Source organism: Streptomyces sp. NPDC085931, from assembly GCF_044540565.1.
Lineage (GTDB): Bacteria > Actinomycetota > Actinomycetes > Streptomycetales > Streptomycetaceae > Streptomyces.
In genome coordinates, this window is record NZ_JBITSK010000006.1 from 247294 (window position 1) to 304964 (window position 57671).

The following is a 57671-nucleotide window of genomic DNA, read 5'->3' on the forward strand; positions in this document are numbered from 1 at the left end:
GCCCCCCCGCCCCCCGGGTGGGGGGGGGCCTGTTCGGGGCCCCCCGCCCCCCGGCCCCCCCCCGGCCGGGCCCCCGCCGGGGCCCGGCCCCCGGGGGGCCCCCCCCCCCCCCCCCCCCGCCGCTGGGGCAGCCGCCGCGCCGCTAGGGCAGCCGCAGCGCCGGCCTGCGGTGCGCGGGCACACCGGCACCGTGCAGGCCGCGGAAGGTGTACGCGGCGGAGATCAGCGCCATGTGGTGGTACCAGCCCGGGAACGAACGCCCCGCGAAGTCCAGCAGCCCGAAGTCCTGCCTCAGGGCATCCAGCACGGCCGTCGTCCCACCCGTCAGCGCGGCGGTCGCCGCGACCGCGCCGGGGGAGTGGTGCACCAGACTCGTCAGCCACAGCCGGCCCGTCGTGCCGGTGTCGCCCCCGCTCGCGAAGAGCCGGTACAGAGGTCCGGGCGCGTGTCCCGCGGAACTGCCCGGCAGGTGAACCAGCACCGAGGGCGGGCCACTTGCCCGCTGGGACCCGTCGGCCGGGGCGGGGGCGTCGCCCTCCGGTCCCGGCCCGCGGAGCAGGCTCCGCGCGCTGACCGGTCCGGGGGAGGCCTCGCCGACCGGGACCACGGCCAGCTGCGGCGGCACCGCGACGACGACGTCCCGGCGCCGCATGGCGAGCCCGCGCACCAGGTATCCCACGTCGGGCTCGTTGCTCATGTCGGTGAGGACCACGGCGGACGGCGCGTCCAGACGGGCCGACAGCCGGTCGACGAGCCGGAGCGCGTGGGCCCAGGTCGGCAGGTACTGCTCGGAGTCCGGCATGCGCGCGTCGCGGCGCCGTTCGGGATCCTGCGTCCAGGCCCGCGGCAGGTACAGGGACCAGTCGACCGGGATCTGCGCCGTCCCCACATGGAGGAAGGAGCCCAGCCCCAGCTGGCAGTTGAGCGTACGGCCCGAGTGCAGGTCGAAGCGGCGGTGGACGCCCACCGACTTGTCGCCCCTCTTGGGCAGGACGGCCCGGCCGATGGACCACACGGCCCCGGGCTGCCGGCGCGCCACCCAGTGGGTGATCTCCTCCATCACGTCGTCGAAGTGCCACGGACTGAGGCTGACGAACTGGCGCAGCGACTGGACGACGGCCGGATCACGGGATATTCCGGCCGCAATCCTGCGGACCGTCTTCTTGCCCGGTGTGGCCAGTAATCCACTCAGATAGGCGTGGGCGCACTTGCGTTGATCGATCCGGCGTAAGCTCTTGAAGATCGTCCTGCTGAAGTGTTCCAACGTCGAATCTGAATCCGTGGTGTCCGTCGCATGACGTGGAAGCGACGAAGAGTGCGGTAGGGCCGTTTCCATTCCGCGACAACTCCCCCGAGTTTTCTGGCCATGTGAAGGTTGAGTGTAGGACGCGCTTCACAGTGGCGCCACCGTCGAGCCGGATGGCTTGATCTGGCACCTCCGATGGCGCGCGGCGTGGCCGTCGACGGAGAGGGGACCGGCGCGGTCGCGCACCCCGGCACCGCCCCGATACCCGCGCCCACGCCGCCCGCCCCCCGGCCGCAGGGGGCGAATCACGGCCGTCGGCCGGGCCCGGACCGGTCCCGGCACGTGGCTGACAGGCCATCAGATGCAGGTCGGAGCGGGTGTGTTGACTGTCCCGCGGCGTGCTGCCTACCCCCACATCACGCCATCCGTGGCCGCAGTGCGGCGTCAAGAGAACGTTCGAACTCCGCAAAGTAGTACCCGATGGTGCCAAGATCCTTGAACTGGTGCCGCGGCTGGGATCTACTCAAGGCCGCAGCAGGTGGCCGTCCCGCCGACACCGAGATCCGGTCATTATCGACTTTCTCGGGTCGACGCCATTCGGTGGCGGAACGTGGCCGACGTTCTTTGTACGCGTGCCATGAACGACGTGAATGCCTCCACGGTCGAGGGAGGCAATCACGCGAAACCAATCGGTGTACCAGCACGTCGACACGGGGGCATGATGGCGAATCAGGTCGAGGAATGCTCGGAACCCAAGACGGTCATATTCGGCAGACCCGCGGGAACCCCCTCGCACAGCCGCAGAAGCAGGGGAGCGGAGCAGCGGCGCGAACAGGTGCTCACCACGAACGTGGGTCTGCACATCCCCGCCGGACTCGCCTTCGAGGAGTGGGAGAACGCCGGACGCCAGCTCTCCGGGCTGCTCAACTCCTCGTCCTGGTGGCTGGGCGACTGGCTCGTGTACGGCAAGGCCCACTACGCCGACCGCTACGAGCGGGGCATCCGGGCCGCCGGCCTGCAATACCAGACACTGCGCAACTACGCCTGGGTCTCCCGGCGGTTCGACCTGGACCGGCGGCGCTCCGCCCTCAGTTTCCAGCACCACGCGGAGCTGGCCTCGCTGCCCGTCGAGGAGCAGGAGACCTGGCTGGACCGGGCCGAACACATGCGGTGGAGCACCAAGCAACTGCGCAACGCCATCCGCAGTGAACGCGAGGGCGCCTCGCCGCAGCCGGACGTCGCGGCGACGACGCGCCGGCTCGCCGTGCCCGACAACCGGCTGCAGTGGTGGCACAAGGCGGCGGTGCAGGCGGGCATCGAGTTGGAGGACTGGGTGATGGCCACGCTCGACGCGGCCGCCAGCCGGCTGCTGGAGGACCCCGCCCGGCGCCTGTCCCTGGAGTAGCGGCCCCCGCGGCCCGCGGACCGGCTCCGGCGCGCTGTCCCGTCGGCGGGACAGCGCCCTCCGCTCCCGCGACGGAACGCCCCGCCAAAACCCCGGACGCGCCCCCGACGAGCGCCGCCGCATTCGACGGCGATCGCGCTCCCCAGGTCCTTCCTGTGCTGCTTCACTGTGTCAGCCATTGCTGCAGGAAAGACGGGAGCGAAATGTCGCACACGCATGTGGAGAATGCCGCGGGCAGGGTCCGCGCCGCGTCGCCGCGCCGTTATCTGATGTGCCGCCCCACGCACTTCGACGTCACGTACTCGATCAATCCCTGGATGGATCCCGGCAGGCCCACCTCCACCGAGGTGGGCCTCGGCCAGTGGAAACGGCTGCACGACGTGTTCGTCGGCCTCGGGCACGAGGTGGAACTCATCGATCCGGTGCCCGGACTGCCGGACATGGTGTTCGCGGCCAACGGTGCCGTCGTCGTCGACGGCAAGGTCCTCGTCGCCCGGTTCCGGCACCCGCAGCGCACCGACGAGGCCCGGGCGTACCTGGAGTGGTTCGGCCGCGGCGACTGGTCCGAGGTCCGGCAGGCCGAGTACGTCAACGAGGGCGAGGGGGACTTCCTGTTCGCCGGCGGGGAGATCCTGGCGGGGACCGGCTTCCGGTCCGACCCCCGGGCCCACGACGAGGTGCGCGAGTTCTTCGGCCGCCCCGTGCTGAGTCTGACGCTCGTCGACCCGCGCTGGTACCACCTGGACACCGCGCTCGCCGTGCTCGACGACGGGCACGTCATGTACTACCCGGCGGCGTTCTCCGCGCAGAGCCGCGCGCTGCTGTCCGAGCGCTTCCCCGACGCCGTCCTGGCCGGCGAGCCCGACGCCGCCGTCTTCGGCCTCAACGCGCTGTCGGACGGCCGCAACGTCGTCCTGCCGCGCCAGGCCGTCGGGCTGGCGGCGCAACTGCGCGAGCACGGCTACACACCCGTCGGGGCCGACCTGACCGAGATGCTGAAGGCGGGCGGCAGCGTCAAGTGCTGCACGCTCGAACTGCGGACCCGCTAGGACGGCGGAAGCGTCCGAAGGGCCCGGCTCCCCGCGGGGAGCCGGGCCCTTCGGCGGGGCCGGACGGCCGGGGCGCCGGGTCCCGGCCGGTGCGCCTCAGAGCCCCGGGCGGGGCAGCCTGTCCATCAGGTCCGCCGTCTCCCGGTGCCGGCCGCACTCGCGCCCGCCGAAGGACTTCTGCACCCGCTCGCGCACGTCAGCGGGCTGCTCCTGGCTGAGTTTGAACATGCCCTGGGCGTCCGTCACCGCGATCCGGAAGGCGCCGACGCCGCCGACGATGCTGCGGAAGTAGTCGAGCGACTCCGACTGGTCCCAGCCGGCCCCGAAGCGGTCCTCGAAGGACAGCGCGGTGGCCCGCACGACGTCGAGCGTCTCCTCCAGCGAGTCGATCTTCTCGACCACGCCGCGCACATGGGCCGAGGTGAAGTTCCAGGTCGGAGCGGCCGGTGAGGTCTCGTACAGCGCCGGTGAGACATAGGCGTGGGGGCCGGTGAAGGCCAGCAGGACGACGTCCCCCGTGCTCAGCGCCCGCCAGTGGGGGTTGGCCCGGTTCATGTGCCCCAGCAGTGTGGCGCCCACCAGGTCGTCGGGCCAGTCGCGGGCCGTGGCGGGGTCGGGAATCACGGGAAGGTGCGTGGCGAAGGGACCTTCGTCGGCACTTCCGTTGATCACCGCCAGCGCCAGGGGATTCCGGCGGATCAGGTCGGCTATCCAGGAACCGTCCGGTTCGCGATAGTGACGGGGAACGAACACCCGGACATCACACTCCTCCGTGGTAGTTTTCCGGAAGCCGTTCCACGGTTTCCGGCTGTGGGCGCACCGTACGGGGACGGCGCATTTCCGAGTTCTTTCCGAGTTCTTTTCGAGGCCTTTCCGGGCCTTTTCGCGAAGGTGCTGCAGGAGCACGGCGGAGCGGCGGCGGCCCCGCCGCCTAGCAGTACTCGGCCTCCAGGACGGCAAGCACGGTCTGGGCCCCCCAGCTGCTGTTGTAGTTGACGGTGATCTGGTGGCCGCCGTCCTGGGTGGTGGCGGCCAGCGTGATCCAGCCCGGCATGCCCCCGTCGTGGTACCAGAACGGGACGCCGCAGTTCGTGGTGAAGCGTTCGATGCCGAGCCCGTAGGACGAGCCGGGGAAGTCGGGGTTGTCGACCGTGGTCCGCATCGCCTTCAACTGCCGCGGCGGCAGCAGCTTTCCGCTCATCAGGGCCCGGTAGAACCGGTTCAGGTCGCCGGCGCTGGAGATGATGTCGCCGTCGCCCCAGCCCTGGGATCCGTTCATCTCGGTCACGTCGTCGACCCGGTCGGGCTCCGAGGGGAAGAGCCGGGCGTAGCCGCGGCTGCTCGGCCGGGGCAGGGCGGCGTCCTCGCCGGGGTGGGACGTCGCCTTGAGCCCCAGCGGTTCGATGATCCGCTCGCGCACCTCGTCCTCGTAGGGCCGGCCCGCGACCTTCTCGACGATCAGCGCGGCCAGGATGTCGTTGGTGTGGGAGAACCAGTGCCGCGCGCCGGGCGGGAACGGCGCCTCGTGCGCCAGGGCCACCCTCACCCGCTGCTCGGGCGTCACCGTGTCGTAGCGGTGCCGCAGGAACCCCTCACCCGTCAGATACGTCGCGACGTACTGCTCGTCGGCGAGGTAGTCGAACAGGCCGCTGGTGTGGTTGAGCAGCTGCCGCACGGTGATGCGGCGGCCGTCGTTGCCGTTGCCGCGCACCAGTCCGGGCAGGTGGCGCTCGACGGTGTCGTCGAGGCGGAGCCGCCGCTCCGCCTCCATCTGCAGCAGGACGGTCGCCACGAACGTGTCGGTGATGGTGCCCACGCGGAACCGGTCGTGTCTGCCGCGCGGTGCGCCGGTCCTCAGGTCACCGACGCCGGCTGTCGAGGACCACACGCCGTCGGCGTCCCGCACCTGGGCGGTGACGCCGATGACACCGGCTGCCACGGCCGCGTCCAGTGCCCGCTGCGTGGCCTCGTGGCCGGCCGCCGCGGCAGGGGTGTCCTGCGACGCCCGGGCGGGAGCCGTGAAGGCGGTGGCCACCAGCACGGTGGCCGCCGCCAGGGCGACCGTGCCGGCCTTGAGGCGCTTGCGAATCGTCATGCGTGCTCCTGGAGTCGTTCGTCATCGGCTGTGCGGTGAGTCGCTCGACGGCGCCCGCGGGCGCCGGGCGGGGACCTCGGCGCGGGCGGGGGACCGGGCGGCGTGGCGGGGCGTCGGGGGCGGCTCGGGCGGCACCGGATCCCGGTGCGTCCACGGGGCACCGCCCGGCCCGCGTCCGCCGTCCCATCGGGTGCGGGGCGGGACCGCCCCCGGTCCGCCGTCCCGCCGGGCACACGGCAGGACCCCGACCGGGAGGCGCGCCCAAAAGGCGCTGGCGCCCTGGGCGGTGCCGTGCACGGACGGCTGCCGGCCGGCCGACGTGGCAGGCCCCGTGCGTTCGGCCGTGGGCGCCGGTGAGGGTTGGTGAGGGCCGGTGAGGGCCGGTCCCGTGGCCGGGACCGCCGGCGGCGGAGGGGAGGCACCGGCTTCGGCCGGCCGTCGTGCCGCCCCGGTGAGCGGCACCACGAGACCACACCCCGCCCCGCCCCGGCAACGGAATCGGGCCCGTCCGGCCACCGCGGCCCCGTCCCGCCGACGGGACACGCCACGGGGAAGGGAACCGGGCCGGGGGACGAGCCGCGACGCACGGCGCAAACGTCCGGCACGGGCGCGCCCCGCGCGGCCCGCGGTCGTCTTGACCGCCCGATCGGCCGTCCGTGACCGTGGTGGTGCTCCGCGGACGTCGCAGGGAGCGTGAGCGCGGGGGGAGACGGCGTGGGACACGAGGGCAGGGACACCGACGTGGTGATCGCGGGCGCCGGGCCGACCGGCCTGATGCTCGCCTGCGAACTGCGGCTGGCGGGCGTCGAGGTGACGGTGGTCGACCGGCTCGCGCGGCGCACGGGGGAGTCCCGGGCCGGCGGGATGCACTGCCGCACCCTGGAAGTGCTGGACCAGCGGGGCGTTCTGGACCGCTTCCTGGCAGCCGGTGAACTGACGCCGGTCGGCCATTTCTCCGGCCTCATGCTGGACTTCGACGGACTGGAATCCCGGCATCCGCTTCCGCTGATGATCCTTCAGTCGACGGTCGAGCGACTGCTGGAGGAGTGGGCGGCCGAACTCGGCGTCCGGGTGCGCTGGTCGGCCGAGGTGACCGGGGTGCAGCAGGACGGGGACGGCGTGAGCGTCGGGCTGCGCACGCCCGAGGCGGCGTCCGAACCGCTGCGCGCCCGCTACCTGGTGGGCTGCGACGGCGGCCGCAGCGCGGTGCGCAAACTGGTGGGCATCGCCTTCCCCGGCACTCCGGCGACCATGACCGCGATGATCGGCGACGTCGAACTCCCCGATCTGCCCGAGGAGTACGTCTGGGCGAGGCGCTGCGCGACCGGCGAGTACTCGGCGATCTCCTTCGAGCCCGGCTGGTACCGGGTGATCACGTCCGACTACGACCGTGTCGCCGACCGCGACGAACCCGCCACGTTCGAACAGCTCCGGCAGTCCCTGATCAAGCTGGCGGGTACCGACTACGGGATGCGCAACCCGCGCTGGATCTCCCGGTTCGGGGACGCCGCGCGGCAGGCCGCCCGTTACCGGTCCGGCCGCGTCCTGCTCGCGGGCGACGCGGCGCATATCCACTTCCCGGCCGGCGGCCAGGGCCTGAACACCGGCGTGCAGGACGCGGTCAACCTGGGCTGGAAACTCGCCGCGGTGGTGCACGGCCGCGCACCGGAGACCCTGCTGGACACCTACCACGCCGAACGCCATCCCGTGGGGGAGCGGGTCCTGCAGAACACCCGGGCGCAGGCGGCCCTGACCCGCCCGGGCGCCCAGACCGACGCGCTGCGCGAGGTGTTCGCCTCACTGCTGGTCTACGACGACGTCAACCGGCGGCTGCGGGACATGCTCACCGCCCTGGACATCCGCTACCCGGTCGGGGGCCGGCACCCGCTGGCGGGCCGCCGGGTGCCGGACGCCGGCCTGAAGACATCCGACGGTGCCACGCGCGTGTACGAGCTGCTGCACGCCGCCCGGCCGGTCCTGCTCGACCTGCGCGGCACCACCGGCCTCGGCGCGACCGGCCTCGGCGCGGCCGCGCGGGAGTGGGCCGACCGCGTCGACGTCGTCGAGGCGCGGTGCGAGGACGCGTACTGGGCCGTCCCGTCCCACGACGAGATCCCGGCTCCCGGTGCCCTGCTCATCCGCCCCGACGGGCACGTGGCCTGGGTGGCCGGGACCGAGACCGTCCCCGACACCGCCGCGCTGCGCACCGCTCTCACCACCTGGTGCGGTCCGCCCCGGCCCGGCCCCCACAGGCCGACGGCGATCCCGGGCCCGGCAGACGGCTGACGCAACCCGGCAGCCGCCGTACGCTCCGCACCCCACCGCGCGGCTTCGGCGGAGTCCCCCTCCCCGCAGCGCGGCTTCGGCGGAGTCCCCCTCCCCGCAGCGCGGCTTCGGCGGAGTCCCCCTCCCCGCAGCGCGGCCGGCCCGCCGTCGCGCCCCGGCGGACCCGAACCGCCGAGTAACGCCCGCGCCCGCAGCCGGTGATGCTGTAATGAGCGCGGGCCGCGGCGACACGCTCGGCCCGGCACCGCGCGCACCCGCGCCCCGGCTCTCGGCGCGGGGCGGGGCCGGGCGCGCGGGCGACGCCATACAGGGGGACTGAGCGGTCATGGAGAACTTGCGGTCCGGCGATCCCACGCAGGTCGGGGACTACCGGTTGCTCCGGCGCCTCGGGGCCGGGGGCATGGGGCAGGTGTACCTCGGGAGGTCGCAGCGAGGGCGCACGGTCGCCGTGAAGCTGGTCCACCCGCAGCTGGCGTACGACGCCGAGTTCCGCCGCCGGTTCCGCGCGGAGGTCGCCGCGGCGCGGCGGGTCGGCGGAGAGTGGACGGCCCCGGTCCTGGACGCCGACACCGAGGCGGACACGCCCTGGGTGGCCACCGGCTATGTCGCCGGACCCACGCTGCACCAGGCGGTGACCGAGATCTGCGGCCCGCTGCCGGAGCAGTCGGTGTGGCATCTGGCGTCCGGCCTGGCCCGAGCGCTGCAGAGCATCCACGCCTGCGGGCTGGTGCACCGGGACCTCAAACCGTCCAACGTCATGCTGACCGTCAACGGCCCCCGGGTGATCGACTTCGGGGTCGCCCGCGCCGCGGACGCCAGTGTGCTGACCCGCACCGGCGCGATGGTCGGCTCCCCGGGGTTCATGTCGCCCGAGCAGATCCTGGGCGGTGAGGTCACCGGGCAGAGCGACGTGTTCAGCCTCGGACTGGTGCTGGTGTTCGCCGCCACGGGCCGGCAGGCGTTCGGCAGCCCGGACAGCGGCGCCCACGCCGTCATGCTGCGGGTCACCGAGGACGAACCGGACCTGACGGGCGTACCCGCGTCGCTGGCCGCGTTCGTGACCCGCTGCCTCGCCAAGCGGCCCGAGGACCGGATCCCGCTGTCCGACATCGTCACGACGGCGCAGGCGGCCACGGCACAGGCCGACCCGGCCGCGTGGCTTCCGGGCGCCCTGATGATGGAGCTGGGCCGGCACGCCTCCGGCCTGCTGGACCTGGAGGAACCGCCGCCGACCCGCGTCGACCGGCCCTCCGGGGGCCGGGGCGGTGACGCCGTGCACGCGCTGCCGACCGCGCACGGCGTGGGCGTCCCGCCCCCGCCGCCGGGTGTGCCGACACCGGTGCCGATGCCCCCGGCGCCCACCCCGACCCCCGCGCCGCCGGGGCGGGCACCGGGGGCGACCCTCACCACACCGCCGATGCCGCCGGTACCGGGCGGCTTCCCGCCGGGCGGCCGCCGCCCGGGCCGGTCCGGCCGCGTGCTGGTCGTCTCGGCCGCCGTCGCCGTGCTCGCCGTCGTCCTGGCCGTGAACCTCACCGGCCTCGGAGGGGACGACGACCGCAACGGCTCCGGGACGTCCGGCGCGTCGGGGGGAACCTCCTCGGCGGGCTCCCCGAAGACCGACCCCGCCGCCTACGAGGGCCGCTGGACCGGCAACGTGCGCGAACCGGACGACGACCTCTACTCGATCGAGCTCGACTACAAGGGCGGGAAGATCGGCGACCAGGTGGCCACCGTCGAGTACCCGTCACTGGCGTGCAGCGGCCGCTGGATCCTCACCATGGACACCGGGCGCTCGGTCCAGGTCCGGGAGGAGATCACCGAGGAGAGCAGCCCGATGAACTGCGTCGACGAGGTCGACATCGTCCTGACCCCCGCGGGCGGCGACAGCCTGCGCTACGAGGTGAAGGGCGTGGGCGACAGCGGAACGCTGCGGCGCGGCCGATGACCTGACGAGGGACGGCCTCAGTCCGGCAACGGCAGCGGAGGGAGCTGCTGGTACTCCGAGCGGCCCCGGTTGAGCACGGAGATCGTCGCGGCGGTCAGCCAGGGCACGGTCGGCCCGGCCAGCCGCATCGGCTCCCACTGCTGGTAGTCGGTGAACAGCGCCCACTGGTCGAGCACCGGCAGGAAGCTGATGATCTCGTGGTGCCGCAGCGACACCCAGCGGTTCTCGGCCGCGACGTGCAGCAGCATCCGACGGTCGGTGAGGATCGCGCGGCACGGGGAGAAGTCGCGCCACTGCGCCTGCGCCATCGCCTGTGCCCGGTTGCGGGCGCTGCTGTTGGCGACCGCGTCCCCGACCAGACCGGCGGCGACGAACAGCGGCGAGCCGAAGTAGAAACCCGAACGCTGGTCGTAGCTCACGTTCATGCCGTAGAAGCGCGCGTAGTGCGCGGCCACGTCGCCGTACGCGACCTCACCCACTTCCAGCAGCACACCCGGAGTGGCGACAGGGGCCAACTCCCCTCCGTTGCGCAGGTGCCGGTGCAGCGAGCACGCGGCGTCCCAGCCCTGCCGGTGCAGGGCGTGCAGGTGATCGTCGGCCGGATTCTGACGTGGCACTGCCTCAGGCCCCCCTCGCGAAACGGCTGCCTCTCCGCCGCTCCCCCCATGGTGCCAGGTGAGGGACGGGACGGAAGCCGCCCGCGCGGGCACCGGCGCACCGGTGTGAGCCCTGGAACACCCGCGGACGGCTGACCGCTCCCGCGAACCGTTGTACGCTCCGAAGCACGCCCTTGACCTGCACAAAGCGGGCAGGGAGCAGACGAGTCGGGAGCTTCTCCATGCTGCGTACCATGTTCAAGTCGAAGATCCACCGCGCCATCGTCACCCAGGCCGACCTGCACTACGTGGGATCCGTGACGATCGACGCCGATCTGCTCGACGCCGCCGATCTGCTGCCCGGCGAACTCGTGCACATCGTGGACATCACCAACGGCGCCCGCCTGGAGACGTACGTCATCGCGGGCGAGCGCGGCTCCGGCGTGATCGGGATCAACGGGGCAGCGGCCCATCTCGTTCACCCCGGTGACCTCGTGATCATCATCAGCTACGCCCAGGTGACGGACGCCGAGGCGCGGGCACTCGCGCCGCGGGTCGTGCACGTGGACCGCGACAACCGGATCGTGGGCCTGGGCGCGGATCCGTCCGAGCCGGTGCCCGGCTCGGACCAGCAGCGCAGCCCGCAGGCCGTCGGGGCCTGAGGCGAGACGACAGGAGCAGGAGCGTTCCATGAGCGACCCGGAGATCCGTGACGACCGGGAGGCGGGCCGTCTGGAGGCGGTGGCCGACGGTGAAGTCCTCGGCCGCATCGAGTACTTCGTGCTCGACAGCCCCGAGCGCGCCCTCGTGCCCGTCCACACGATCGTGGAGCCGGCCCACGAGGGCAAGGGCATCGCGGGCTCACTGGCGCGCGAGCTGTACGCCATCGCCGCGCGCGAACGGAGCGCGGTCGCCCCGCTGTGCCCCTACGTCGCCAGGTGGGCCGAGCGCCACCCCGACGAGGCCCCGCCGGCGGGCGAGCCCCTGCTGGCGGCGGCGAAGGACTGGCTGCGGGCCCACCCCGGCCGTTTCTGACCATCCTCAGCACCGCCCCGGCCTCACGCCGGGGCGGGCCTCCTCCACGAGGCCGCGGCGTCCCCTGCCTCCACCTGGCCCTCTCCCGTCCCGCCCCGGAGTGACTGCCCCGGCGGGTGCCGGGTAGGCGGGGGAGTGATCCAGAGCCGGAGTCGTCCCACTGGCTGGAGGACATGATGACGAACCCGTATCCCGACCCCGTGCCGCCGGCACCGACACCGGGCCCGGATCCCCGGCCGCCCGAGCCGCCCGGCCCCGACCCGGTGCCGAACCCGCAGCCCCCGCCCGGCCCCGAGCCGACGCCGCCGCCCCCGTCACCCACCCCGCCCCCGGGCCCGACCCCGCCGCCCGGCCCCGACCCGGTGCCGAACCCGCAGCCCCCGCCGGGCCCCGACCCGTCCCCGATCCCTCCGGGACCGGACCCCGTGCCCAACCCGGAACCCGGGCCGCCGCTCTCCTGGACCACGGCGTGACCCCGGCATGACCCCGGCGTGACCCCGGCACGAGAACGGGGCCGGTGGACAGCCCCGCGAGGCGTCCGCCGGCCCCGGCCCGTACCCGGTCGGCGCGTGAGCGTTACGCCGTGACCTCCGAGCGGTCCTGGCCCCACAGCGTGTGGAACGACCCGTCCCGGTCCACCCTCCGGTAGGTGTGCGCACCGAAGTAGTCCCGCTGCCCCTGCGTCAGCGCCGCCGGCAGCCGCTCCGCCCGCAGGGCGTCGTAGTAGGCGAGCGCCGCGGCGAACCCGGGCGTCGGCACGCCCTGGCGGGTCGCGGCGACCAGCACCTCGCGCCAGTCGTCCTGGGCGTCCGCGATCTCCCGCGCGAACGTGTCGTCCGACAGCAGGCTCGGCAGGTCCGGCCGGGCGTCGTAGGCCGCGCGGATACGGTCCAGGAACGCGGCCCGGATGATGCAGCCGCCGCGCCACAGCGCCGACACCGCGCCGAGATCGATGTCCCAGCCGTACTCGCCCCGGGCCGCGTCGATCTCGTGGAAGCCCTGCGTGTACGACACGATCTTCGACGCGTACAGCGCCTGCTCCACCCGGTCGGCGAAGGCCCGGGCCTCCGCCTCGCCGAGCGGCTTCGCCTTCGGGCCGGCCAGCCCGCGCGAGGCCTCCCGCAGGGCGGCGTGGCCGGAGAGCGAGCGGGCGAAGACGGCCTCCGCGATGCCGGAGACCGGGACCCCGAGGTCGAGGGCGATCTGGACGGTCCAGCGTCCGGTGCCCTTCTGCTCGGCCTGGTCCACCACCACGTCCACGAACGGCTTGCCCGTCTCCGCGTCCACGTGGGACAGCACCTCGGCGGTGATCTCGATCAGGTAGGAGTCGAGACGCCCCTGGTTCCAGGTGCGGAAGATGTCGGCGATCTCGGCGGGGGAGTACCCGGCGACGTCCCGCAGCAGCTGGTACGCCTCGCCGATGAGCTGCATGTCCGCGTACTCGATGCCGTTGTGCACCATCTTCACGAAGTGCCCGGCGCCGTCCGGGCCGACGTGGGAGACGCACGGCGTGCCGTCCGCCGCCTTGGCGGAGATCTTCTCCAGCATCGGGCCCAGCGAGTCGTAGGACTCCTTGGGGCCGCCCGGCATGATGCTCGGGCCGTTCAGCGCGCCCTCCTCGCCGCCGGAGACGCCCATGCCGACGAAGTGGATGCCCTGCTCGCGCAGTTCCCGCTCCCGGCGCCGGGTGTCGGCGAAGTGCGCGTTGCCGCCGTCGATGATCATGTCGCCGGGCTCCAGCAGCGGCGCGAACTCCCGGATCACCGCGTCCGTCGGGTCACCGGCCTTCACCATCACGACCAGGCGGCGGGGCCGCTCCAGCGCGGCCACGAAGTCCTTCGCGCTCTCGCACGCGATGAACTCGCCCTCGCCGCCGAACTCCTCGACCAGCGCGTGGGTGCGCGAGGGCGTCCGGTTGTGCACCGCGACCGTGTAGCCGTTGCGGGCGAAGTTGCGGGCGAGGTTGCGGCCCATGACCGCAAGGCCCGTGACGCCGATCTGCGCTGTACTGCTCATTCGGTTCGCTCCTAAAGACCTCGGTACCGGTGCTGCCGGCGGGTACCCGCCGGCGTGACCCCCGCCGACCATCCTGGCGTGCCGCCACCCCGTCCGCACGCGCGGGTCGTACGACGTCGCGCAGGACGATACGCACGGCAGCCCCTCCCGCACTCAGCCGAGGTGCGCGTCCCCGCGCGCGCCGCACCCGCGCACCGCGTGGCGTACGCGATGCACCGCCGGGGCGCACGTCGCGCAACAGGGGCCCCATACCGGCCATGTGAACCCCCGGGCGGCCGATAGGCGTCTTGTTCTGGCCGGTTCGCAGCGCTTACTTTTGCCCCTCCTGACGCATGTCTAGGGGGGCTTTCGATGGCCGTACGCGGCCGGCACCGCCGGTATCAGCCGAACAGGATCAACCGCGCCTCACTCACGGTCACCGCGGGCGGCGCGGGCATGGCGCTCCCGTTCATGGGCGCCGGCACCGCCCAGGCGGCGGACGTCGACACCTGGAACAAGGTCGCCGCCTGCGAGTCGAGCAACGACTGGAACATCAACACCGGCAACGGGTTCTACGGCGGGCTGCAGTTCACCCAGTCCACCTGGGAGGCCTACGGCGGCCGGGCCTACGCGGCCCGCGCGGACCTGGCCACCAAGGACCAGCAGATCGCCGTCGCCGAGAAGGTGCTCGACGGGCAGGGACCGGGCGCCTGGCCGGTGTGCTCGGTGCGGGCCGGACTGACCCGGGGCGGCGGCGAGCCGGACATCAGGCCGGCCGCCGAGCGCACGAAGCAGCGCGAGACGAAGAAGAAGACCTCCATCGAGGAGGTCCGGCCGCAGTCCACACCGCAGTCCCGCGCGGGCAGCGCCGAGATGTACACGGTGGTTCACGGCGACACCCTCTCCGGCATCGCGGACGACCGCGAGATCCGGGGCGGCTGGCGCGGCCTGTACGCCGCCAACCGCGCGACGATAGGGGGCGACCCCGACCTCATCGTGCCCGGCCAGCGGCTCGCCCTGCGCGGCGCGGGTGCCACGAAGACGCGGCCCGAGCACCGCCCGGCCCCGTCGGCGAAGCCGGAGAGGCCGGCGAAGGAGCGCGCCGAGGGCCGGACGAAGGAGCGCGCCGGGGACCGTACGAAGGAGCGGGCCAAGGACCGGCCGAAGGAGGCGGGCAAGGAGCGGGCCGCCCGGTCCACGGCCACCCGGCAGGGTCTCGTCGCCCCCGTCAGCGCCTCCCTGGGCACGCCCTACCGCAAGGCGGGGTCGGCCTGGTCGAAGGGCTACCACACCGGCATCGACTTCCCCGTGCCCACCGGCACCTCCGTCAAGTCGGTCGCGGCGGGCAGCGTGGTCAGCGCCGGGTGGGGCGGCTCGTTCGGCTACCAGGTGGTGATCCGGCACGGCGACGGCCGCTACAGCCAGTACGCGCACCTGTCGGCGATCTCCGTGCGGGACGGGCAGACGGTGAGCGCCGGGCAGCGCATCGGCCGCTCGGGCTCCACGGGCAACAGCTCGGGCCCGCATCTGCACTTCGAGGTGCGGACGGGGCCCGGTTTCGGTTCGGACGTCGACCCGGTGGCGTACCTGAGGGCCGGCGGCGTCAGGATCTGATCCGTACCCGGTGCCGGTCCACGGCCGGCATCGGCACGTACGGGATGCCGTGGAAGGGCACGTAGGAGAGCGGGCGTTCGTCACCGGCGGGCACCGGCGGCACCCCGCTCTCGTACGCGCCGCCCGGGACGGCGGGCGCCCCCGGCACGAGCACGTCCTCCACGACGAGCACGTCGTCCACGAGGCCGCCCTTCGCGAGCACGTCGTCCACCAGCCCGTCCTTCACGAGCACGTCGCCCACGCGTTCCTGCCGGTGCAGGTCCAGGTCCAGGTTCACGTCCCGCTCGTTCCCGGTGCGGTCCTGCGCGAGCCGCTCCGTCGTCAGCAGGATCAGGCCGCCGGCGGCCACCACGCCACAGCCCAGGGCGAGCACGGTGCCCGCGGTGCCGTAGCGGAACGTCTCGCCGAACATCGTGATGCCGACCGCGGCGGCGACGACCGGATTCACCACCGTCAGCGTCGCCAGCGGCGCCGTCAGCCCGGCGCCCTTGTAGGAGGCCTGCGACAGCAGCATGCCCGCCGTCGCCAGGACACCGATCACGGCGAGGGACGGCAGGTCCGTCGCCGACACCCCGCCGGTCCAGTCGACGGCCACCGTCTTGGTGAACACCGAGGACATGCCGAACGCGATGCCGGACGCGGTGGCCAGCAGCATGCTGCGGACCGCCGGGTGCCGGTGCGCGGCCCGGGCGGCGATCATCAGCGCGACGACGACCCCCGCGGTGACCAGCGCGACGGCCACCCGCTCGGCCGCGTTCAGCGACTGCGCGTCGGACGCGGCGACCAAGGACAGCAGACCGGCGAGACCGACCGTCGCCATGATGGCGCCCCGCCACGCCGTGGCACCGGCCCTGCGGCCGACGAACAGCGCGGCCATGGGCAGGGCCACCACGATGGTCAGCGCGCCCAGCGGCTGCACCAGGCTCAGCGGGCCGTAGGCCAGCGCCACCACGTGCAGCAGACCGCCCGCGCCGTTCAGCGCGACCGCCGCCCACCAGCCCGGCCGGCGCAGCGGAGCGTACTGCTCGCCCGGCGAGGACTCCGCCACCCGCTCCTGCACGATCGCCCCGCCCGCGTAGGCGACCGCGGAGACGAGGGAGAGCACGACGGACAACGCGAGGGCGCTCATCGGCTGCTCCTCTGCGTCTGGCGGGGGCGCTCGGCCCGGCGCGGCGAATGGTCGGCTTTCATGTCCAACACCCTGCCGTGTCCGGGTCTTCCCGTCGTCGTCCCTGAGCACTCATTGGGTCCTACTGCCGATGGAGTACGAGGGGAACCCCGTCATCCCCAGGGTGGGCGACGAAAGTCAGGGGCCCCGGGTCGCTTCCCTTAGGGGCCTTGGTACTACTGCTGTTCGTGGACCTCGACCCCGGCCTCGCCGCGCTCCGCCCGCTCGGCGGCTTCTTCGTGCTGCGCACGGACGCGGTGGCGGCCGGGCCTCTTCCCACTCTCGCACAGGCCTACGCCTCCGGGGCACCGGATGTAGCCGGAAATCCCCTGATTTTCCGGGTTCGCAAGGTCGCCCACGCCCTGGGCACCCCGGAGCTGCGCGTGGCCGCCTCCGTGGCGCACCAGGGGCTCGCGGCCCGGCTGTGGTCGATCGCCCTGGGCTGCGCGGTGGTGTACGGCGGCCTGCCCGACCTGGACGCCCGGAACCTGCGCTGGGACCCCGACGGCAGCGCCCCCGACGACCTGTGGCTGACCGGCGTACGGCCGGTGCCCGCGGAGCCGGAGCGCCTGGCCGAGGTCGTCCTGGACGGGCACCTCGCCCCGCTGGCGACGGCCCTGCGCACCCAGCACCGCCTCGCCCCGGGCCTGCTGCGGGGCAACGCCGCCTCGGCGCTGGCGGGCGCCGCCCGGGAGCTGGACCGCTGGGCCGGGCGTCACGGCCGCCCCGGCAGCGCCGCCCGGGCCCGCTCCCTGGCCACGCGCCTCCTCGCCCACCCGCGGCTCACCGGCGCCGGGACGCTCACCGGCACGGCGTTCCGGCGCCGCAGCTGCTGCCTGTACTACCGGGTGCCCGGCGGGGGCGTCTGCGGCGACTGCTGCTTCCCGCGGCCGCCCCGCTCTTCCCCACGCGCCACTTCTGGGTGACCATGAAAGGGAACGGCCGTTGAGAGCAGGGAGTTGCGGGTGCGCGTCGGACTGCTGACCCGGGAGTACCCGCCGGACGTGTACGGCGGTGCCGGCGTCCACGTGGAGTTCCTGGCCCGGGAGCTCAGACCCCTGGTCGACCTGGACGTGCACTGCTGGGGCGAGGGCCGCGCCGACGGTGTGCTGCGCCACCGCTCCTGGTCCGTGCTCGACGGCGCCAACGACGCGCTGCGCACCTTCTCCGTCGACCTCGCGATGGCCGCCGCCCTCCAGGGCCGCGAGCTGGTCCACTCCCACACCTGGTACGCCAACCTCGGCGGCCACCTCGCCAAGCTGCTGTACGGCATCCCGCACGTGATGACCGCGCACTCCCTGGAGCCCCTGCGCCCCTGGAAGGCCGAGCAGCTCGGCGGCGGTTACGAGCTGTCCAGCTGGGCCGAGCGCACCGCGATCGAGGCCGCGGACGCGGTGATCGCCGTCTCGGGGGCCATGCGCGAGGACATCCTCGCCTGCTACCCGGCGCTGGACCCGGACAAGGTCCACGTCGTGCACAACGGCATCGACACGAGCCTGTACCGGCCCGACCACGGCACGGACGCCCTGGACCGGATCGGCCTGGACCGCTCCCGCCCCTACGTGCTGTTCGTCGGCCGCATCACCCGCCAGAAGGGCGTGCCGCACCTGCTGCGCGCGGTGCGGGACATCGACCCGGCCGCGCAGGTCGTGCTGTGCGCGGGCGCACCGGACACGCCGGAGATCGACCGGGAGTTCCGGGAGCTGTTCGCGGAGCTGAGCGAGGTCCGCGACGGTGTGTTCTGGATCCCGAAGATGCTGCCGCGCCCGGAGGTCATCCAGCTCCTCACGCACGCCGCGCTGTTCGTCTGCCCCTCGGTGTACGAGCCGCTGGGCATCGTGAACCTGGAGGCGATGGCCTGCGGCACGCCGGTGGTGGCCTCGGCGGTCGGCGGCATCCCCGAGGTCGTGGACGACGGCCGGACCGGTCTGCTCGTCCCGGCCGGCGACGGTTTCGAGGCGGGGCTCGCGCGGGCCATGGACACCGTGCTCGGCGATCCGCAGGCCGCCCGCCGGATGGGCGAGGCCGGGCGGGAGCGCGCGGTCGGCGAGTTCGGCTGGGACGCGGTGGCCCGCCGCACGGTCCGGCTCTACGAGGAGATCGTCAAACAGGCTTAGTGGGTACTGGTCAGGGGCAGGCATCGGGAAATCGGCGTGAGGGGAGCGGCCATGCGAGGTGGTGGTCCTTCGGTCCTGGGGATCGTGCTGGCGGGTGGTGAGGGCAAGCGGCTGATGCCCCTGACCGCGGACCGGGCCAAACCGGCGGTGACCTTCGGCGGCACGTACCGCCTGGTCGACTTCGTGCTGTCCAACCTGGTCAACGCCGACGTGCTGCGCATCTGCGTCCTGACGCAGTACAAGTCGCACTCGCTGGACCGGCACATCACCACCACCTGGCGGATGTCCAACCTGCTCGGCAACTACGTCACGCCCGTCCCCGCCCAGCAGCGCCTCGGCCCCCGCTGGTACCTGGGCAGCGCCGACGCGATCCTGCAGTCCCTGAACCTGATCTACGACGAGCGCCCCGAGTACGTCGCCGTCTTCGGCGCCGACCACGTCTACCGCATGGACCCGCGCCAGATGCTCGCCCAGCACATCGACAGCGGCGCGGGCGTGACGGTCGCCGGGATCCGGGTGCCGCGCACGGAGTCCTCGTCGTTCGGCGTGATCACGCCCGGCTCGGACGGGCAGACGGTGGAGCGCTTCCTGGAGAAGCCGTCCGCCCCACCCGGTCTCCCGGACGACCCGAACTGCGTCTTCGCCTCGATGGGCAACTACATCTTCACCACCAAGGCCCTCATCGAGGCGCTCAAGCGGGACGCCGAGGACGAGTCCTCCGTGCACGACATGGGCGGCTCGATCCTGCCCCAGCTCACCGACCGGGGCGAGGCCGCGCTGTACGACTTCAGCGCCAACCACGTGCCCGGCGAGACCACCCGCGACCAGGGCTACTGGCGGGACGTGGGCACGCTGGACGCCTACTACGAGGCCCACATGGACCTGATCGCGGAGCGGCCCGCGTTCAACCTGTACAACCGCAGCTGGCCGATCTACACGCACTCGTACCAGCTCTCGCCGGCGCGGTTCAACGCCGGCGGCATCGCCAGCGAATCCATCATCTCGGCCGGCTGCCTGATCCGGGGGCAGGTCACCCGGTCCGTGCTGTCGCCGGGCGTGGTGGTCGACCCGGGGGCGGTGGTGCAGGGGTCGGTGCTGCACGACAACGTGCACATCGGCCGGGGCGCGGTGGTGCGCGGCGCCGTGCTCGACAAGAACGTCGAGGTGCCGCCGGGCGCGACGATCGGCGTCAACCCCGAGCGGGACGCGGAGCTGTACACGGTGTCCAAGGGCGGCGTCATCGCCCTGGGCAAGGGGCAGCTGGTCACCTGACGAGACGCGGCCGGGGGACTTTGTCCTGCCTCTGGACGAAGCCCCCGATCCGTGCTGTCATGCCATCGTCTTGTACATGACAACGTTGGCATGGAGGTTCCGTGCGTCCCCGACGCCTCAGAAACCGCCTCGCGTTACTGCTCGCCGCACTCCTCGCCCTCACGGGCCTGAGCGCGGTCCCCGCGCTCGCGGACGACCCCGCCGAGATCCACGGCCTCAAGGGCGAGTACTACACCCACTCCGCCCCGGGCGCCTTCGACTTCCACACCCTCAAGGCGACGACCTTCGACCAGGACCTCGACTTCGACAACCTCGAACCGCGCCTGAACTTCACCACCGGACAGTCCGACGACGTCAGCGTCCGCTGGACCGGGAAGATCGTCCCGGACAAGACCGGGCCGCACACCTTCTCGGTCAGCGCCGACAACGGCTTCCGCCTCTGGATCGACGGCCGGCTCGCCATCGACCACTGGATCGACGACTGGGACCGCGAACAGACCGCCGAGCCCGTCGACCTGACCGCCGGCCGGGCCTACGACGTCAAGGTCGAGTACTTCGAGCACTACGGCGGCTCCAACTTCCACCTGCGCTGGACCCCGCCCGGCGCCGCCAAGGCCCCCGTCCCGCAGTCGGCGTTCCGCCTGCCCGAGGGCTTCGACTACGACGGTGCCCTCGCGGCCACCGTGCAGTCCACCGGCCGCACCCTGAAGCTCGACTTCGCCCAGCCTCTCGCCGCGCCCCCGGCGGACTTCACCGACCACTTGGCCGCCGTGATCGGCGGCGCTGCCTGGCCCCTCGGCGCGGCCCGCCCGGACCCGTCCGACCCCACCGCCCTCCTGGTCGCCCTCGACGAGCCGGTCGTCGGCAACAAGACGGGCACCGCACGCGGCAACGCCGACGTCCGCTACGACGGCGAGGGCGGCCTCACCGACACCGACGGCAACGTTGTCAGCGCGTTCTGGACGTCCGGCCCCAACCACTCGACCCACCAGCTGCGCACGCGCTGGGCCGACGAGGTCGGACCGGACAACGCCCTCCCGGAGTACCCGCGTCCGCAGCTGACCCGGGACGCCTGGAAGAACCTCAACGGCCGCTGGCAGTTCGCCGCCGCCGAGGAGGGCGAGCAGCCGCCCGTCGGGAGGACGCTGAAGGAGCGCATCCTGGTCCCGTACCCGGTGGAGTCCCAGCTCTCCGGCATCGAGCGGCACGAGGACCGCATGTGGTACCGCCGCACCTTCACCGTCCCGCGCGACTGGGACATCGGCTCGGGCCGCCGGCTCGAGCTCAACTTCGGCGCCGTCGACTGGCGCTCGGAGGTCTACGTCAACGGCACGAAGGTCGCCACGCACGAGGGCGGCTACGACAAGTTCAGCGCCGACATCACCGACGCGCTCGAGCCCGGCCGCACCCAGGAGCTGATCGTCGGCGTCTACGACCCGACCGACGCCGCCTCCGGCGAGAACCCGCCGCTCGGCAAGCAGCGCCTGGACCCCAGCGGCATCTGGTACACCCCCTCCTCCGGCATCTGGCAGACGGTCTGGCTGGAGCCGGTCGCCCGCGACCACGTCGACTCCCTCAAGATCACGCCCGACGTGGCCGGCGAGAAGGTCACCGTGGAGGTCCGGGGCGTCCGGGACGGCGTACCGGTCACGGCGACGGCGTACGACGGCCGGCGCAAGGTGGCCACCGCCGGCGGCCGCACCGGCGGCCCGCTGACGCTGACCGTCCGCGACCCGCACCTGTGGTCGCCGGACGATCCCTTCCTCTACACGCTGAAGGTGACGGTCGGAGCGGACCGGGTCGGCAGCTACTTCGGCATGCGCTCCATCGCCGTCGAGAAGGTGAACGGCGTCCCGCGCACGGTCCTCAACGGCGAGCCCGTCTTCATGATGGCCACCCTCGACCAGGGCTTCTGGCCCGACGGCCTGCACACCGCGCCCACCGACGAGGCCCTGGCCTACGACCTGAAGGCGCACAAGCAGCTCGGCTTCAACTCCGTCCGCAAGCACATCAAGGTCGAACCGGACCGCTGGTTCTACTGGGCCGACCGGCTCGGCCTGCTGGTCTGGCAGGACATGCCCGCGATGACGGCCGGGGTGAACCCGAGCGCCACCTCCCGCGCCCGCTACGAGCGCGAGCTGAAGGAGATGATCGACGAGCACAGCAGCAGTCCCTCGGTCGTCATGTGGGTCACCTTCAACGAGGGCTGGGGCCAGTACGACGTGGGCCGGATCGCCCAGCAGGCCAAGGCCTGGGACCCCACCCGCCTGGTCAACGGCCAGTCCGGGCTGAACCTCGGCGCCGACGGCGGCACCGGCGACATCATGGACGAGCACGGCTACCCGAGCCCGGCCCTGCCGCCCCGCCCCGACGGGCAGCGCGCCCTGGTCAGCGGCGAGTACGGCGGTCTCGGCCTCGCGGTGCCCGGCCACGCCTGGTCGGTGCAGCAGTCGTACGTCGACGTCGACCCGGCCACCTACACCGAGGACTACCTGGAGAAGCTGGACGAGGTCCGGGCGCTGGTCTGCAAGGGCAGCAACGGTGCCGTGTACACCCAGATCGCGGACGTCGAGGGCGAGCTGAACGGCTTCCTCACCTACGACCGCGCGGTGCTGAAACCCGACACGACCCAGCTGAAGGCCGCGCACGAGGCGCTGATCCGTGACGCCTCCCGGGTGACTCCCACGGGGTGCCCGGCGCCGCGACCTGTGCTGGACTGACGGCACATGCACCATGAGTCCCGCCCCTTCCACCGGGGCGGGACTTCATCCGCTGTTTACTGTACGTAGCGTGATCGTGCTTGACCGTAATCGGCTGGGAGCGATTGACTGCTGACCCACCCGTCGTCCACGCGAGGCAAGCTCTTGACTGCTGATCTGCTCGCCCCTCTCGACCTGGCGTTCTGGAACATCGAGTCCGCCGACCACCCGATGCACCTCGGCGCGCTCGGGATCTTCTCCGCGCACTCGCCCGCCGCGGGCGCTCACGCGGCGGACCTCCTCGCCGCCCGCGCCGCCGGTGTCCCGGGCTTGCGCATGCGGATCCGCGACGTGTGGCAGCCGCTGCCCTCCGCCCTGCGCCGCCCGCTCGCCTTCGGCGGGGCGGCACGCGAGCCGGACCCGGACTTCGACCCCCAGCACCACGTCCGGCTGCACGCCCCGGCCGCCGACTTCCACGCGGAGGCCGGACGGCTCATGGGGCGTCCGCTGGAACGCGGCCGGCCGCCCTGGGAGGCCCATGTGCTGCCCGGCCGGGACGGGGACTGCTTCGCGGTGCTGTTCAAGTTCCACCACGCCCTCGCCGACGGACTGCGGGCGCTGACCCTGGCCGCGGGCGTCATGGACCCGATGGACCTGCCCACGCCCCGGCCCCGCCCCGCCGCCCCGCCGCGCGGACCGCTGCCGGACGTGCGCGACCTGCCCGGCCTCATGCGCGGCGCCCTCTCCGACGCCGCCCGCGCCCTGGACATCGGCGCCTCCGTCGCCCGCTCCTCCCTCGACGTGCGCTCCACCCCCGCCCTCACCTGCGAACCGAGCGGCACCCGCCGCACCGCCGGAGCGGTCCTCGACCTCGACGACGTGCACCGGATCCGCAAGAGCGTCGGCGGCACCGTCAACGACGTCCTCATCGCCGTCGTCGCCGGCGCCCTGCGCCGCTGGCTCGACGAGCGCGGCGACGGCAGCGAGGGCGTCGCGCCCCGGGCCCTGATCCCGGTCTCCAAGCGCCGCCCGCGCACCGCCCACCCGCAGGGCAACCGGCTCTCCGGGTACCTGATACGGCTCCCGGTGGACGATGCGGACCCGCTGGCCCGCCTCGCCTCGGTCCGCACCGCCATGGACCGCAACAAGGACGCCGGCCCCAACCGGGGCGCCGGCGCCGTCGCCCTGCTCGCCGACCACGTCCCCGCCCTCGTCCACCGGCTGGGCGGACCCGTGGTCGGCCAGGCGGCCCGGCTCTGGTTCGACATCCTCGTGACCAGCGTGCCCCTGCCCAGCCTCGGCCTGAAGCTCGGCGGCCATCCCCTCACCGCCGTCTTCCCGCTGGCCCCGCTGGCCCCCGGCCACTCCCTCGCGGTCGCCGTCTCCACCTACCGCGGCGCCGTCCACTACGGCCTCGTGGCCGACGGCGAGGCGGTCCGCGACCTCGACCTGTTCGCGGCCGCCGTCTCCACCGAGGCGGCGACGCTGACCGAGGCCTGCCGGTCGTGAGCGCGCGGGTTTGGCGGTGCGGCCCGGCGCTGAAGTAAAATTCGCCGTTCGAAAGCGGGCGCGGCCGGCGCGCCACCAGGGCAGAGCAGGGAACACAGCGGCGATGACGGTGACAGAGGACGGCCCGCAGGCCATGGACGAGGCGAGCGGGCACTCGTACGGACCCGGCATCGACCCGGAGCGGCTGGCCGTCTGCCTGAGCGTGCTCGACGAGCTCGACAAGCTGGACGTCGACCACCCGGACGCCATCGCCGTGCGCCGGGCCACCGCGGGCATCTACCGCACGGTCAAGCAGCGCCGCCGCCAGGAGCGCCGGGCCGCCAAGACCGCCCACGACAAGGCGGTCACGGAGGCCACCGCGACCGGCTCCGCCCAGCGCATCGACGACGAGACCGAAGGCCTGCTGCCCTCCTCGCGCACCGAGGAGGGCCGGATCGCGGGAATACTCCAGCGCCCGCGCTCCTGCTACACGTGCAAGACGCGCTACGTGGAAGTCGACTACTTCTACCACCAGCTCTGTCCGGACTGCGCCCGCGTGAACCGCGAGAAGCGCGACGTCCGCGCCGACCTGACCGGCAAGCGCGCCCTGCTCACCGGCGGCCGCGCCAAGATCGGCATGTACATCGCGCTCAGGCTGCTGCGCGACGGCGCCCACACCACGATCACCACGCGCTTCCCCAAGGACGCCATCCGCCGTTTCAAGGCCATGGACGACTCCGCGGACTGGCTGCACCGCCTGGAGGTCGTCGGCATCGACCTGCGCGACCCGGCCCAGGCCGTGGCCCTCGCCGACCAGGTCGCCGCGGCCGGGCCGCTGGACATCCTGGTCAACAACGCGACCCAGACCGTCCGCCGCCTGCCCTCGGCCTACGCCGCCCTGGTCGAGGGCGAGAGCGCGCCGCTGCCCGCCGGGGAGCTGCCCGCCCACCACGTCATCGGCGCCTTCAACTCCGGTGCGGTGGACGGCCTCGCCGCGCTGCCGCTCGGCACCAGCGGTCTGGACGCGCAGCAGGTCGCCGACCTCGCCCTGGTCGCCGGCAACGCCAGCGTGGAGCGGCACCTGGACGGCACGGCGATCGACGCGGGCGGCCTGGTCCCCGACGTCGTCGACACCAACACCTGGGTGCAGACCATCGAGCAGATCTCCCCGGTGGAGCTGCTGGAGACCCAGCTGTGCAACTACACGGCCCCCTTCATCCTCATCAGCAAGCTGCGCCCGTCGATGGCCGAGGCGGCGAGGAAGGCGCGGAGCAAGCGCGCGTACGTCGTCAACGTCTCGGCGATGGAAGGGGTCTTCGGCCGCGGGTACAAGGGAGCCGGGCATCCCAACACCAACGCCGCGAAGGCCGCGATGAACATGGTCACGCGGACCAGCGCCCAGGAGATGTTCCAGACCGACGGCATCCTGATGACCTCGGTCGACACCGGGTGGATCACGGACGAGCGGCCCCACTACGACAAGTTGCGGCTCGCCGAGGCGGGTTTCCACGCGCCGCTCGACCTCGTCGACGGCGCGGCCCGGGTGTATGACCCGATCGTGCGGGGCGAGGCGGGGGAGGACCTGTACGGGGTCTTCCTGAAGGACTACGCGCCGGGGAAGTGGTAGGGCCCGGTCGTCACTCGACGGCGCCCAGGCGGGAGTTGCGCGCCGCCAGCAGCTCCAGCACGGTGCGCCAGTCCTCCAGCACCCCGGCGTCGAACCCGGCCGTGCGCCCCTCCTCGGCGGCCTGGCGCAGGGCGAGCAGGTCGTCGGCCGGGACGCCCCGGCCGGGACGGTCGCGCAGCAGCCGGGAGACCCGCTCGCCGAGCAGGGCGCGCACGGCGTCGGCGGTCCGTCCGGCCCGCCCGGCGGGGTCACCGGGCCACAGCAGCCGGCCGACCGGCCGCACCAGGCCCGCCACTTGGAGCTCCTTGTCGGCCGGGTGGGCGCGGCGGAGCAGGGCGGCGGTCCGCAGCGCGTGGTCGTGCGGGTCGACCGGCGGCCGGCCGGGCTCCGGGACGTCCCGGGCGCCCCGGCAGGCGTACAGCAGGTCCATCAGCTCCTCGACGCTGCGCAGTTCCATGCGTCCGTCCTCCCGCGCGTCAGCCGTTGCCGTACGGGCAGCAGACCATGGCCGGCTTGCGCCGCGGCCAACGGCACTTGAACGGCGCGACCGGCCGGAAAGCGCCGCCGCCTGCGTACTCCGAAAGAGTGATACGCAGAGTGCCTCTTTTGTGAACGAATCGGTGCGTAAACCCGAGTTGAACACCGGATGACGCGCGATCGTTACCGGTTGTTTCCAGCCCCATCGAGCGGCGCCCCGCTCATGTGGTTAACCTGATGCGGACGGACAGCCACACGGGGTCCTACCCACACCCACGTCCGTCATGGGACCAGCCGGTACACCACGGCCTGCTCTCCCGTGAGTCGACCGGCGCCACCGCGTCCGAACTGCACATGACACATAGCCCGAGCGGGCGTCAGGCGCAGCAGGACCGGCGCGTACGTCCCGAGGGTGACCGACACATAAGGAGTGCGCGGTGACACCGGAGAAGACGAATCGCGATCAGCGCCCCAAGGAACGCGGCGAGCGCGCCGGCCGACGGGTCGACGAGCTCGGCAGCCTCGACGTGTGGGCCCGGTCGGCCCCCATCCGCCTCGCGGGCTACGAGGAGGACCTCGCGGAGCCCCACATCCTGCCCAGCGTCGACTGACCGGACGCGGAACCCTCAGCGACCGCCGAGCATGGGCGTGCCACACTCGCACCCATGCTGATCAGGGAAGCAACGGCTGACGACTGGCCTCGCATCTGGCCGTTCTGGCACCGCATCGTCGCCGCGGGCGAGACCTACGCATGGGACCCGGGAACCTCCGAGGAGGAGGCCCGGGTCCTGTGGATGAACCCCGCGAAACGCGTCTACGTCGTCGAGGACGACGGCGGCACGGTCGTCGCCTCCGCCTACCTCACCCCCAACTACGGCGGCCCGGCGGCCCGTATCGCCAACGCCGGCTTCATGGTCGACCCCGGCCGGGGCGGCCGGGGCTACGGCAGGGCCCTCGCCGAGCACCTGCTCACCGAGGCCCGCGCCGCCGGCTACCGGGGGATGGTGTTCAACGCCGTCGTCGAGACCAACCCCGCCGTGCAGCTGTGGACCTCGCTCGGGTTCACGATCCTCGGCACGGTGCCGGAGGCGTTCGACCACCCCCGGCACGGCCCGGTGGGACTGCACATCATGTACCGGGCCCTGTAGGGCGGCGGTCCGCGGGGGCGGCGCGCCCGCCGCCCCCGACGGGGTCCCGAAGGGCGTCAGGGACGGGCGTAGGGCCGGGTCATGATCTCCATGTTGTGGCCGTCCGGGTCGGCGAAGTAGGCGCCGCGACCGCCGAAGAGGTCGTTGACCCGTCCGGGCTCGCTGTGGCGCGGGTCGGCGTAGTAGGTCACGCCGAGCGCCTCCAGGCGGGCGATCATCGTGTCGAACTGCTCCTCGGGCACGAGGAAGGCGTAGTGCTGCGGCTGGACCGGCTCGTCGCTCTTCTCGTAGTAGTCGAGGGTCACGCCGTTGCCCAGGTCGATCGGGAGGAACGGCCCGAAGGGCGCGCCGACCTTCAGGCCCAGCACGGTTGCCAGGAACTCGGCCGACAGCTGCCGGTCGGAGGCGTAGACGACCGTGTGGTCGAGCCGGGCGACGGCGGCCGGCGGTTCGGTGCTGTGTTCTGCGAGGGACATGACTGGATTCGTCTCCGGTTCACTGGTGATGAGGACGCGCCGCACGGGGCGCTGGACGAGGGAACGCGGAGACATCAGGCGGGGCGCGTGCCCGCTCCGGCTGTCGGCCGGGGCCGGGCGGGGTCACCCCCGCCGCCCTCATGCCGAGGCCGGGCGCCTCACTCGTGCATGGCCTACGGCCGACCCGGCAGTCACCCGGCCGACCCTAGCCGACCGGCGCCGTGCGCCGCCACGGCTTTCTGGCCTCCAACTGCCCTGCCACGGCCAGGAGTCTCTCTTCCGAGCCCGGGCGTCCCACCAGCTGCACGGCGCAGGGGGCGCCGGAGGGCAGGGTGCCGCAGGGGACGGCCAGGGCGGGCCAGCCGGTGAGGTTCCAGGCGGGCGTCAGGGGCGAGTAGGCGGTGTTGACCAGCAGATTGCTCAGCCAGCCCCGCTCGTGCCAGGGCCCGGCCTTCGGGGAGCGGCGGGCCAGCGCGGGGGTGAGCAGCACGTCGTACTCGGCGAAGAACGGCTCCAGCCGGTGCCGCAGCCGCTCCCGGGCCGCGCCGGTCCCGACGGTGCCCACGAAGGGCCGGCCGAGCCGGGCGTGCACCCGGGTGCGGCGGGTGAGCAGGCGGGGGTCGAGGGGCCGGGCGTCGGCCGCGGTGCCCGCCGTCCAGTGCAGGAGGGCGGTGGTGGCGAGGGACAGCGGGTAGGGCGGGTCGGCGCGCCGGACCCGGTGGCCCGCCCGCATGAGCACCCCGGCCGCGTCCCGCGCGGCCGCCGCGTACGGCCGGCTGACGGTGACACCGGCCAGCGGACTGCGCAGCGACACGGCCACCGCGAGGGCACCGGGGGCGGCCGGGGGCGCGGGTTCGGTGCCGGCGAGGACCGCCAGCATCAGACGGGCGTCCTCGACGGTCGTGGCGAGCGGCCCGTTCTCCGCCAGGCCGAACCAGTCGCTGTCCCCGGCCGGCACCACCCCGCGGCCCGGTTTGATGGTGACCAGGCCGCAGTTGGCCGCCGGTATGCGCAGCGAGCCCATGCCGTCGTTGCCGAGGGCGATCGGCACCATCCCGGCCGCGACGGCGGTGGCACTGCCGCCGGAGGAACCGCCCGCCGAGCGGGCCGGGTCCCAGGGGTTGCGGGCGGTGCCCAGCACGCCGTCCGTCGTGCCGAAGACGCACAGTTCGGGCACGTTCGTCAGGCCCACGACGACCGCGCCCGCGGCCCGCAGCCGGGCCACCGTCACATGGTCCCGCGCGGCCGGCGTGTCCGGGGTGGCCGCCGAACCGACGCGGCGGGACTCGCCGCGCACCGCGAGGTTGTCCTTGACGGCCACCGGCACTCCCGCCAGGGGCAGTTCGGCCAGGTCGCTCCGGGCGGCCACCTCGTCGGCCTCGGTCAGGGCCCGTTCGGCGCGCACCAGCCGGAAGGCGCCCAGCCGCCCGTCGAGCCGCCGGATCCGTTCGAGGTGCTCGGCGACCACCTCCCGGGGCGTGACCCGCTTCTCGCGGACGGCGGCGGAGATCTCGGCGGCGGTGCGGCCGGCCCAGGTGGTCACAGAGGCTCCTCGACAGGACGGGGGAGACGGGCTACCGGTGAGTACGTAGGGAGAACTGTGCACCGGCCGGGGGCGCACGTCGAGATCGCGAGCCGTATTGCGCGCCGGAACACGCCCTCGGGGTGCTCGGCACGGGCCTGCGGGCCTGCGGTGCTCGATGTGGGTCCTGAGGCGCTCGGCGCGGACCTGCGGTGCTCAGCGCAGGTGACGCGCGAAGAAGGCCTCCGTGACGTCCATCTCGGCCGCCCACCGGGCCCCGAACGTGTGGCCTTCACCGGCGACGGTGCGCAACTCCACGTCCTTGCCCGCCTCCCGGAACACCCGGGCGGCCTCCCGCGACCAGGCCGGGGGGCAGGTGTCGTCCGCGGTGCCGTGCTGGATCAGCAGCGGCTCGGTCAGGCGGTCGGCGTAGGTCAGGGGGGAGACACCGCGCCAGAACGCCGGGTTCTCCTCCGGTGTGCCGTGCCTCTCCTCGATCCTTGCCACGAGCGGGTCGCCGTCGGGCCGCTGGAAGTGGTCGATGTTCTCCTGCGGGCGGGCGCTCACCGGCGCGTACGCGACGGCCGCGTCGAACAGGCCGGGCGCCACGACCAGCGCGTTGTACACGACCCCGCCGCCCATGGACCGGCCGAACAGGCCGATCCGGTCGCCGTCGATCTCCGGGCGCCCGGAGCCGCGCAGGGCCAGGGCCGCGCCGATGACGTCCTCCGTGTAGCCGAGGCGCAGGTTCACGTCGTTGTCGGGGTCGTCGTCGGAGCGGGCGTGGTTGCGGTAGTCGGTGTGCAGGACGACGTAACCGCCGCGGGCCAGGCGGTCCTGCTCGCGCGGCATGCCCTGGCCGCTGAAGTAGGTGTCCGGGTCGATGTAGCCGTGCGCCAGCACCAGCGCGGGGAACGGGCCCTCGCCCCGGGGAATGTTCATGATCCCCGACACGGTCAGGCCGTTCACCTCGTACGTGACGGCGTAGCGGGTGTAGGCGGAGGTGCGGTCGAGCACCTCGCCGAGGCGCAGGCCGGAGCCGGTGTGCTCGCGCCGCATCAGGGCGGGGAGCGAGACCGGGTCGACGGGGCCGGGGGAGGGGGTGGCGCCGCGGGGGCTCGGGTCCGCGGGCGTGCTCGCGGTCACCGTACCGGTCGAGGGCGCGGCGGATCCGTCGCCGCCGGTGCAGCCGAGGGTGACGGCCAGCAGCAGCCCGGCGGCGGCACAGGCGATGCCCCGTAGGCGCATACCGTCCATTGTGACCCCCCGGCGCCCCGGCGGGCAGGGTGCCGCCTAGGACCTGCCCCGTGCCGGCCCGGTGCTGTCCCTCTCGATCAGGGCCGGGACCGGCACCCGTACCGTCCGTGCCGGGCCGCCGTCCAGCAGGGCGGTCAGCTCCCGTGCCGCCGTGCGGCCGAACTCGACGCTGTCCCGGGAGAGCGCGGACAGCCACGGTTTGACCAGCCGGCACAGGGCGGAGTCCTCCCAGGCCACCACCGACACGTCGGCCGGCACCGAGAAACCCAGCTCGGCCGCCGCGGCCACCCCGGCGACGGCCATCACGTCGTTGTCGTAGATCAGGGCCGTCGGGGCGCCGGGCCCGTCCAGCACCCGGCGGGTGACCGCCGCGCCCGCCGCGTCCGAGTAGTCGGTCGGCACCGACCGCACCGCGGTCAGGCCCCGCCGCTCGGCCTGCGCCCGCAGCGTGCGGATCCGGCGCTCGGTGTGGGCCAGCCCGGGCAGCCCGGCGATGTGCGCGATCCGCCGGTGGCCGAGCGCGTACAGCCCGTCCACCAGCGCCGCCATGGCGCCCGCGTCGTCCGCCCACACCGTCGACAGCCGGGGGTGCCGTTCGTCCGGGGCGCCGCCGATCACCACGGCGGGCAGCCCGAGTTCGTCGAGGAGACCGGGCCGGGGGTCGTCGGTGCGCGGGTCGACCACGAGCACGCCGTCCACCCGGTGCTCGGCCCACCACCGCCGGTACACGGCGCACTCGTCGTCGAGGTCCGCGGCGATCTGGAACAGCAGCCCGAGGTGCCGCTCGGCCAGCACCTCCTGGATGCCCGAGACGAGCTGCAGGAAGAACGAGTCCACGCCCAGCGTCCCGGCCGGGCGGGCCAGGACGAAGCCGACCGTCGCCGCGCCCTCCCCGGACAGGGCGCGCGCCGCCGTGCTGGGACGCCAGCCCAGTTGCTCGGCGACCCGGCGGACCCGGTCCCGGGTGACCTCGGAGACACCGGGCCTGCCGTTCAGCGCGAAGGACACCGCGCTCTCGGAGACGCCGGCCCGCCGGGCGATGTCCTTCATCGTCGGCCGCCGCGCCGGCGAGCGCTTTTCCGTCACGCCTGACCCTTCGTCGGTCGGTGCGCACTAATGCGCTTGAGCGACCTGACCCTAAAGCGCATTAGCGATCGAGCGCAAGGAGGGTCGGCGAACCCGTCTGACCTGCAACGTCATCCAGCTAATGACTTTAGCTGAGCGGAATCCATTGACTTTCACGAACGGCGCGATGCAAGGTCTGGCCCGGCGTCATTCCCGCCATCCTCCCCCTCCCGTTTCCCAAGGAGCCGGTCACCGTGCGCATCTCCCGCAGAGCCTTCGCCGCCGCTGCCGTCGCTGTCCTCCTGCCCCTCGGTGCCTGCGGCTCCGGGGGTGACGGCGGCGGTTCCGCCGACGCCTCCGGCAAGGTCGCAGGCGACATCACCTTCCAGACCTGGAACCTGCGCGCCAACTTCAAGCCCTACTTCGAGGGCCTGATCGCCGAGTTCGAGAAGAAGTACCCGGACACCGACGTGAAGTGGGTCGACCAGCCCGCCGAGGGCTACGCCGACAAGATCAGCGCCGACGCCGCCGGCGGCACCCTGCCCGACGTCGTCAACGTCTCCCCGGACCTGGTCGCCCCGCTCGCCAAGGCCGGTCTCGCCCTCGACCTGGACAAGGCCGCCCCGCAGTACCGCAAGGAGTACCTGCCCGGCGCCTGGGACGGCCACCGGATACCGGGCCTGCCCGGCACCTACGCCTTCCCCTGGTACCTCAACACCGGCCCGCTCTTCTACAACAAGACCCTGTTCCGGCAGGCCGGGCTCGACCCGGAGAAGCCCCCGAAGACGTACGGCGAACTCTTCTCGGCCGCCCTGCAACTCGCGAAGAAGAGCGACGGCAAGGTCGCTACCCTCGCCAACGTGCCCACCATCGAGGACTTCGGCCGCTACGGCGTCCCGCTGATGAACAAGGAGGGCACCGCCTTCACCTTCAACGACGCCAAGGGCGTCGAACTCCTCGCCGAGTACAAGAAGCTGTACGACGCGAAGGCCCTCGACCCGCAGGCGCTGACCGCCACGCCCGAGTCGTCCGGCAAGAAGTTCCTCACCGGGGCCGTCGCCATGAACCCCGGCAGCGCCCTCGACCTCGGCAACTTCAAGAAGCAGGCGCCGAGCCTGTACAAGAACATCGGCATCACCGACCAGATCACCAGCACCGGCCACGTCAACATGTACGTGATGGGCGTGATGGTGAACTCCCAGACGAAGCGCAAGCCCGCCGCAGTCGCCTTCGCGCACTTCGTCACCGACGCGGCCCACCAGATGTCCTTCGCCAAGAAGGTCGCCATCTTCCCCAGCACCGCCGGCTCGCTGGACGACCCGTACTTCACCGAGGAGGACGGCACCGACGAGACCCGCGTCCGGGTCGCCGCCGCCAAGTCCCTGAAGACGGCCGTCAACTACACGCCGGTGCTGTTCAGCGAGCAGATGAAGATCGCCCTGCGCAACGAGGTCGCCAAGGCGCTCCAGGGCAAGCAGAGCCCGAAGGAAGCCCTCGACAACGCTGTCAAGGAGTGCGACCGGCTTCTGAAGCAGCAGGGCTGACGCACCATGGCTCTCTCCGGCACCTCCCGGGTGCGGCGCCAACTGCCCACCAGCCCCTGGCTGTTCGCCGCCCCCGGTCTGCTCGTCATCGGCGCGTTCGTGCTCTACCCGTTCGTCTCCACGGTGGTGAACTCCTTCACCGACCGCCGCACCCTGATCCCCGGGCGGTTCGTGGGGCTGGCCAACTTCCGTGAGCTGCTGCACGACGACATGTTCTGGATCGGCCTGCGCAACAGCACCCTCTACGTCCTCGGGGTCGTCCCACTGCTGGTCGTCCTGCCGCTGCTGCTCGCCCTGCTGGTGCAGAAGAACATCCCCGGCATCGCCTTCTTCCGGTCCGCCTTCTACACCCCGGTCGTCGCCTCGATCGTCGTGGTCGGGCTGATCTGGGTGTGGCTGCTCGACGAGCGAGGGCTGGTCAACTCCCTGCTGGAGACGGTCGGAGCGGGCCGCGTCGGCTTCCTCAGCGACCAGTGGCTGCTCCTGCTCAGCGCGATGGCCGTGACGGTGTGGAAGGGCCTCGGCTACTACATGATCATCTATCTGGCGGCGCTCGGGAACGTGCCGCGCGAACTGCACGAGGCCGCCGCCGTGGACGGGGCGGGCGCGGTGCGCCGCTTCCTGACCGTCACCGTGCCCGCCGTGCGCTCCACCATGGTCCTGGTCGGCGCCCTCTCCTCGGTCGCCGCGTTCAAGGTGTTCTCCGAGGTGTACCTGCTGGCGGGCCCGAGCGGCGGACCGGCCGGCGAGGACACCACCCTGGTCATGCTCGTGCAGCGCACCGGCACCGGCCTGAGCGGCCGCGTCGGCTACGCCTCCGCGATCTCCGTCGTCGTCTTCGTCGTCACCGTCGCCCTGATGCTGCTGGTGCTGCGCGCCGACCGGAAGGAGGACGCGTGACCGTCCTGGAGAAGACCCGGGCTCCCGAGCGGCCCGGCGCGACGCGCGAGCCCCGGATCACCGACGAGCACGGCCGCCGCGTCCGGGTGTGGGAACTGGCCCTGCGCTACGTCCTGCTGCTCGCCGTCCTCGCCCTGACCATCGGCCCGTTCCTGTGGCAGCTGTCCACGTCCCTCAAGGGCCCCACCGAGGACATCTACAGCTCCCCGCCGACGTTCCTGCCGGGCGAGCCGACCCTGCACAACTACGAGCGGGTCGCCGACACCATCCCCGTGTGGGACTACGCCCTGAACTCGCTGAAGGTCGCCGCCGCCAACGTCGTCACCAACTGCGTCGGCGCGGCCCTGGCCGGCTACGCCCTGGCCCGGCTGCGCTACCGCGGCCGCCGCGCCGCCACCCTCGCCTTCATCCTCGCCATGCTCGTGCCGGTCGAGGGCATCATCATCGCCCAGTTCACGACCATGCGGGACCTCGGCCTGAACAACACCCTGATCGGCGTCGTCCTGCCCGGCTGCATCGGCGCGATGAACGTGCTGCTGATGCGCAACGCCTTCCTCAACCTGCCCTACGAGATCGAGGAAGCGGCCTTCGTCGACGGCGCCAACGTCTGGCAGCGCTTCCTGCGCATCGCCCTGCCGTCGGTCAAGGGCACCCTCGCCGTCGTCGCGATCTTCGCCTTCATGGGCGCCTGGGACGACTTCCTGTGGCCGCTGATCGTGCTGAGCGACCCGTCCAAGTTCACCCTCACCATCGGCCTCAACTACCTGCACGGCACCTTCGCCAACGACGAGCGCCTCGTCGCCGCGGGCACGATCATCGCCGTCGCGCCGCTGATCGCCCTCTTCGCCTGCCTCCAGCGGTACTTCTTCCGCGGTGTCGGCGAGGGCGCCGTCAAGGGCTGACAAGGGCTGACCCCGTACCTCCGTCACAAGGACCCGCATGCCTCCTGCCGTGCGCTTCGGCGTCAACTACACCCCCAGCGAAGGGTGGTTCCACCACTGGCTCGACTTCGACCTCGACTCGGTCCGCGCCGACCTGGACTCCATCGCCGCGCTCGGCCTCGACCACGTCCGCGTCTTCCCGCTCTGGCCGTACTTCCAGCCCAACCGCACCCTCATCCGGCCCCGCGCCGTGGAGCAGCTGGTCGCGCTGGCCGACGCCGCCGCCGAACGCGGCCTGGACGTCAACGTGGACGGCCTGCAAGGGCACCTGAGCAGCTTCGACTTCCTGCCCGCCTGGACCCGCACCTGGCACCGGCGCAACCTGTTCACCGACCCGGACGTGCTCGACGGCCAGGCGGACCTGCTGCGCACCCTCGCCGCCGCCCTCGCCGACCGGCCCAACTTCATCGGCATGACCCTCGGCAACGAGGTCAACCAGTTCTCGGCCGGACCTCACCCCGACCCCGACCGGGCCACCCCCGGCCAGATCGCCACCTGGCTCGAGCGCATGCTCGCCGCCTGCGAGGAGGGCGCCCCCGGCCGGCTGCACCTGCACGCCGAGTACGACGCCACCTGGTACCAGGACGACCAGCCCTTCACCCCGGGCCAGGCCGCCCGGCACGGCGCCGTCACGGCCGTGCACTCCTGGGTCTTCAACGGCACCGCCCAGCGCTACGGCCGCACCTCCGTGCCCAGCGAGCACCACGCGGCCTGGCTGATCGAGCTGAGCAAGGCCTGGGCCGATGACCCGCACCGGCCGGTCTGGCTCCAGGAGGTCGGCGCCCCCGCGCCCCTGGTTCCGCCCGAGCACGCCACCGCCTTCACCGAGGCGACCGTCGCGAACGCCCTGGACTGCCCGGACCTGTGGGGCATCACCTGGTGGTGCTCCCACGACGTCTCCCGCGACCTCGCCGACTTCCCCGAGCTGGAGTACGGACTCGGCCTGCTGACCAACGACCGCAAGCCCAAGGACACCGCCCTGGTGCTGGAACGGGCGGCGCGCGGCCCCTCGCCCACCCCGGCGGGCCGTACCACCGCGCTCGTCGTGCCCGCCGACCCGGCGGTCCGGTCGCGCTGCGCCCCGGGCGGGCCCGTCTTCGAGGCCTTCTTCCGGCTGGTCGCCGACGGGGCCCGGCCCACCACGGTCCTCGACACCCGGGCCGCCGACCCCGAGCACCTGGCCGCGCGCGGCATCACCGAGACCGTCACCCCCGACCAGGTCCTCGAAGGAGGCATCCGCTCGTGACCCCCACCCGACGCACGGTACTGATCGCCGGTGCGGCCGCCGCCCTGTCACCCGCCCTGCCCGCGACGGCCGCCCCGCGCACCGCCGCGGCGACCCCGCCCCTCGCGTCCTACTGGTACCCCGACTCCCTGCCCGAGGGCAGCCCGGGCCCCGGCATCACCTGGCGCGGCCTGAAGTCCTGGCGGGCCGAGACCGACCCCGACCTCGCCTTCAACGCGGCGTCCGTCCCCCTGGCCACGCGCTTCACCCCCGTCCCCGCCAACGCCACCGCCCGCGCGGGCCAGGCCCGCATCCAGTCGCTGGTCTCCTTCGGCCCGACCGCGGGCAACCCCTCCCAGGGCTCGGCGACCGCCGACTACTACGCCCTCACCCACTGGGCCTACATCGACGAACTCGTCTTCTGGGGCGGCTCCTCGGGCGAGGGCCTGATCCTGGCGCCCAACGCGCCGATCGTGGACGCCGCCCACCGGCACGGCGTGCCCGTCCTCGGCAACGTCTTCCTGCCGCCCGCGGCCTACGGCGGGCAACTGCGCTGGACCCGCGACCTCGTGCAGAAGGACGCCGCCGGGCGCCACCCGCTCGCCGAGCGGCTGGTGGCGGTCGCCGAGGCGTACGGCTTCGACGGCTGGTTCGTCAACGCCGAGACCGGGGGAGGGGACGCCGCCCTCGGCGCGGACATGCTGAGCTTCCTGCGCGAGCTGACGTCCCGCGCGTCGGCCAAGGGGCAGCGCGTCACCTGGTACGACGCGATGACCGTGAACGGCACGGTCAGCTGGCAGGGCGCGCTCAACGCACACAACGAGCCGTTCTTCCGCACCTGCGACGACATGTTCGTCGACTTCCGCTGGTCACCGGAGAGCCTGGTCTCCTCCGCGCGCAGGGCCGGGCAACTGGGCCGCAGCCGCTACGCGTTGTGGGCGGGCGTCGACGTCGAGGCGGCCGGCTGGAACACGCCCGTGCGCTGGGACGCGATCGTGCCGCAGGACCGGGCGCACCTCGCCTCGGTCGGCCTGTACCGGCCCGAGTGGACCCGCAACCACCTGCCCGCCGACCGGCGGGACCCGGCCTCCTTCCACGCCGCCGACGACCGGTTCTGGACCGGCCGCTCCCTGGACCCGTCCCGGCCCGACGGCACGGACGGCTGGCGGGCCCCGGCCCAGTCGGTCGCCGACCGCTCGACCGTCACCTCGGTGCCGTTCGCCAGCTCCTTCAACACCGGGCACGGACTGCGCTGGTACGAGGACGGCCAAGTCACGTCCGACACGCCCTGGAACCACCTGGGACTGCAGGACCGGCTGCCCTCCCGGCGCTGGGTCGTGCACACCGCCGGCAGCCGCCCGGCCGTGACCTTCGACTTCGCGGACGCGTGGCGGGGCGGGAGCAGCGTCCTCGTCGACGGCGACCTGTCCGCGCCGGCCGTGGTCGACCTGTACGCGACCCGGCTGCGCCTCACCCCGGACACGGTCGTCGAACTGACCCACCGGAGCGACGCCGGCCGGGTCCGCGTCGAGCTGGCCGTCGCCACCGGCGAACCGGACACGCCCGGCGGGACACCGCCGTACACCTGGTTCCCGGTCGAGTCCTCCGGCTCGTGGCGGACCTCGACCGTGCGGCTCGGCGGCCTGGACGGCACCGTCCGGGCGCTCGGTGTCCGGCTCACCCCGGTGGGCGGCGGTACGGTGCGGTGGCGGCTCGGCGGGATCGCCGTCCGGACCGCCTCCCGCCCCACCCCGGCCGCCCCCACGCGGCTGCGCGTCGGCGCCGCGTCCGGCGCGGACCTGCGCCTGCTGTGGAACCCCGCGCGCGGCCCGGTACGGCACTACACCCTGCACCGGGTCCTGCCCGACGGCACCCGCCGCTTCCTCGGCGGCACCGGTCAGCGCGCCTTCTTCGTCTCCGGTCTGCGGCCCGAACCGGGCGAACGGGCCGCACGGTTCGAACTGCGTGCCGTGGGGGAGCTGTACACCTCGTCGGCCCCCGTGACCCTGACCCACCCCTGGTAACCACCCCCTCTAGGGAGCACCCCGCATGCATGACGACCGCAGCCTGGTCGAAGCCCGCCTCAAGCGCGTCCTCGACGAGCGCGTCCGCCCCGCCGTGTACCCCGAGTCCGTGCCGCTGGAGGTGGCGGTGTGGCACGCGCCCGGTGAGCCCGTGCCGGTCGCCGAGGGACTCGCGGCCGAGCCCGAGCCGATCGAGGTGGGCGCCCGGTGGGGTGCTCCCTGGGGCACCAGCTGGTTCCGTGTGACCGGCACCGTCCCCGAGGCGTGGGCCGGCCGGACCGTCGAGGCGATCCTTGACCTCGGCTTCGACGAGAACATGCCCGGCTTCCAGTGCGAGGGCCTGGTCTACCGGCCCGACGGCACCCCCGTGAAGGGCCTCAACCCGCGCAACCAGTGGGTGCGCGTCGCCGCCCCCGCCGAGGGCGGCGAACAGGTCCGGCTGCACATCGAGGCCGCCTCCAACCCCGTCATCCTCGACTACCACCCCTTCCTGCCCACACAGCTGGGCGACAAGGAGACCGCCGGCAGCGAGCCGCAGTACACCCTCACCCGCATGGATCTCGCCGTCTTCGACGAGACCGTGTGGCAGCTCGTGATCGACTTGGAGGTGCTCGGCGAGCTGATGGCCGAGCTGCCCGTGGAGTCAGCCCGCCGCTGGGAGATCCTCCGGGCGGTCGACAAGGCGCTCGACGCCGTCGACCTGCAGAACGTCAACGCCACGGCCGCCGCGGCCCGTTCACGCCTGACCGGCGTCCTCGCCACGCCCGCCGCACCCTCCGCCCACCGCATCAGCGCCGTCGGGCACGCCCACATCGACTCGGCGTGGCTGTGGCCGCTGCGCGAGACCGTGCGCAAGGTGGCCCGGACGACCTCCAACATGACCGCGCTGCTCGACGACGAGCCCGAGTTCGTCTTCGCCATGTCGCAGGCCCAGCAGTGGGCGTGGGTGCGCGACCACCGGCCCGAGGTGTGGGCCCGGGTGAAGAAGGCCGTGGCCGACGGGCGGTTCGTGCCGGCCGGCGGCATGTGGGTGGAGTCCGACACCAACATGCCCGGCTCGGAGGCGATGGCCCGGCAGTTCGTGCACGGCAAGCGGTTCTTCCTGGACGAGTTCGGCATCGAGAACGACGAGGCCTGGCTGCCCGACACCTTCGGCTTCGCCGCCGGCCTGCCGCAGATCATCAAGGCCGCCGGCTCGAAGTACCTGCTGACGCAGAAGATCTCCTGGTCGCAGACGAACAAGTTCCCGCACCACACCTTCCAGTGGGAGGGCATCGACGGCACGCGGATCTTCACCCACTTCCCGCCCGTCGACACCTACAACTGCTCCATGAAGGGCAGCGAGATCGCCCACGCCGCCCGCAACTTCAAGGACAAGGGCGTCGCCCGCCACTCCCTGGCCCCGACCGGCTGGGGCGACGGAGGCGGCGGCACCACCCGCGAGATGGTCGCCAAGGCGGCCCGCCTGCGCGACCTCGAGGGCTCGGCGACCGTCACCTGGGAGACTCCGCGGGCCTTCTTCGACAGGGCCGCCGCCGAATACCCCGAACCGCCCGTCTGGGTCGGCGAGCTGTACCTGGAGCTGCACCGCGCCACCCTCACCAGCCAGGCCAGGACCAAGCAGGGCAACCGCCGCAGCGAGCACCTGCTGCGCGAGGCCGAGCTGTGGGCCGCGACAGCGGCCGTGCGCACCGGGTTCCCCTACCCGTACGAGGACCTGGACCGCATCTGGAAGACGGTCCTGCTGCACCAGTTCCACGACATCCTGCCCGGCTCCTCCATCGCCTGGGTGCACCGCGAGGCCCGCCGCACCTACGAGCGCGTCGCCGAGGAGCTGACCGCGATCGTCGAGGCCGCCCAGCGTGCCCTGGCCGGCGAGGGCGGCACGCCGCTCGTCTTCAACGCCGCCCCGCACGCCCGGGCCGGAGTCCCGGCCGGCGGCGCCCGCACCCCGGTTACGCCGGCCCGCACGGCCCTGACCGGCCGGCCCGGCGGCGGGCACGTCCTGGACAACGGCCTGCTCCGGGTGGAGATCGACGCCCGCGGGCTGGTCGTGTCCGCCTACGACATCGAGGCCGACCGCGAGACCGTCGCGCCGGGCCGGGCCGCGAACCTGCTCCAGCTGCACCCCGACTTCCCGAACATGTGGGACGCCTGGGACGTCGACGAGTTCTACCGCAACACGGTCACCGACCTGACCGACGCCGACGAGGTGGTCCCCGACGGGGACGGCGTGCGGATCGTCCGCAGCTTCGGCGCCTCCCGCGTCACGCAGCTGCTCTCGCTCGCCCCGGGGGAGCGGCGGCTGCTCGTGGACACGGAGGTCGACTGGCACGAGACGGAGAAGTTCCTCAAGCTCGCCTTCCCGCTCGACGTGCACGCCGAACGGTACGCCTCCGAGACCCAGTTCGGGCACTTCCACCGGCCCACCCACACCAACACCTCCTGGGAGGCGGCCAAGTTCGAGGCGTGCAACCACCGCTTCGTCCACCTGGAGGAGCCCGGCTGGGGCGTGGCGATCGTCAACGACTCGACGTACGGCCACGACGTCACCCGCACGGTCCGCACCGACGGCGACGGCGGCACGACCACCACGGTGCGCGTGTCGCTGCTGCGCGCCCCGCGCTTCCCCGACCCCGAGACCGACCAGGGCGTGCACCGCTTCCGGCACGCGCTGGTGCCGGGCGCCGGCATCGGCGACGCGGTGCGCGAGGGCTGGCGGATCAACCTGCCGGAACGGCGGCTGACCGGCGCCGGCGCGGTCGAGCCGCTGGTGACGTGCGACCGGGACGCGGTCGTGATCACGGCGGTCAAGCTCGCCGACGACGGCAGCGGGGACGTGGTCGTCCGGTTCCACGAGGCGTTCGGCGGGCGGGCCCGCGCCACGCTCACCGCCGGGTTCGAGGTGGCGGATGTCGCGGTCACGGACCTGCTGGAACGGCCGCTGGCCGACGCGCGGGCACCGCGGGCCGAGGACGGCCGGATCGCGCTGCGGCTGCGCCCGTTCGAACTGGTGACGCTCCGGCTGCGGCGCGCCTGAGGGAGGGCGGAGACACAGGTCACCTGCGGTGCGTGTCACATCGGGGTGAGCCGCCGGCTCTCAAGGGCGTCAGCACCGACAACGACGAAGGAGCTCACCATGAGCGCGCGTCTGGACGTCTTCGCCACCACCGGCGGCAGCAGGCTCGTCAAGCAGTTCACCGCCGTGGGGCGGCTGGTCGTGGAATCAGCGCTGCCGGCCGCCACACGGGAGCTGGTCTCGCTGCGGGTGAGCCAGATCAACGGGTGCGCGGTCTGCATCGACATGCACACCAAGGAGGCCGCGGCGGCGGGCGAGTCCGCCGTGCGCCTCCACCTGGTCGCGGGATGGCGGGAGGCCACGGTCTTCAGCGAGGCCGAACGCGCCGCGCTCGACCTGGCCGAGGAAGGCACCCGCATCGCGGACGGCGCCGGTGGCGTCCCGGACGAGGTGTGGGAGCGGGCGGCGAAGCACTACGACGAGGAGCAGCTCGTCGCGCTGGTGACCCTGATCGCCTTCATGAACACGGCGAACCGGTTGAACGTCATCCTCCGGCAGCCGGCCGGTGACTACCAGCCGGGACAGCTCGCCTAGGGCCTGTCTGACAGGCAGGCCCTAGCGGCGGCCGGGCCCCGGGGGCTCCCCGGGGCCGAGCCGCGCCCGCAGCCACTGCTCCACCTCGCCCACGTGCGCGGCCGCCGCCGCCCGGGCCGCCTCCGGATCGTGGGCGGCCAGGGCGCGGTGGATCGCCGCGTGCTCGCGGCGGGTGCGGGCGAGGGCACCCTCCTCCTGGTAGCCGCGCCAGACCCGGGCGCGGAAGGTGCGCGACGACAGGCCCTCCAGCATCGCCGCCATCGTCGCGTTGCCCGCGGCCACCGCGATCACCCGGTGGAACGCCAGGTCGTGGGCGATGATCTCCTCCGGATCGTCCGTGGCGTTCATCGCCGCCAGGTGCTCGCCCACCTCCGCCAGTTGGTCCTCGGTGATCCGCGCGGCGGCCAGCGCCGTCGCCGTCGACTCCAGGGTCCGCCGGATCTCCAGCAGTTCGACCAGACGCGGGCCGCGCGACAGGTCCGCCACGACCCCGAAGGTCTCCAGCAGGTCGCCGGCCTCCAGTTGCGTGACGTAGATGCCCGAGCCGTGCCGGGCCTGCAGCACCCCCAGCACCGTGAGCGCCCGGATCGCCTCCCGCATCGAACTGCGGGAGATGCCCAGCTGCGCGGCCAGGTCGCGCTCGGTCGGCAGCCGCTGGCCGGGCTCCAGCCTGCCCTGCGCGATCATCGCCTTGATCCGCTCGATGGCGCCCTGCGTCACGGTACCCCTGCGCGGGGCCGTCTCGTCGTCCACGCCACTCCTCCGATCACCGCGCTCCGGCGCAGTCTAGCCAGCAAAGTGGTCCGGCCAATACGAAAGCCGAAGCGAGCGTTGGCGGAGAATGAGGGTGTTCTGCCACTGGATTGGTCTGATAAGCATGCGGGCGTCTGCTGCGACCACCGGCCGCGCCCCGGGTCCGATTCCGCCCCGACCGACGAAAGGACCTCCGTGTCCCCGACGCCCGCCCGCATCACCGCGGTCGACACCCACGACATCCGCTTCCCCACCTCGCGCGAGCTCGACGGCTCCGACGCGATGAACCCCGACCCCGACTACTCGGCGGCCTACGTCGTGCTGCGCACCGACGCGGCCGACGGCCACGAGGGGCACGGGTTCGCCTTCACCATCGGGCGGGGCAACGAGGTGCAGGTCGCCGCGATCGACGCGCTGCGCGGACACCTCCTCGGCCGCGACCTGGCCGGGCTGTGCGCGGACCCCGCCACCTTGAACCGCGACCTGATCGGCGACAGCCAACTGCGCTGGCTCGGACCCGAGAAGGGCGTGATGCACATGGCGATCGGCGCCGTCGTCAACGCCGTGTGGGACCTCGCCGCCAAGCGCGCCGGGCTTCCGCTGTGGCGGCTGCTCGCCGAGGCCGAGCCGGAATGGCTCGTGGGCCAGATCGACTTCCGCTACCTCACCGACGCCCTCACCCCCGAGGAGGCCCTGGCCCTGCTCCGCAGCGGCCGGGAGGGCGCCGGGGAGCGCACGGCCCGGCTGCTGGAGCGCGGCTACCCCGCCTACACCACCTCGCCCGGCTGGCTCGGCTACGACGACGACAAGCTCACCCGGCTCGCCGCCCGGGCGGTCAGCGACGGCTTCACCCAGATCAAGCTCAAGGTGGGCGCCGACCTCGACGACGACATCCGCCGCTGCCGCGTGGCCCGTTCGGTCATCGGGCCGGACGTGCGGCTGGCCGTCGACGCCAACCAGCGCTGGGACGTCGACGAGGCGATCCGCTGGACGAGGGCCCTCGCCGCGTTCGACCCGTACTGGATCGAGGAACCCACCAGCCCCGACGACATCCTCGGGCACGCGGCGATCCGCCGGGCCGTCGCCCCCGTGAAGGTCGCCACCGGCGAGCACGCGCACAACCGCGTCGTCTTCAAGCAGCTCCTCCAGGCGGGCGCGCTCGACGTCGTCCAGATCGACGCGGCCCGGGTCGGCGGCGTCCCGGAGAACCTCGCGATCCTGCTGCTCGCGGCCAAGTTCGGCGTGCCGGTGTGCCCGCACGCGGGCGGGGCCGGCCTGTGCGAACTCGTCCAGCACCTGTCGATGTTCGACTACGTGGCCGTGACCGGCACGACCGAGAACCGCGTCATCGAATACGTCGACCATCTGCACGACCACTTCCTCGACCCGGTGGTGATCCGGCAGGGTCACTACACGGCACCCACCGCGCCGGGGTTCTCGGCCGCCCTGCGGCCCGAGGCGCTGGCGCGCTACACGTACCCGGGCGGCGAGTTCTGGGCCGCCGACCTCGACGCGACGAAGAAGGGGCACGCCGCATGAGCGACTTCGAGGGCCTCCGGGCCCTGGTGACGGGCGGTGCGTCCGGCATCGGCCGGGCCACCGCCGACCTGCTGGCCGAGCGCGGCGCACAGGTCGCCGTCCTCGACCGGGACCCGTCCCCGGTCGGCAAGCCACTCCTCGGCCACCGCGCCGACGTCAGCGACGACACCTCCGTGCGCGCGGCCGTCACGGCGGCGGTCGCCGAACTCGGCGGCCTGGACGTCCTGGTGAACAACGCGGGCATCGGCGCCCAGGGCACCGTCGAGGACAACCCCGACGAGGAGTGGCACCGCGTCTGGGACGTCAACGTCGTCGGCATGGTCCGCACCACCCGCGCCTGCCTGCCCCACCTGAGGGCCTCCGCGCACGCCGCGATCGTCAACACCTGCTCCGTCGCCGCCACCGCGGGCCTGCCCGAGCGCGCCCTGTACAGCGCCACCAAGGGCGCCGTGCACGCCCTGACCCTCGCCATGGCCGCCGACCACGTCCGCGAGGGCATCCGCGTCAACTGCGTCGACCCCGGCACGGTCGACACCCCGTGGGTGGGCCGCCTGCTCGACGCCGCCCCCGACCCGGCCGCCGAACGCGCGGCCCTCGAAGCCCGCCAGCCCACCGGGCGGCTGGTCTCCCCGGCCGAGGTCGCGGGCGCCATCGCCTACCTGGCGAGCCCTTCGTCCGGCGCCACCACGGGTACCGCGCTCGCCGTCGACGGCGGCATGCAGGGCCTGCGGCCGCGCCCGGTGGCCCGGTGAACCGGCTCGGTGGCAGCGGCGTCGAGGTCAGCGCCCTGTCCTTCGGCGCCGCCGCCATCGCCAACCTGTACACCGAGGTCGGCGAGGAGCAGGCCCACGAGGCCGTGGAAGCCGCCTGGCAGCGCGGCATCCGCTACTTCGACACCGCCCCGCACTACGGCCTCGGCCTCTCCGAACGCCGGCTCGGCGCCGCCCTGCGCGACCACCCCCGCGAGGAGTACACGCTCTCCACCAAGGTGGGCCGCCGCCTCGAACCCGCCGACGGCACCGGCGACGACCTGGACCACGGCTTCGCCGTACCGGCCACCCACCGGCGCGTGTGGGACTTCAGCGCCGACGGCATCCGCCGCACCCTGGAGTCCAGCCTGGAACGCCTCGGCCTCGACCGGGTCGACGTCGTCTACCTCCACGACCCCGACGAACACGCCGAAGCGGCCTTCCGGGAGGGCTACCCGGCCCTGGAGAAGCTGCGCGCCGAAGGCGTGGTGGGCGCGATCGGCGCCGGGATGAACCAGTCGGCGATGCTCACCCGCTTCGTCCGCGACACCGACGTGGACGTGGTGCTCTGCGCCGGCCGCTACACCCTGCTCGACCAGAGCGCCCTCACCGACCTGCTGCCCGCGGCCCTGGAGCGCGGCACGTCCGTGGTCATCGGCGGCGCCTTCAACTCCGGCCTGCTGGCCAACCCCGAGCCGGGCGCCCGCTACAACTACACCGCCGCCCCGTCCGAGCTGGTCGAGCGGGCCCTGCGCCTGAAGTCGGTCGCCGACCGCCACGGCACCACGCTGCGCGCTGTCGCGCTGGCCTTCTGCGCCGCCCACCCGGCCGTCGCCAGTGTCCTCGTCGGGGCCCGATCGGCGCACGAAGTCCGCGACTGTGCCCACCAGTTCGCCGCCCGGGTGCCGGGCGCGGTGTGGCGGGACCTGCGCGCCGAGGGCCTGCTGCCGGCCGGGGCCCCCGTCCCCGGTGAGGCGTCCGGGGAGGAGCCCTCATGACGAACGAGCCGCCGGCATGACCGTGACCGACGCCCACCACCACGTCTGGGACCTGTCCGTGCGCGACCAGGACTGGATCACCGGACCCGTACTGCGGCCGCTGCGCCGCAACTTCACCCTGAAGGACCTCGAACCCGAGGCGAGAGCCGCCGGAGTCGGCCGCACGGTCCTCGTCCAGACGGTCACCGTGCCCGAGGAGACCCCGGAACTCCTGGCCCTGGCCGAGGAGCACGACCTGGTCGCGGGCGTCGTCGGCTGGATTGACCTGACCCGCCCCGGCGTCGCCGACGCACTCGCCCGGCTGCGCGAACTGCCCGGCGGCCGCTACCTCAAGGGCATCCGCCACCAGGTCCAGAACGAGCCCGACCCCGAGTGGCTGCTGCGCCCGGACGTCCTGCGCGGGCTGGCCGCCGTCGCCGCCGCCGGACTGGTCTACGACCTCGTCGTGCTGCCCGGACAGCTCCCCGCCTGTGTCCGGGCGGCCGCCGCCCTGCCCGGTCTCACCTTCGTCCTGGACCACCTCGGCAAACCGCCCGTCGCCGCCGGCACCCTCGAACCCTGGGCGTCGCGGCTGCGGGCCCTGGCGGCCCTGCCCAACACCGTCGCCAAGCTCTCCGGCCTGGCCACCGAGGCCGACCCCGCCCACCGGACCGTCGAGGACCTGCGTCCGTACGCCGAAGCGGCCCTGGAGGCGTTCGGGCCCGCCCGGCTGATGTACGGATCGGACTGGCCGGTGTGCACCCTGGCGGGGACCTACGGCGGCGTCCTGGACGCCGCGCGCCGGCTGACCGCCCCGCCCGACCACGCGCAGATCCTCGACGCCACCGCCGCCCGCGTCTACGGCCTGTGAGAAGGCTCCGCGAGCCGGGTCGGCGGCAGGTACTCCCGCACGTACGTCCGCTGCCAGCAGGCGCCGGTCTCCCGCAGCTCGCGCCAGGTCGTGTACCGGTAGCGGAACAGCCGGGCGCGCACGAACCGCGGCGGCTCGTCCGGCGGGAACGGCGAGCGGCGCAGCAGCCTCAGCGTGTCCCGGTCGTTCTCCAGCAGCCGCTCCACCAGCCTGCCGAACCAGGGGTCGGCGTAGGCGGGGGAGAGGGCCGCGAACCACATCAGCCAGTCCAGGCGCAGATGGTAGGGCGCGAACTGGCGCGGCCACCGCCGCGGATCACCCGGCTTGCCCCTGAACTCGTACTCCCGCCAGTCCGAGTCCGCGCGCGGCCGGTCGTCCGCGGTGCCCTCGACCACGACCTCGTACCGCACCCGGCTCACGCTGCCGAACGCGCCGTAGGTGTTGACCAGGTGCAGGGGATCGAAGGAGCGGTTCATCACCTGGCGGCGGGAGAGCATGTTGCGCACCGGCCGGTGGCCGAGGCCCGCCAGCAGCAGCGACACGGCGAGCACCAGCACGACGTACCACAGCGGCGCGTCCGGCACCTCGGGCGCGTCGGCCGGGAGGCGCACCGCCGACAGCGCCAGCACGATCGTGATCCAGTTCAGCCAGGAGAAGTTGCCCGACAGCACCAGCCACAGCTGGGTGGCGATCATCAGGGCGGCGGCTGCCGTCGCCACCGGCTGCGGGGTGAACAGCGCGAACGGCACCACCAGTTGCGTGACGTGGTTGGCGGCCGCCTCTGCCCGGTGCAGGGGCCGGGGCAGGTGGTGGAAGAACCAGCTCAGCGGGCCCGGCATGGGCTGGGTCTCGTGATGGTGGTCCAGGCAGGTGAGCTCGCGCCAGCACGCGTCGCCGCGCATCTTGATCAGCCCGGCCCCGAACTCCACCCGGAACAGCACCCACCGCAGCAGGAACAGCACCACGAGCGGTGGCGCCACCTCGTCGTTGCCGAGGAACACGGCGAGGAAGCCCACCTCCAGCAGCAGCGACTCCCAGCCGAACGCGTACCAGGTCTGCCCGACGTTGACGATCGACAGGTACAGCACCCACGGCACCAGCCACAGCAGCATGCCGCCCCACAGCGGCAGCAGTGAGGCCAGCCCGGCCAGCAGGCCCGCCGACACCGCGCAGCCCGCCCAGGCGCAGAACGCGAAGAAGCGGTCCGAGTAGTGCAGCTGGAACAGGCTCGGCGCCCGCCGGAACGGCACCCGCTCGACGAACCGCGGCACCGGCAGCATGCCGCGCCGCCCGATCAGCGCCCGGAACTGCAGCGCCGCCGTCAGGAACGCCACCAGGTAGACGGCGGCCAGCGCCCGCTGGAAGACCAGCCGGGTCAGCCAGTAGTCGGATGCGGTGAACCAGTCCACGGCCGTGCGCTCCTCCCCGTGACAGCCGGACGGCGGCGTCACGCTCCGCGTACCACTGCTCCGGTTGCGTAACCCGAGTGAGCCCGGCAAACAATAGTGACGAACTGCCCGGAACGGGCCGAGGTGAGCGGGAGGACGAGGTGCGGACACCCACCGGGGCCTTCACCGCGGCCTGCGCGCTCTCCGCCGCGCTCCTGCTCTCGGCGTGCGGCGCCGACGGCGGCGAGGGCGCCCCCACGACGGCCGCGGCGCTCGTCCTCCAGCCGGCCGCCGACCCCGGCCCGGACCCCTTCACGCCGTCCACGGCCGTCGCGGGCCCCGCCCCGTCCCCCGCGGGGCCCGCACCGCGCACGGCGGACGGCGCCGTGCGCGTCTCCACCGGCCCGCGCTCCCTGTCCGGGGCGACCCCCGGCCTCTACGGCGGCACCGAGCGGACCGGCAGCTGCGCCATCGGCCGGCAGATCGGCCACCTCACCCGCGACCGCGCGGCGGGCCGCGCCTTCGCCCGGGTCGCCGGCGTGCCCCAGGAGGCCGTCCCGGACTACGTGCGGGCCCTCACCCCCGTCGTGCTGCGCGCCGACACCCGCGTCACCGGCCACGGGCACCGGGCCGGCCGGGTCGCCGGCTACCAGGCCGTCCTCCAGGCGGGCACCGCCGTCCTGGTCGACGACCGGGGTGTGCCGCGCGTCCGCTGCGCCTGCGGCAATCCGCTGCGCCCGCCGCGCGCCCTGCGCGGCACGCCCCCGACCCGGGGCACGCCCTGGCCCGGCTACCGGCCCGGCGAGGTGATCGCCGTGACCCCCGCGCCGCGCGCCGTCACCGACTTCACGATCGTCGACCTGGCCGCCCGGACCTGGATCGAACGGCGGCCCGGGCACGACGTGCGCCACGACCGGGCCCTGCCGCCGCCCGTGTGGGCGACCCGGCCCCCGTCCGCGCCGCCCGTCCCCCCGGACGCTTCCCGCACCGACCCCGGAGCGGACCCGCCCGCCGACGCCGCCCTGCCCCCGGCGGGCCGCGTCGCGCAGCCGCCCCCCGGCGAACCGGCGTCCCGGGAGGCCGGCGCACCGCAGCCGCCGGACCCGGCCGCACCGGACGAGGCCGGCGTCGAGGCCGAACCGGACGAGATCGGCCCCGAGGCCGTACCGGACGGCCCCGATCTGCCCGACGGGGGTGGGCGGCTTCCCGGCGAACCGGCCGACGACAGCATCTTCGGCAGCCCCACCGACGTCTTCGGCGACTGAGGGCCGGTCGAGCGGAGTGGTCCGTACACTCGGCACATCCGGTCGAAGAATCGGACGAATCCTGGCAAGGTGGGCCCATGGCTGATCGGGGAGCGAGCGGCGCCCTGTCCCTCCCGGACGACTGGCCCGCCCACCCGGATCCGATCCTCGCGCTCAACCGGATGGGCAGCTTCGACTGGGACCTGGACACCGGCCTGATGCAGATGGACGCGCAGGCCCACGACGTGTTCGACGTGCGCCCCGACGAGTACGACGACCGCCCCGAGAGCCTCGCCGAGCGCGTCCCGCCCGGCGAGGCGCGCCGCCTCGACACCGCGGTCTCCCAGGCCCTGAAGGACGGCAGCGAGAACTACGGCGCGTACTTCCGCGTCCGCCGCCGCGACGGCAGCCTGCGCTGGACCCACACCCAGGGCTACATCCGGCGCGACGAGACCGGCCGGCCCCGCCGCATCATCGGCATCGTCCGGGACGCCACCCGCGAGCTCGGCGAGATCGACGCCCGCCGCGACCAGGCCGACCGGGACGAGGCCCGCCGCGAACAGGCCAGCGTCGTCGAGCTGGCCACGGCCGCCCTCGCCCACGCCCGCACCGTCCAGGACGTCATCGACGTCCTCAAGGACACCCACGGCCTCATCCACCTGGGCGCCACCAGCCTGGTGATGGGCCTGGTCGAGGCCGGCCGGATCCGCCTGGTCGCCGAGGGACCCGAGGACGCCTTCGTGCCCGGCACCCGCGTCACCCGCATCGACGAGCCCTACCCGATGAGCGAGGTCGTGCGGACCCTCGCCCCGTGCTTCATCGAATCGCCCGAGGAGTTCGCCGAGCGCTACCCGATCCTCTGGCCGCACATCACCGACCTGAACATCACCTCGGCCGCCTATCTGCCGCTCATCGTCCAGGCCCGCCCGATCGGCGCGATGGGCCTGCTCTACAGCGACCGGCGCGGCTTCACCACCGAGGAGCGCGACATCCTCGTCGCCCTCGGCAGCAGCATCGCGCAGAGCCTGCAGCGCGCCATGTTCTACGAGCAGGAGATGGACCTCGCCCAGGGCCTGCAGCAGGCCATGCTGCCCCGGACCATCCCCAGCGTGCCCGGCGCCGACGTCGCCGTGCGCTACCGCGCCGCCACCATCGGCGGCTCCGTCGGCCGGGACATCGGCGGCGACTGGTACGACCTGATCCCGCTGCCCGGCGGCCGGGTCGGCGCCGTCATCGGCGACGTCCAGGGCCACGACACGCACGCCGCCGCCGTCATGGGCCAGTTGCGCATCGTGCTGCGCGCCTACGCCGCCGAGGGCCACCCGCCGGCCACCGTGATGGCCCGCGCCTCGGTCTTCCTGCACGAGCTGGACACCGACCGCTCCGCGACCTGCCTCTACGCGGAGGCCGACCTGAACACCGGCGTGCTCCAGGTGGTCCGCGCCGGGCACATCGACCCGCTCGTCCGGCTCACCGACGGCTCCTGCCGCCGCGTCGCCGTCCCGGGCGGCCTGCCGCTCGGCCTGTCCGCCGAGTTCGGCCGTCTGGACTACCCGGTGGGCACGGTGGAGCTGGATCCGGGCGACACGCTGGTGCTGTGCACCGACGGCCTGGTGGAGCAGCCCGGCGCCGACCTCGACGACGGCATGCGCACCCTCACCGCTCTGGTCGCCACCGGCCCCGAGGACGTGCGCGACCTCGCCGACCGGCTCATCGACGTGGCCGACGAACGCGGCGGCGACGACGACGTCGCCCTGCTCCTGCTGCGCCGGCGCGGCCCCGAGGGCCCGCACGCCGGCCGCCGCCTGCAGCGCCAGGTGGCGCCCGGCGACCCGGCCGCCCTCTCCGAGGCCCGGCACATGATCCGCACCGCGGTCGCCGCCTGGGGCGCCGGGGACCGCGCCGACGAGATCGAGCTCGTCGCCGACGAGCTGGTCACCAACGCCCTGATGCACACGGAGGGCTCGGCGACCCTCACCCTGCGGGTCCTCACGGGCTCCGACCGCCGGCTGCGCGTCGAGGTCGAGGACTCCTCCAGCGCCCTGCCCCGCCGCCGCGAGGCGGGCGACTCGGGCGTCTCCGGGCGGGGCCTGCTGCTGGTCGAGCTGCTCACCGACGTGTGGGGCGTGGAGGCCCGGGGCGGCGGCAAGGCCGTCTGGTGCGAGTTCGTGGTGCCCGACCAGGACTGACCCGGCGTGGCACTCTGGACCTATGCCGGAACTCCCCGAGGTCGAGGCGCTCAAGGACTTCCTGACCGAGCACCTGGTCGGCCACGAGATCGTACGGGTGCTGCCCGTGGCGATCAGCGTCCTGAAGACCTACGACCCGCCGCTGTCCGCGCTGGAGGGCCACGAGGTCACCGCCGTGCACCGCCACGGCAAGTTCCTCGACCTGGCCACCGCCGACGGCCCGCACCTGGTGACGCACCTGGCCCGCGCGGGCTGGCTGCACTGGAAGGACCGCCTCCCCGACGGCCCGCCCCGCCCCGGCAAGGGCCCCCTCGCGCTGCGCGTGGCCCTGGAGACCGGCGCGGGCTTCGACCTGACCGAGGCCGGCACGCAAAAGCGCCTCGCGGTGTACGTCGTCGGCGACCCGCGGGAGGTGCCGGGGGTGAACCGGCTCGGCCCGGACCCGCTCGCCGACGACTTCGACGAACGGCGCCTGGCGGAGCTGCTGGCCGGTGAACGGCGCCGCCTGAAGGGCGCGTTGCGCGACCAGAGCCTGATCGCGGGCGTCGGCAACGCCTACAGCGACGAGATCCTGCACGCGGCGAGGATGTCGCCCTTCAAGCTGGCCGCGTCGCTCACCGAGGAGGAGACCGGGCGGCTGTACGCGGCCCTGCGCGACACGCTCACCGAGGCGGTCGAACGCTCCCGCGGCGTGGCGGCCGGGCGGCTGAAGGCCGAGAAGAAGAGCGGCCTGCGCGTGCACGGCCGCACCGGCGAGCCCTGCCCGGTGTGCGGGGACACCATCCGCGAGGTGTCCTTCAGCGACTCCTCGCTCCAGTACTGCCCCACCTGCCAGACGGGCGGCAAGCCGCTGGCCGACCGCAGGATGTCCCGCCTGCTGAGGTGAGCGGCCCGGCCCGTCACCGGGAGGGCGGGTTCCACTCGAACATCAGGATGGTCGCGTCGTCGCGCAGCCGGCTGGTGGGCGAGTCCAGGATGGAGTGGATGAGCCGCCGCAGCGTCTCGGGCGCCAGTTCGCCCGCCGCCGTCGCCCGGATGATGTAGTCGGCGAACTGCTCCAGGCCGAACTCACCGCCGTCGCTGCCCCGGGCCTCGGTCACCCCGTCGGTGTACATCAGCACCCGGTCGCCCGGCTGCAGCGCGATCTCGTGGGTCTGCCGCTGCCGCCCGGCGAGCAGCGACGGCAGGCCCATCGGCGGATCCGCCTCGCGCCGCATGGCGTCCACGAGCAGCCGCTCCTCGCGGATGAGCAGCGGGGTGGGGTGTCCGCAGTTGCACCACCGCAGCATCCCCGAGGCCAGGTCGAGCTGGGCCAGGACGCCGGTGCAGAACTGGTCGGGCAGCCAGTGGGCCAGCGCGTCGTCGACGCACTCCACGAGTTCGGGCAGGTCGGCGCCGGTCCGCCGGGCGTTGCGGCACGCGGCCAGCGACACGGCCGTGGTGAGCCCGGAGGCCAGGTCGTGTCCCATGGCGTCCAGGACGGTGGCGTGCAGGGTCGTCTCCGTCAGGGCGTGGTCGAAGGCGTCGCCGCCGATCTCGTAGGCCGGTTCCAGCACGGCCGTGGAGACCACGTGGGCGGTGCCGATCGTGCGGGGCGGCAGGAAGGCCCGCAGCATCTCGGCCGGCAGCCGCATGGGTTCGGTGCGGGTGCGCCGGACGAAGAAGTCCTTGTAGGCGCGCTTCGACGTGATCGTCATGGCGAGCAGGGTGGCGAGGGCCCGGCCGCGGCGCAGCACGGCCGGGGTGAGCGCGGGGGCGAGGACGGCCAGCACACCGAGCCGCTCGGCGCCGTCCAGCAGCGGGAACCACGCCGTCATGCCGCCCGCCTCGGACTCCTCCACCCGCAGGGACTGGGTGCGGTAGGTCCAGCCGGCGAGCGAGTCGTCCACGGGCAGCGGCGGGCTCACGTCGGTGAGCGGGACCAGGCGGCGCTGCTGGATGTCGGCGAGGTACACCACGGAGTGCCGCAGGCCCAGGGCCCTGGTGCAGCGGGCGACGGTGGTGGTCAGGTCCAGCGCGGCGTTCGCCGGGTCGGCGAGGAACTCCTCCAGACGGTTCTCGCCGGTCTCTGCCGTCGCCACCTGCTCTCCCCTCGCCGGGACCGCGGGCACCCCGGACGGGTTCCGGAGCGCGTCGTCAGCAGTCTCACACCGGGGCGCACGGGCCGCCCGGCGGCCGGGGCGGACGGATGGTCAGCTCGGTTCGAGCCGCACCAGGACCTCCCCGGACGCGGAGCGGATCTCGTACCGGACGATCTCGTCGGGGTGCAGGGACGAACTGGCCATCATCGTGTGGGGTTCGGCGGCGTCCCCGTGCCCGTGCCAGCTGGTGGCGGTCTCCTCGGTGCCGTCCCGGCCGAAGATGACCAGGTGGCAGGCGCGCTCGGCGACGTCCTTCACCTTCAGCTCGACGTGGCTGCCCGAGGCCTCGTCCGCCGTCGTGACCTGGGCCCACACCCCGGTGCGCACATCGGTCGCCGCGACCGTCAGGGCCTTCTCGCCGTTCCCCCCGGCCATCACCGCCACGCCGGGCACCGACACCGCGAGGACGACCGAGGCGGCCAGCGCGAACACCATGCGCCGGCGGCCGGCCCGGCGGCGGGTCGCCACCTCGGCCAGCAGCCGGTCCAGCAGGTGCGGGCCGGGCTGGGCCGCCGGGTGCACCGGCCGGGGCGTCGCCCGCCGGTACAGCATCAACTGCCGTGTCGTCGGGCCGAACTCCGTCACCTCTGCAGCGCACCTGGGGCACTCCATGAGGTGGTCCTCGAAGCGGAAGGCCTCCGCCTCGTCCAGCACGCCGAGCGCGTAGGCGCCGACGTCGCGATGCCTTTCCAGGGACCTCATGCCGAATCCTCGTGCCGTTGGGTGCGGGTGGGGTTACTCCTTGCTCCCACCGGTACGGACCAGGCAGCGGAATCACTCAAGCCGGTGACACAATCGCAACCAAAGGATTCGGAGCCCTCCGGCCCGCGGATTGGTCGCCGGCCGAGAAAATTCAGAAAAGATGGATCGCGAGGTGTCCCAGGGGCAGTCCGAGCTGCCAGGCGGGCGTCCAGACCTTCGGTCCCTCGTCCTCCCCGACCACCGGAGCACCGCCCGGCACCGCGTTCAGGTCGGGCGCGAGCAGCTCCGTCTCCTGCAGCCAGCGCCAGGCCTCCTCGGCGAGGTCCAGGTCCGGGGCGGGCCGGTCCGACGCCGCCGCCTCGGCGGTGAGTTCCGCCAGCCGCTCGCGCACCCACTCCTGCCAGGGCTGGTCGTAGGCGGTCAGCGACAGCCACGTCTCCAGCTGGGTCACCACCCGGATGCCCGACAGCTCACCGTCCGCGTCGGAGAGGAAGACGGTCAGCGCCAGGGCGTCGCGCCCGGCGCGGAACTCGAAGGACGTCGGCGGCATCAGATCGCCGGTCCGCAGCAGCTCGTCGGCGATGTACTCCGCGTACAACCACGCCATGGGGACGGTCAGTTCGCCGTCCGAACCGTCCGTGCTCTCGTGACCTCTGTGCAGCATCCCTTCCTGCCTTCCTCCGGTACGTGCGCGTCGGCCGACACCGGGTCCCGGGGCGTTGTCGGCCCCCTCCGGAACACGGATAGGAACACCCGATTACTCAACCGGGGTCCTCAGCAAGGCGCTTTACGGAGGCTTGACTCGGCCATGGGTTTCACCGCAGGTCGGCGGCGTAACCCGGAAGCACCCGGCGCAGGGCGCGCAGCGCGTAGTACGCGCGGGACTTCACGGTACCGGGCGGGATCCCGAGGGTCGCCGCGGCTTCCGCCACACTCGCCCCCTGGAAGTACACGAGCACCAGGACTTCACGGTGTTCCGGAGTGAGTGTCTTCACAGCCCGGCGCACGTCGAGCATCGCCGCGGCCCGCTCGGCGTGGTCGGAGCCGACCCGCGCGTTCTCCAGCACCGCGTCGCCGACCTCGGGCGGGCGGGCCTGCCGGGCGCGCCGGGCGTCGATCGCGAGCCGCCGCCCGACGGTCATCAGCCAGGGCCGTACGGAGTCGAAGTCGTCGGCGCGCAGGGCCTCCGGGTGCTGCCAGGCGCGCACCAGTGTCTCCTGGACCAGGTCCTCCGCGCGCTGCCGGTCTCCGTCGCACAGGCGCAGCAGGAGCGCGAAGAGGGGCCGGCCGTGCTCCCGCTGCAGTGCGGCGAGCTCGTGCTCGGCGGTCGTCCCGTTCGTGAGAGTGGATCCGGCCGTCATGGCCGTATGCCACCGCAGGGTGCCGCCCGGGCACAGGGCACGTACCCGGCTGTGCGACGGACGGTCGATCGCGTCGACGAACGGTTCGACGAACGGTCGGGCCGCTCCACCGGGCGGGTGCCGGTCGGGCCGATGAGCGTGTCGGAGCCGCGTGGGGCGCCCCGGGCCTTCTTTCCTGTTGCTGCGTAAATATGACCACAACGCCCACCGTGGGGTGAATGGATGATCGCACGCAGCCGACAGGTGGCCCTGGCCCTCACCGTCGTCCTCGCCGCAGGCGCCGCCTGCCAGGCCCGCAGCCACCCACCGTCCGGCCCCGGCCGCCCGGCACCCTCCGCCGCCGGGCCCCGCGGTTTCACCCTCGTCGCCTCCGGCGACGTCCTCCCGCACGACACGATCATCGACCGGGCCCGCTTCGACGCCGGCGGCACCGGCTACGACTTCCGCCCCATGCTCGACGGGATCCGCCCCGTCGTCTCCGGCGCCGACGTCGCCCTGTGCCACATGGAGACCGTCTACGGCGCGAACGGCGACTACACCGGCTACCCCGCCTTCAAGTCCCCGCCCGAGATCGCCCGCGCCCTCGCCGCCACCGGCTACGACGGCTGCTCCACCGCCTCCAACCACAGCCTCGACGACGGCGCCGACGGCATCCGCCGCACCCTCGACGCCCTCGACCGGGCGGGCGTCCGGCACGCCGGCTCGTCCCGCACCGAGGAGGAGGCCCGCACCGTGACCGTCCTCCAGGCCGGCCAGGCGAAGATCGCCCACCTCGCCTACACCTACGACACCAACGGCATCCCGCTGCCCGAAGGACAGCCCTGGGCCGTCGACCTCATCGACGAGGCCCGGATCATCGCCGACGCCCGGGCCGCGCGCGGGGCCGGCGCCGACGTGGTCGTCGTCTCGATGCACTGGGGCACCGAATGGCAGGACGCCCCCGACGAGCGGCAGCTGGCCCTGGCCCGCGGCCTCACCGGCGCCCGCACCGGGGGCCGCCCCGACATCGACCTGATCCTCGGCACCCACGCCCACGTCCCGCAGGCTTACGAGAAGGTCAACGGCACCTGGGTGATCTACGGCATGGGCGACCAGATCGCCGGCCTGATGACCAACTCCGAGGGCGCCAAGGACCCGCGCGGCAACCAGTCCACCCTCGGCCGGTTCACCTTCGCCCCGCCCGCCCGGCCGGGCGGCCGCTGGGAGGTGACCCGGGCCGAGTTCGTCCCGCAGCTGTTCGACGTCGACGCCGGCCGGGTCGTCGACCTCAACCGGGCGCTGGCCCAGGGCGCCGACGTCCGGGCCGTCCGCGACCGCATCCGCGAGGTCGTCCTGAGCCGGGGCGCGGCGCAGGACGGGCTGGTGATGGGGGAGTAGCCCTCACCCCGTCCGCTCCGGCCGGCGCCCGGCGAGCTTCGAGTGCCGGTAGGAGTAGGCGAAGTACACGACGAGCCCCAGCGCGAACCAGACGGCGAACCGCACCCAGGTCTGCCACTGCAGGAACGTGATCAGCCAGATGGAGAACACGATCCCCACCGCGGGCACCACCGGCATCCACGGCGTGCGGAACGTCCGCGGCAGATCCGGCCGCCGGTAGCGCAGCACGATCACCGCCGCGCACACCACGACGAACGCCAGCAGGATCCCGATGTTGGTCAGCTCGGCCGCCTCGCCGATCGGCAGGAACCCGGCGATGACGGCCGACGCCACGCCCACGATCCAGGTGACGCGGGTCGGCACGTGCCGCGTGGGGTGGGTCTTCGCGAACCACTGGGGCAGCAGCCCGTCCCGGGACATCGAGAACCACACCCGGGTGACGCCCAGCATGAACGTGAACATGACCGTGAGGATGCCGATGATCGCGCCGACCGCGATCACGTCGGCCAGACCGCTCAGCCCCACCGACTTGAACGCCGTCGAGAAGC

General features: G+C 73.4%; 47 protein-coding genes and 2 pseudogenes (1 of these 49 running past the window's edge). 31 read left to right on the top strand and 18 right to left on the bottom strand.

Features of this window, described 5'->3' with window-relative positions; translation table 11 throughout:
- Positions 1-142 precede the first annotated feature (142 nt).
- Positions 143-1264, bottom strand: coding sequence for an IS701 family transposase (locus ACIGAN_RS14500; RefSeq protein WP_399857471.1), 1122 nt, complete (start codon positions 1262-1264; stop codon positions 143-145).
- A gap of 817 nt (positions 1265-2081) precedes the next feature.
- Between ACIGAN_RS14500 and ACIGAN_RS14505 the strand changes: the two genes are divergently transcribed.
- Together ACIGAN_RS14505 and ddaH are read left to right on the top strand one after the other, a co-directional pair.
- A complete protein-coding gene (locus ACIGAN_RS14505; protein ID WP_399857473.1) occupies positions 2082-2651 on the top strand; it encodes an LmbU family transcriptional regulator in 570 nt (189 codons plus the stop codon).
- A gap of 203 nt (positions 2652-2854) precedes the next feature.
- Complete coding sequence (gene ddaH / locus ACIGAN_RS14510) at positions 2855-3700, top strand: dimethylargininase (protein WP_399857474.1); 846 nt, start codon at positions 2855-2857, stop codon at positions 3698-3700.
- Positions 3701-3796: 96 nt separating this feature from the next.
- On the opposite strand, the gene ACIGAN_RS14515 is transcribed toward ddaH, so the two are convergent.
- Positions 3797-4453, bottom strand: a complete 657-nt coding sequence (locus ACIGAN_RS14515) for an FMN-binding negative transcriptional regulator (RefSeq protein WP_365096381.1) — start codon at positions 4451-4453, stop codon at positions 3797-3799.
- A 178-nt stretch (positions 4454-4631) separates the two neighbouring features.
- Positions 4632-5795, bottom strand: coding sequence for a serine hydrolase domain-containing protein (locus tag ACIGAN_RS14520; RefSeq protein ID WP_399857476.1), 1164 nt, complete (start codon positions 5793-5795; stop codon positions 4632-4634).
- 714 nt (positions 5796-6509) lie between these two features.
- Here ACIGAN_RS14520 and ACIGAN_RS14525 point away from each other — a divergent pair.
- A complete protein-coding gene (locus ACIGAN_RS14525; RefSeq protein ID WP_399857478.1) occupies positions 6510-8081 on the top strand; it encodes an FAD-dependent monooxygenase in 1572 nt (523 codons plus the stop codon).
- Positions 8082-8406: 325 nt separating this feature from the next.
- The gene (locus tag ACIGAN_RS14530; RefSeq protein WP_399857480.1) at positions 8407-10029 is read left to right on the top strand and encodes a serine/threonine-protein kinase; all 1623 of its coding nucleotides are present in this window, start codon (positions 8407-8409) and stop codon (positions 10027-10029) included.
- A 17-nt stretch (positions 10030-10046) separates the two neighbouring features.
- Here the strand turns inward: ACIGAN_RS14530 and ACIGAN_RS14535 are convergent, their stop codons facing one another.
- Complete coding sequence (locus tag ACIGAN_RS14535; RefSeq protein WP_399857482.1) at positions 10047-10646, bottom strand: hypothetical protein; 600 nt, start codon at positions 10644-10646, stop codon at positions 10047-10049.
- A gap of 221 nt (positions 10647-10867) precedes the next feature.
- Here ACIGAN_RS14535 and panD point away from each other — a divergent pair, with 221 nt between their 5' ends.
- Both panD and ACIGAN_RS14545 read left to right on the top strand, forming a co-directional pair.
- On the top strand, positions 10868-11287 hold the full coding sequence (gene panD / locus ACIGAN_RS14540; protein WP_399857484.1) for an aspartate 1-decarboxylase: 420 nt from the start codon (positions 10868-10870) through the stop codon (positions 11285-11287).
- The gene (locus ACIGAN_RS14545) at positions 11226-11660 is read left to right on the top strand and encodes a GNAT family N-acetyltransferase (protein WP_365741604.1); all 435 of its coding nucleotides are present in this window, start codon (positions 11226-11228) and stop codon (positions 11658-11660) included. Before panD ends, ACIGAN_RS14545 begins: the two co-directional genes overlap by 62 nt.
- Positions 11661-12236: 576 nt before the next feature.
- Here ACIGAN_RS14545 and gndA read toward each other — a convergent pair.
- Positions 12237-13676, bottom strand: coding sequence for an NADP-dependent phosphogluconate dehydrogenase (gene gndA, locus ACIGAN_RS14550; RefSeq protein WP_365741589.1), 1440 nt, complete (start codon positions 13674-13676; stop codon positions 12237-12239).
- A 450-nt stretch (positions 13677-14126) separates the two neighbouring features.
- On the opposite strand from gndA, the pseudogene ACIGAN_RS14555 reads away from it, so the two are divergent.
- Both ACIGAN_RS14555 and ACIGAN_RS14560 read left to right on the top strand, forming a co-directional pair.
- Positions 14127-14318: pseudogene (locus ACIGAN_RS14555) on the top strand (transglycosylase family protein); the annotation flags it as partial.
- A gap of 552 nt (positions 14319-14870) precedes the next feature.
- Positions 14871-15269, top strand: a pseudogene (locus tag ACIGAN_RS14560) (M23 family metallopeptidase); the annotation flags it as partial.
- Here ACIGAN_RS14560 and ACIGAN_RS14565 read toward each other — a convergent pair.
- Positions 15259-16398, bottom strand: coding sequence for a DMT family transporter (locus tag ACIGAN_RS14565; RefSeq protein WP_399857486.1), 1140 nt, complete (start codon positions 16396-16398; stop codon positions 15259-15261). The pseudogene ACIGAN_RS14560 and the gene ACIGAN_RS14565 sit on opposite strands and share 11 nt — an antisense overlap.
- Before the next feature lie 209 nt (positions 16399-16607).
- Here ACIGAN_RS14565 and ACIGAN_RS14570 point away from each other — a divergent pair, with 209 nt between their 5' ends.
- From ACIGAN_RS14570 to ACIGAN_RS14595, 6 genes are all read left to right on the top strand, one after another.
- Positions 16608-17363 carry a (2Fe-2S)-binding protein gene (locus ACIGAN_RS14570; RefSeq protein ID WP_399857489.1) on the top strand — a complete coding sequence of 252 codons (756 nt, stop codon included), beginning with the start codon at positions 16608-16610 and terminating at the stop codon, positions 17361-17363.
- Positions 17364-17402: 39 nt separating this feature from the next.
- Positions 17403-18554, top strand: a complete 1152-nt coding sequence (glgA, locus tag ACIGAN_RS14575) for a glycogen synthase (protein WP_399857492.1) — start codon at positions 17403-17405, stop codon at positions 18552-18554.
- Between the two features lie 51 nt (positions 18555-18605).
- Positions 18606-19826, top strand: coding sequence for a glucose-1-phosphate adenylyltransferase (glgC, locus tag ACIGAN_RS14580; RefSeq protein ID WP_351351746.1), 1221 nt, complete (start codon positions 18606-18608; stop codon positions 19824-19826).
- A gap of 101 nt (positions 19827-19927) precedes the next feature.
- Positions 19928-22546, top strand: coding sequence for a PA14 domain-containing protein (locus ACIGAN_RS14585; protein WP_399857495.1), 2619 nt, complete (start codon positions 19928-19930; stop codon positions 22544-22546).
- 144 nt (positions 22547-22690) lie between these two features.
- A complete protein-coding gene (locus ACIGAN_RS14590) occupies positions 22691-24034 on the top strand; it encodes a wax ester/triacylglycerol synthase family O-acyltransferase (protein ID WP_399857498.1) in 1344 nt (447 codons plus the stop codon).
- Between the two features lie 103 nt (positions 24035-24137).
- On the top strand, positions 24138-25640 hold the full coding sequence (locus tag ACIGAN_RS14595) for an SDR family NAD(P)-dependent oxidoreductase (protein WP_365096415.1): 1503 nt from the start codon (positions 24138-24140) through the stop codon (positions 25638-25640).
- A 10-nt stretch (positions 25641-25650) separates the two neighbouring features.
- Here the strand turns inward: ACIGAN_RS14595 and ACIGAN_RS14600 are convergent, their stop codons facing one another.
- The gene (locus ACIGAN_RS14600) at positions 25651-26097 is read right to left on the bottom strand and encodes a hypothetical protein (protein WP_365741573.1); all 447 of its coding nucleotides are present in this window, start codon (positions 26095-26097) and stop codon (positions 25651-25653) included.
- Between the two features lie 457 nt (positions 26098-26554).
- Between ACIGAN_RS14600 and ACIGAN_RS14605 the strand changes: the two genes are divergently transcribed.
- Positions 26555-26728, top strand: a complete 174-nt coding sequence (locus ACIGAN_RS14605) for a hypothetical protein (protein WP_102913158.1) — start codon at positions 26555-26557, stop codon at positions 26726-26728.
- 54 nt (positions 26729-26782) lie between these two features.
- Positions 26783-27265 (top strand): GNAT family N-acetyltransferase, encoded by a 483-nt coding sequence (locus ACIGAN_RS14610; RefSeq protein ID WP_365741571.1) that lies wholly within the window; start codon positions 26783-26785, stop codon positions 27263-27265.
- Positions 27266-27321: 56 nt separating this feature from the next.
- Here the strand turns inward: ACIGAN_RS14610 and ACIGAN_RS14615 are convergent, their stop codons facing one another.
- The 4 genes from ACIGAN_RS14615 to ACIGAN_RS14630 form a co-directional block, all read right to left on the bottom strand.
- Positions 27322-27741, bottom strand: a complete 420-nt coding sequence (locus ACIGAN_RS14615) for a VOC family protein (protein ID WP_399857503.1) — start codon at positions 27739-27741, stop codon at positions 27322-27324.
- Between the two features lie 205 nt (positions 27742-27946).
- Positions 27947-29284 carry an amidase gene (locus ACIGAN_RS14620; protein ID WP_399857505.1) on the bottom strand — a complete coding sequence of 446 codons (1338 nt, stop codon included), beginning with the start codon at positions 29282-29284 and terminating at the stop codon, positions 27947-27949.
- Positions 29285-29479: 195 nt separating this feature from the next.
- Entirely contained in the window at positions 29480-30511 is a 1032-nt protein-coding gene (locus ACIGAN_RS14625; protein WP_399857508.1) for an alpha/beta hydrolase family protein, read from the bottom strand.
- 45 nt (positions 30512-30556) lie between these two features.
- A complete protein-coding gene (locus ACIGAN_RS14630; RefSeq protein ID WP_365096468.1) occupies positions 30557-31570 on the bottom strand; it encodes a LacI family DNA-binding transcriptional regulator in 1014 nt (337 codons plus the stop codon).
- A 269-nt stretch (positions 31571-31839) separates the two neighbouring features.
- Here ACIGAN_RS14630 and ACIGAN_RS14635 point away from each other — a divergent pair, with 269 nt between their 5' ends.
- The 7 genes from ACIGAN_RS14635 to ACIGAN_RS14665 all read left to right on the top strand — a co-directional run bounded on the left by ACIGAN_RS14635 (position 31840) and on the right by ACIGAN_RS14665 (position 41832).
- Positions 31840-33129: an ABC transporter substrate-binding protein gene (locus ACIGAN_RS14635; protein ID WP_399857511.1), complete on the top strand. Its 1290-nt coding sequence runs from the start codon at positions 31840-31842 to the stop codon at positions 33127-33129.
- A 6-nt stretch (positions 33130-33135) separates the two neighbouring features.
- On the top strand, positions 33136-34029 hold the full coding sequence (locus tag ACIGAN_RS14640; RefSeq protein ID WP_399857514.1) for a carbohydrate ABC transporter permease: 894 nt from the start codon (positions 33136-33138) through the stop codon (positions 34027-34029).
- Entirely contained in the window at positions 34026-34931 is a 906-nt protein-coding gene (locus ACIGAN_RS14645) for a carbohydrate ABC transporter permease (RefSeq protein WP_399857517.1), read from the top strand. Before ACIGAN_RS14640 ends, ACIGAN_RS14645 begins: the two co-directional genes overlap by 4 nt.
- Before the next feature lie 37 nt (positions 34932-34968).
- Positions 34969-36216, top strand: coding sequence for a glycosyl hydrolase (locus tag ACIGAN_RS14650; RefSeq protein WP_399857519.1), 1248 nt, complete (start codon positions 34969-34971; stop codon positions 36214-36216).
- Complete coding sequence (locus ACIGAN_RS14655; protein WP_365741555.1) at positions 36213-38219, top strand: endo-beta-N-acetylglucosaminidase; 2007 nt, start codon at positions 36213-36215, stop codon at positions 38217-38219. The genes ACIGAN_RS14650 and ACIGAN_RS14655 overlap by 4 nt, the downstream gene beginning before the upstream one ends.
- A 25-nt stretch (positions 38220-38244) precedes the next feature.
- Positions 38245-41259 carry an alpha-mannosidase gene (locus ACIGAN_RS14660; RefSeq protein WP_365741553.1) on the top strand — a complete coding sequence of 1005 codons (3015 nt, stop codon included), beginning with the start codon at positions 38245-38247 and terminating at the stop codon, positions 41257-41259.
- A 99-nt stretch (positions 41260-41358) separates the two neighbouring features.
- Complete coding sequence (locus ACIGAN_RS14665) at positions 41359-41832, top strand: carboxymuconolactone decarboxylase family protein (RefSeq protein WP_365741551.1); 474 nt, start codon at positions 41359-41361, stop codon at positions 41830-41832.
- A 21-nt stretch (positions 41833-41853) separates the two neighbouring features.
- Here the strand turns inward: ACIGAN_RS14665 and ACIGAN_RS14670 are convergent, their stop codons facing one another.
- Entirely contained in the window at positions 41854-42585 is a 732-nt protein-coding gene (locus tag ACIGAN_RS14670) for a FadR/GntR family transcriptional regulator (RefSeq protein ID WP_399857523.1), read from the bottom strand.
- Between the two features lie 195 nt (positions 42586-42780).
- On the opposite strand from ACIGAN_RS14670, the gene ACIGAN_RS14675 reads away from it, so the two are divergent.
- Genes ACIGAN_RS14675 through ACIGAN_RS14690 form a run of 4 tightly spaced genes read left to right on the top strand, consistent with a single transcriptional unit; the run spans position 42781 to position 46721 of the window.
- The gene (locus tag ACIGAN_RS14675) at positions 42781-44124 is read left to right on the top strand and encodes an L-fuconate dehydratase (RefSeq protein ID WP_365741547.1); all 1344 of its coding nucleotides are present in this window, start codon (positions 42781-42783) and stop codon (positions 44122-44124) included.
- A complete protein-coding gene (locus ACIGAN_RS14680; RefSeq protein ID WP_399857526.1) occupies positions 44121-44876 on the top strand; it encodes an SDR family NAD(P)-dependent oxidoreductase in 756 nt (251 codons plus the stop codon). The genes ACIGAN_RS14675 and ACIGAN_RS14680 overlap by 4 nt, the downstream gene beginning before the upstream one ends.
- Positions 44873-45871 carry an aldo/keto reductase gene (locus tag ACIGAN_RS14685; protein WP_399857529.1) on the top strand — a complete coding sequence of 333 codons (999 nt, stop codon included), beginning with the start codon at positions 44873-44875 and terminating at the stop codon, positions 45869-45871. The genes ACIGAN_RS14680 and ACIGAN_RS14685 overlap by 4 nt, the downstream gene beginning before the upstream one ends.
- Before the next feature lie 16 nt (positions 45872-45887).
- Complete coding sequence (locus tag ACIGAN_RS14690) at positions 45888-46721, top strand: amidohydrolase family protein (protein ID WP_399857531.1); 834 nt, start codon at positions 45888-45890, stop codon at positions 46719-46721.
- Here the strand turns inward: ACIGAN_RS14690 and ACIGAN_RS14695 are convergent.
- Positions 46709-48130 (bottom strand): lipase maturation factor family protein, encoded by a 1422-nt coding sequence (locus ACIGAN_RS14695; RefSeq protein ID WP_399857533.1) that lies wholly within the window; start codon positions 48128-48130, stop codon positions 46709-46711. The genes ACIGAN_RS14690 and ACIGAN_RS14695 overlap by 13 nt on opposite strands.
- A gap of 140 nt (positions 48131-48270) precedes the next feature.
- Here ACIGAN_RS14695 and ACIGAN_RS14700 point away from each other — a divergent pair, with 140 nt between their 5' ends.
- From ACIGAN_RS14700 to ACIGAN_RS14710, 3 genes are all read left to right on the top strand, one after another.
- On the top strand, positions 48271-49374 hold the full coding sequence (locus tag ACIGAN_RS14700) for a DUF6777 domain-containing protein (protein ID WP_399857535.1): 1104 nt from the start codon (positions 48271-48273) through the stop codon (positions 49372-49374).
- A 77-nt stretch (positions 49375-49451) separates the two neighbouring features.
- Complete coding sequence (locus tag ACIGAN_RS14705; RefSeq protein ID WP_399857537.1) at positions 49452-51542, top strand: SpoIIE family protein phosphatase; 2091 nt, start codon at positions 49452-49454, stop codon at positions 51540-51542.
- Between the two features lie 22 nt (positions 51543-51564).
- Positions 51565-52428 (top strand): Fpg/Nei family DNA glycosylase, encoded by an 864-nt coding sequence (locus ACIGAN_RS14710; RefSeq protein ID WP_399857539.1) that lies wholly within the window; start codon positions 51565-51567, stop codon positions 52426-52428.
- A 13-nt stretch (positions 52429-52441) separates the two neighbouring features.
- On the opposite strand, the gene ACIGAN_RS14715 is transcribed toward ACIGAN_RS14710, so the two are convergent.
- From ACIGAN_RS14715 to ACIGAN_RS14730, 4 genes are all read right to left on the bottom strand, one after another.
- On the bottom strand, positions 52442-53623 hold the full coding sequence (locus ACIGAN_RS14715) for a PP2C family protein-serine/threonine phosphatase (protein ID WP_399857543.1): 1182 nt from the start codon (positions 53621-53623) through the stop codon (positions 52442-52444).
- Positions 53624-53734: 111 nt separating this feature from the next.
- Positions 53735-54385 carry a zf-HC2 domain-containing protein gene (locus ACIGAN_RS14720; protein WP_365741531.1) on the bottom strand — a complete coding sequence of 217 codons (651 nt, stop codon included), beginning with the start codon at positions 54383-54385 and terminating at the stop codon, positions 53735-53737.
- Positions 54386-54536: 151 nt separating this feature from the next.
- Complete coding sequence (locus ACIGAN_RS14725; protein ID WP_365097507.1) at positions 54537-55049, bottom strand: hypothetical protein; 513 nt, start codon at positions 55047-55049, stop codon at positions 54537-54539.
- Between the two features lie 151 nt (positions 55050-55200).
- Positions 55201-55746 (bottom strand): sigma-70 family RNA polymerase sigma factor, encoded by a 546-nt coding sequence (locus ACIGAN_RS14730; RefSeq protein WP_365741528.1) that lies wholly within the window; start codon positions 55744-55746, stop codon positions 55201-55203.
- 222 nt (positions 55747-55968) lie between these two features.
- Here ACIGAN_RS14730 and ACIGAN_RS14735 point away from each other — a divergent pair, with 222 nt between their 5' ends.
- Positions 55969-57123 carry a CapA family protein gene (locus ACIGAN_RS14735; RefSeq protein ID WP_399857548.1) on the top strand — a complete coding sequence of 385 codons (1155 nt, stop codon included), beginning with the start codon at positions 55969-55971 and terminating at the stop codon, positions 57121-57123.
- Positions 57124-57126: 3 nt separating this feature from the next.
- On the opposite strand, the gene ACIGAN_RS14740 is transcribed toward ACIGAN_RS14735, so the two are convergent.
- On the bottom strand, positions 57127-57671 hold the 3' portion of the coding sequence (locus tag ACIGAN_RS14740) for an amino acid permease (protein ID WP_399857551.1). Its footprint extends 886 nt past the window's final position; the window shows 545 of its 1431 coding nt (coding positions 887-1431); the start codon falls outside the window, past its right edge; its stop codon occupies positions 57127-57129.

What these genes read in the sequence shown, in the direction of transcription:
- ddaH (WP_399857474.1), top strand. Translation starts at nt 2,855, where the DNA reads ATGTCGCACACGCATGTGGAGAATGCCGCGGGCAGGGTCCGCGCCGCG.
- ACIGAN_RS14520 (WP_399857476.1), bottom strand. Translation starts at nt 5,795, where the DNA reads ATGACGATTCGCAAGCGCCTCAAGGCCGGCACGGTCGCCCTGGCGGCG.
- ACIGAN_RS14530 (WP_399857480.1), top strand. Translation starts at nt 8,407, where the DNA reads ATGGAGAACTTGCGGTCCGGCGATCCCACGCAGGTCGGGGACTACCGG.
- panD (WP_399857484.1), top strand. Translation starts at nt 10,868, where the DNA reads ATGCTGCGTACCATGTTCAAGTCGAAGATCCACCGCGCCATCGTCACC.
- gndA (WP_365741589.1), bottom strand. Translation starts at nt 13,676, where the DNA reads ATGAGCAGTACAGCGCAGATCGGCGTCACGGGCCTTGCGGTCATGGGC.
- ACIGAN_RS14565 (WP_399857486.1), bottom strand. Translation starts at nt 16,398, where the DNA reads ATGAGCGCCCTCGCGTTGTCCGTCGTGCTCTCCCTCGTCTCCGCGGTC.
- glgC (WP_351351746.1), top strand. Translation starts at nt 18,606, where the DNA reads ATGCGAGGTGGTGGTCCTTCGGTCCTGGGGATCGTGCTGGCGGGTGGT.
- ACIGAN_RS14595 (WP_365096415.1), top strand. Translation starts at nt 24,138, where the DNA reads ATGACGGTGACAGAGGACGGCCCGCAGGCCATGGACGAGGCGAGCGGG.
- ACIGAN_RS14600 (WP_365741573.1), bottom strand. Translation starts at nt 26,097, where the DNA reads ATGGAACTGCGCAGCGTCGAGGAGCTGATGGACCTGCTGTACGCCTGC.
- ACIGAN_RS14610 (WP_365741571.1), top strand. Translation starts at nt 26,783, where the DNA reads ATGCTGATCAGGGAAGCAACGGCTGACGACTGGCCTCGCATCTGGCCG.
- ACIGAN_RS14615 (WP_399857503.1), bottom strand. Translation starts at nt 27,741, where the DNA reads ATGTCCCTCGCAGAACACAGCACCGAACCGCCGGCCGCCGTCGCCCGG.
- ACIGAN_RS14625 (WP_399857508.1), bottom strand. Translation starts at nt 30,511, where the DNA reads ATGCGCCTACGGGGCATCGCCTGTGCCGCCGCCGGGCTGCTGCTGGCC.
- ACIGAN_RS14630 (WP_365096468.1), bottom strand. Translation starts at nt 31,570, where the DNA reads ATGAAGGACATCGCCCGGCGGGCCGGCGTCTCCGAGAGCGCGGTGTCC.
- ACIGAN_RS14640 (WP_399857514.1), top strand. Translation starts at nt 33,136, where the DNA reads ATGGCTCTCTCCGGCACCTCCCGGGTGCGGCGCCAACTGCCCACCAGC.
- ACIGAN_RS14650 (WP_399857519.1), top strand. Translation starts at nt 34,969, where the DNA reads ATGCCTCCTGCCGTGCGCTTCGGCGTCAACTACACCCCCAGCGAAGGG.
- ACIGAN_RS14660 (WP_365741553.1), top strand. Translation starts at nt 38,245, where the DNA reads ATGCATGACGACCGCAGCCTGGTCGAAGCCCGCCTCAAGCGCGTCCTC.
- ACIGAN_RS14665 (WP_365741551.1), top strand. Translation starts at nt 41,359, where the DNA reads ATGAGCGCGCGTCTGGACGTCTTCGCCACCACCGGCGGCAGCAGGCTC.
- ACIGAN_RS14680 (WP_399857526.1), top strand. Translation starts at nt 44,121, where the DNA reads ATGAGCGACTTCGAGGGCCTCCGGGCCCTGGTGACGGGCGGTGCGTCC.
- ACIGAN_RS14690 (WP_399857531.1), top strand. Translation starts at nt 45,888, where the DNA reads ATGACCGTGACCGACGCCCACCACCACGTCTGGGACCTGTCCGTGCGC.
- ACIGAN_RS14705 (WP_399857537.1), top strand. Translation starts at nt 49,452, where the DNA reads ATGGCTGATCGGGGAGCGAGCGGCGCCCTGTCCCTCCCGGACGACTGG.
- ACIGAN_RS14710 (WP_399857539.1), top strand. Translation starts at nt 51,565, where the DNA reads ATGCCGGAACTCCCCGAGGTCGAGGCGCTCAAGGACTTCCTGACCGAG.
- ACIGAN_RS14720 (WP_365741531.1), bottom strand. Translation starts at nt 54,385, where the DNA reads ATGAGGTCCCTGGAAAGGCATCGCGACGTCGGCGCCTACGCGCTCGGC.
- ACIGAN_RS14725 (WP_365097507.1), bottom strand. Translation starts at nt 55,049, where the DNA reads ATGCTGCACAGAGGTCACGAGAGCACGGACGGTTCGGACGGCGAACTG.
- ACIGAN_RS14730 (WP_365741528.1), bottom strand. Translation starts at nt 55,746, where the DNA reads ATGACGGCCGGATCCACTCTCACGAACGGGACGACCGCCGAGCACGAG.
- ACIGAN_RS14735 (WP_399857548.1), top strand. Translation starts at nt 55,969, where the DNA reads ATGATCGCACGCAGCCGACAGGTGGCCCTGGCCCTCACCGTCGTCCTC.